This window comes from Carboxylicivirga caseinilyticus, assembly GCF_050589785.1.
GTDB classification, from domain to species: domain Bacteria; phylum Bacteroidota; class Bacteroidia; order Bacteroidales; family Marinilabiliaceae; genus Carboxylicivirga; species Carboxylicivirga caseinilyticus.
In genome coordinates, this window is the sequence record NZ_JBNGOX010000019.1 from 1 (window position 1) to 57,671 (window position 57,671).

A 57,671-nucleotide genomic window follows, 5' to 3' on the forward strand; every position below is an offset into this window, starting at 1 on the left:
GTAAGAGAGGTGCTTACGAAATACGATTACAAAAATGTCAAAGAACTTAAAAATAAACAATTAATAATCAGTGGGTTTTAAGCGCCCACCAATGGTCGACAGATTTAACCAATATTCATCAGGAATTAAAACTTTGGGATGGTAGAATTGAAAGTCAGTTTAAACTGGAAGGAGAAGAGGTAAATGTAGTAACTGCCTCTCATCCAGCAAAAGATATGATAGAAGCACAAATCTCATCTTCATTAATAATACAGCATCAATTAAAAATAAGCCTCCGTTTTCCATATGCAACCGGTAATCATGCCGATGATGCAACTGACTGGGATCATCCGGAGAAACATACAACCACTATTTATGATTCAGACAGTCATTTTTGTATTCTAAAAAGAGTACTTGATGGTGATACTTATTTTGTTAATATTCAGTGGAAAGGAGATGCAGAGGTTAAGGAAAAAGAGGCGCATTATTTTATATTAGAACCTCAGGGTGATCAGTTTAAATTTACTTGTTCTTTTTCTAAAGAGGCTCCTAAAAAAGAAAATGCAATAATGGATGATGTCATCACTCTGGCATCAGACTATTGGCAAAATTTTTGGAAAAATGGTGGAGCCATTGATTTTTCGCAATGTACAGATTCAAGAGCATCAGAATTGGAAAGAAGGATTATTCTATCACAGTATTTAATGGCAATTCAATGTGCGGGTGATCTGCCACCACAGGAAACCGGATTAACCTACAACAGTTGGTATGGTAAGTTTCATTTGGAAATGCATTGGTGGCATGCCGTTCATTTTGCCCTTTGGAATCGAACAGAATTGCTTGAAAGAAGCCTGGATTGGTACAATAAGGCTTATGACAATGCAAAATCGATAGCTAAACGACAAGGTTTTGATGGTGTGAGATGGATGAAAATGACAGATCCATCTTCAATAGAGGCTCCTTCTGGTGTTGGATCGTTTCTAATATGGCAGCAACCACACTTTATTTATTTTGCCGAGTTGGTATATCGAAGTAATCCATCTGATGAAGTGCTCAATAAATATAAGGATCTTGTGCAGGCAACAGCTGAGTTTATGTATTCATTTGCTGATTACGATAGTATCAATAACCGATATATTTTGCAGGGAATAATTCCGGCTCAGGAAACATTGCGAGCCAATGAAACGGTTAATCCACCTTTTGAACTGGCTTATTGGCACTGGGGATTAGAAGTGGCTCAAAAATGGCTGGAAAGGTCGGGAAAGGAAAGAAATAAAGAGTGGGATGAATTAATCAATAAACTCTCACCCTTAAAAGAATTGGATGGATTGTATCTTGCTTCCGAAGATGCTGTTGATACCTATAAAGACGTTCGTTTTACTTCAGATCATCCGGCAGTGCTTGGAGCTTTGGGTATTCTTCCCAAAAGCAATCTGGTTGATGATGAATTAATGAAGAATACATTAGACTGGATCTTGAAAAACTGGAACTGGGATCATACCTGGGGATGGGATTATCCGATGACAGCCATGTGTGCTGCACGTTTGGGTCAACCTGAAAAAGCCGTAGATGCTTTACTGATGAATAAACGAACCAATACTTACTTGGTTAATGGTCATAATTATCAGGATGATCGTTTACGTGTTTATTTACCAGGAAACGGTGGTTTATTAATAGCAGTTGCAATGATGTGTGCAGGCTGGGATGGAAATAAAGTTGAAATACCTGGTTTCCCAAAAGACAGCACCTGGAATGTAGTTTGGGAAGATTTAGCAGTATTGCCTTAATCGGCCTCTTTCATTGATTTAGTTTAATAAGGTAGGAATCTCATGAAGAAAAGCAATCAGTATAAAAGCCATCATTTGGGGATGGCTTTAGTCGTTTATCTTATTCTTTCAATTTAAATTCCATTACAGTAATATCATTCTTTGAAAAGGTTAACTTTTTGTCTTTCAGCTGATAATTAACCTCGCCGGTTAGTATGTTGAAAAACTCAACTTCAGGAACTCCATCACAATACATTTTGGTTGCCATTAACGGCCCGAACTCTATTGAATTATCCTTAATGCTTATACTTCCTCCAAATGAATTACAACCACTGTTTCCGCCAATTTTGTTTTCTGCTTTATTAATTGTTATTACCGGAGTCTTCATCGTGAAGCCAGCCTCATTAATGGATTGCCCTTTAAAAGAGATCATTTCCCATTTATTTCCTTCTAAAAACAGTTTCGAAGCGTTACCTGTATTCTTTTGCATTGTTTTACAACTGGTAATTATTAACAAAGATAAGGTGGCAAAAAATAAATACTTCATAATCGTTTCAATTTAGATTGTTTGGCTAAATTAGACATAAAAATCGTGCCAAAATGATGGTAAGTTAAATAAATCAAAATATGGATTCAATCGATATCAAAGTAGGAACAAGAGTAGAACATCCACGTTACGGTGAAGGTATTATTGCAAGGATAACCTTAGGTGCTTATGAGGTTTATTTTGAGCAAGGTGGTAAAATGGAAATACCTAAAACAAGCACAAATATTACGGTAATAGAAAGTCCGGAAGAGGGTAAGGGAGAAACGGTTACGGCACGTGATCTACGTAAGGCTATTGCATCAGTTTTGGATGAATATGGAACTCTTCCGGCAGAAGTAGAACTTGGAAATAAATGGATTGGAGGTAAAATTGTTATGTATCCATCAAATGAATCTCTTCAGCCAAAAGAAATTCCCATGGAGACTTTCTTTAAAAAGATTGTAATGGTGCGTGATCGTTTACGAGTATTGGAACAGAATATCAATTCTTCAGAAACACTCAATGATGAAGAAAAAGTTCATATTCAGCAGTATATAACACGAGCTTATGGTAGTTTAACCACGTTTAATGTATTGTTTGCAGATAAGGATGATTACTTTATTGGAAGTGGTAAAAAATAATAGATCAAATTTTATAATATTTTTTTAATTCAGAATCTGAGTTTAAAAGTGTAATTAACATCATTTAATACAAGTTGGATGACAACGAGAGCAATTTAGCTCTACTTTTGTAATCTAACTTAAACAAAATGAACAAATTTTTTAAACCCAAATTCTTCTCGCTATTGCAGTCGGGTTTGGTCAAACAGAATTTCTCCAAAGATGTTCTGTCTGGTATTGTTGTAGGTATTGTTGCCCTACCACTAGCCATTGCTTTTGCTGTTGCATCTGGAGTATCACCCGAAAAAGGATTAATTACGGCTGTAGTGGCTGGATTTATTATTTCACTGCTGGGAGGGAGTCGTGTTCAGATAGGAGGTCCAACAGGAGCGTTTATTGTTATTGTATATGGTATTTTAGAGCAATATGGTATTGATGGTTTGATTATTTCAACCATATTGGCAGGTGTCATTCTGGTTGCTTTTGGATTACTTAAATTAGGTTCGCTGCTTAAGTTTTTTCCACATCCTCTTATTGTTGGTTTTACCAGTGGAATAGCACTGGTTATTTTTTCAACGCAAATAAAAGATGCACTGGGATTGCCTATTGAAAAAGTTCCTTCTGTATTTCACGAAAAATGGTTAGTTTATTTTTCCGAGCTCTCAAATATTAATTGGATTGCACTTTTAATAACCATCATTACTATATTAATTACCGTATACTCCAGAAAAATTACCAATCGAATTCCAGGGTCTTTTTTGGCAATAATCATTATTACACCTCTTGTTTATTTTTTTGATTTAGAGGTTTCAACTATCGAATCATTCTTTGGTGATATACCCAACCGGATAAGTTTTAGTTTACCATCGGTGCAATTATCCGAAATTCATAATTATCTGGCTCCGGCTTTAACTATTGCATTGTTGGGAGGCATAGAGTCTCTTTTATCAGCAGTAGTCTCGGATGGTATGATCGGTGGGAAACATCGGTCAAACACCGAATTAATTGCTCAGGGGATTGCTAACATAGTAACTCCCTTTTTCGGGGGGATTCCTGCTACAGGTGCTATAGCACGTACAGCAACGAATGTAAAAAACGGTGGAAGAACGCCATTGGCCGGTATTATACATGCTGTTACCTTGCTATTGATAATGCTTTTTCTGGGACCGATGGCAAAACTGATTCCTATGTCATGTCTGGCAGGTATTCTTATTGTTGTTTCGTATAATATGAGTGAATGGAGATCATTTGTTGCTATTTTAAAAGGTAGTTATTTTGATATACTGATTTTACTTTCCACCTTTCTTATCACGGTCTTTTATGATTTAACACTGGCTATTGAAGTTGGAGTTGTACTTTCTGCTATCCTTTTTATGAAACGTATGTCGGATATCAGCGAGAAACGAATTGAAAATGTGGTTGATAATGATATTATTGATGATTATTCAACTTTGCCTGAGCAGTTAAATGTTTATGAAATTAGCGGGCCTTTGTTTTTTGCATCAGCCCGAAGATATTCTGAATTAATAGAGTCAATAGGAATGAAAGGAAAAGTGTTGATTATACGTATGCGGCATGTTTCCTTTATTGATGATACCGGATTGCATAACCTTAAAGACACTATACAAATATTAAAGAAAGAAGGAGTGAAGGTGATTCTTTCGGGTATCAATGCTGAAGTTAAAGAAGATCTGAAAAAAATGAATTTAGTTGATCTGATATCAGAAGAATATATACTTGATAATTTTAATGAGGCATTGAATACAGCCTGCACATTAATTCCTTGTAAGCATTAACCTATTTAGCAGATTTGATTTGCTTAAATAGGTGTGTTATCAAGAATTTTCCTTCTATTGTTAATAACTTCCGTCGGGCCGAATTGGCTGGGCTGTTTGTAAATTATATATTTGTTGGCGTAGAATTAAAGCAGAATGGAATATATTGTTTCAGCAAGAAAATACAGACCTGCGACTTTTAAGTCGGTTGTTGGACAGGTTAATATAACTACTACGCTAAAAAATGCTATTAAAAGCAATCATTTGGCACATGCTTACCTTTTTTGTGGTTCGCGTGGAGTAGGTAAAACAACCTGTGCCCGTATTTTTGCAAAAACAATTAACTGTTCAAATGTTAGCGAAGATTTTGAGGCATGCAACGTTTGTGAGTCTTGTAAGTCGTTTAACGAAAACCGCTCGTATAATATCCATGAGCTTGATGCTGCCAGTAACAACTCGGTTGATGATATTCGTAGCCTTATTGATAAGGTTCGTGTTCCTCCTCAGTTAGGATCTTATTCGGTTTATATCATCGACGAGGTTCATATGTTATCTCAGGCAGCTTTTAATGCATTTCTAAAAACACTGGAAGAGCCTCCTCGTCATGCAATTTTTGTGTTGGCCACAACTGAAAAACACAAAATTCTTCCTACCATTCTTTCACGATGCCAGATATTTGATTTTAACCGTATCACAATTGCTGATGCTGTGGGGCATTTAAAATATGTGGCTGATAGTGAAGGCGTGAAAGTAGAAGAAGAAGGTTTGGCTGTTATTGCACAAAAGGCAGATGGAGCCATGCGTGATGCACTTTCAATCTTCGATCAGATCGTTGCTTTTTCAGGTAAGGAGATCACATACCAACAAGTAATTGAGAATCTTAATGTTCTTGATTATGACTATTACTTTAAGTTGATTGATGCCTTTTTGGCTGAAGATTACAAGCAGGCTTTATTAATTTTCAACGATATTCTGCTCAAAGGTTTCGATGCTCAACATTTTATGTCAGGATTGAATAGTCATGTTCGTGATTTACTGATGTGTAAGGATCAATCCACTGCTACTTTGATGGAAATAGGTGAGTCGGCCAAAGAGAAGTATGTGAAGCAAGCTGCATCATGTGATGTCGATTTTCTTTATTATGCTTTAAAAGTAATTAACGAAAGTGAGCAACAATATAAGGTTGCTAAAAACAAACGACTTCATTTGGAGTTTGCTCTGATACGTCTTTCTCGTATCGAAACCGAAAAAAAAAAGAGGAATTCGTAGATGAAATTCCAATTATAACAGTAGGTAAATCAAAACCTCAGCCTCAAACGCAACAGAAATCAGTTGCAAAAGAAACACCTGGTAATATTAAAATACCTGCATCTCCCTCTACAGGTAAGCAAAGTTCAGGATTAAAATCTGTTTCGTTAAAAAATCTGGCTAAGAAGGTACAGCAGGCTCCTGCCTCAAGTTCTACTTTAAAGGTAGAAGAAGCTCAGGAAGAACCCATTGACATGACGTGGAATGAATTAATTTCGCAAGAAAGTGTTGATGAAATGTGGCGTAAATACTGTATGGCTGTTAAGGATCGAAACCCCCGTTTATACAGTATTGTTGATAACCATAAGCCCAACATGGTAGGTGAGCGTAAGTTACTTGTTAAGCTTAAAAACAAGCTTCAGGAAACAGAATTACAAAAGGAAAAGAGTGCGATGCTCAGTTTCTTAAAGCGTTCACTTAAAAATGCACGATTGGAACTAGATTTCGAAATATCATTTGATGAAAGTGAAGGTCCTAAAAGAGCTTATACAGTTGCCGATAAGTTTAAACTAATGCTGGAGAAAAATCCTGATTTAATGAAGTTTAAACAGGAATTTGGTCTGGATCTGGAGTAACCCAACTTCAAAAAGAAAATTAAAAGATCTTAAAGTCGATTCTTTTAATAATATTGAGTTAAATCACCATTACTATTGAATAGATAATGTAGATTTGGTTGAATTTTTATCAAAGAATATTGATTTATATAAATACTCTAAAACAGTAGGTGTGCTTTAAGTGTTTAACTTATCGTGCATCAAAAAAGATTAAATCGAAATGGGAACACAGAAATCAAAAATTATCTACACAAAAACTGATGAAGCACCTGCTTTGGCAACATATTCGTTGCTGCCAATAATAGAGGCATTTACAAAGTCATCAGGTGTAGAGGTAGAAACAAGGGATATTTCATTATCAGGTAGGATTATTGCTCACTTTCCTGAGTACTTGAATGAAGATCAGCGAATTGGTGATGCTTTGGCTGAGTTGGGAGAATTAGCAAAAACACCTAAAGCTAATATTATCAAGTTGCCCAATATTAGTGCATCCATCCCTCAATTGCAGGCAGCAATAAAAGAACTTCAGGCAAAAGGATATCAATTGCCAGATTATCCTGAGGAACCCAAAACAGAAGAAGAGAAAGCGGTTAGAGCGCAATATGATAAAGTAAAAGGAAGCGCAGTAAATCCAGTCTTGCGTGAAGGTAATTCAGATCGAAGGGCTCCAAAGGCTGTGAAGAATTATGCAAAAAAGCATCCGCACTCAATGGGTGCTTGGTCGGCCGATTCGAAATCTAAGGTAATGAGTATGTCTACTGGTGATTTTTACGGTAGCGAAAAATCACTGACGGTTGATCAGCCATGTGATATAAAAGTAGAACTGCATTCAGGTAATGGTACTGTTTCTGTATTAAAAGACAAAGTTTCTTTATTAGCTGGAGAGATTATTGATTCAGCTGTAATGAGTAAGAAGGCTTTACGTTCATTTTTGGTTGATGCCATTGCAGAGGCCGAAAAACTGGATGTTTTGTTCTCGGTGCACTTGAAGGCTACCATGATGAAGGTTTCAGATCCGATTATTTTTGGACAGGTAGTGGAAGTATTCTTCGAAGATGTTTTTGCAAAATACGGAGAGCAGTTTGAAAAATTAGGCATTACAGCCAATAATGGATTAGGTGATGTGTTTACAAAAATTCAGAATCTGCCTGAAGAAAAGCGAAATGAAATTGAAGCTGCAATAAAGGAAACATATGCTAAACGTCCTGATTTAGCAATGGTTAATTCAGATAAAGGAATTACAAATCTTCACGTACCAAGTGATGTGATTATTGATGCCTCCATGCCGGCAGCCATTCGTACATCAGGTAAAATGTGGGGACCGGATGGAAATCCGAAAGATACCCTTTACGTAATTCCTGATAGGTCATACGCTTCAGTATATGAGGAAGTAATTGATTTCTGTAAGGAAAATGGTGCATTTGATCCTTCAACAATGGGAAGTGTTTCCAATGTTGGTTTAATGGCTCAAAAAGCTGAAGAATATGGATCACATGATAAAACATTCCAGATTGCAGAAAATGGAGTTGTTAAAGTACTGGATGATAAAGGTGCTGTATTGATGGAACAGGTTGTGGAAGAGGGAGATATTTTCCGCATGTGTCAGGTAAAAGATTTGCCAATTCAGGACTGGGTTAAACTAGCTGTAAACAGAGCCGGGGCAACAGGAGTTCCTGCTGTTTTCTGGTTGGATGAAAATAGGGCTCATGATGTTGAATTAATTAAAAAAGTTAAGACTTATCTGGCTGATCATGATACTGCCGGATTGGAAATATTAATTAAATCACCTTTTGAGGCAACTAAATATTCTTTGATAAGAATCAAACAAGGATTGGATACGATTTCTGTTACAGGTAACGTGTTGCGAGATTACTTAACCGATTTATTTCCGATTCTTGAAGTAGGTACAAGTGCAAAGATGCTTTCTATCGTTCCGTTGATGAATGGTGGTGGTTTATTTGAAACAGGTGCAGGTGGATCTGCTCCAAAGCATGTTCAGCAGTTTGAACAGGAGAATCATTTGCGCTGGGATTCATTGGGTGAATTTCTTGCTTTAGCTGTTTCATTAGAACATTTAAGTAAGGTTAATGATAATTCTAAAGCACAGATACTTGCTGAGACTCTGGATGAAGCAACAGGGCAAGTGTTGGATAATCAAAAATCGCCATCCCGCAAAGTAAATGAGTTGGATAACCGTGGAAGTCATTTTTACCTTGCAATGTATTGGGCAGAAGCTTTGGCAAACCAAAATAAAGATGCTGAATTGAAATCTGCTTTTGCAGGTATTGCAAAAGAATTGTCGGCGAATGAAAAGACAATTGTGGATGAGTTGAATTCTGTTCAGGGAAAAACTATGGATATTGGAGGCTATTATATGCCTGTATTTGATCTGGCTTCAAAAGCAATGCGTCCGAGTGAAACGTTTAATACAATTTTAGCCAAGTTGAATTAAGAATTTAGAAATAATAAAAAAAGGCGGCTTAATTAAGTTTAAGTCGCCTTTTTTAATTGTCCTATTATTTCTGTTAAGCTAATGAGAAATCATTTAATAATGCTTAATTCATTTAAAAAGAAAAGGTGACACATGGCCACCTTTTTATTTTTCTTTTAATGATTCGGATAATAACCGATCAAAGCATTTTCTGCATATAATTCAATCTTATTCGAAGCTTCCTGCACCTGAAAATCAAATCCTGGTTGGTGCTTCGCTATGAACTGATGTAATCTTTTTACCAAAAGCGTCGTTTTATTCTTACGTTTTGAAAGATAATCATCAAGTGCAAGTAAAAAGGAAATCTGACTCTTCTTAGCAACGGGTGTAATGTACAAATTCATACGCTTCCCTTTTTTAGTTTTTAAATGTTATTTAACCTGTTATACTAACTAATTATAAATAGGTTACATATGTGCAAACAAAATTCGTTCCATTTTTTGTGTTTTTTATCATTGTTAGTGATTTATTCATTCCAATGACTCACTGTTAAATATTATATATCAAACATTTGAATAACTAATTTTTAATTTTTAATATTGATAAAGATTATTCCCAATAATTACCTGAAAGTATGAAAGTCAGTCATCTAAATTTCATTTTTGTTGTTTTTCTCTGTTTATCACTACAGTTAAAAGCTCAACCCAAAGACATTGAAATTGCCAAGCTTTTTAAAGGAACTAAAGGTTGTTTTGTGATCTCAAAATTTGATAATTCAGAGCATTACTATTTTAATAAAGATCAGGCTCAAGAAAGATTTTCACCTTGTTCTACGTTTAAAATACCCAATTCACTTATTGCTCTTCAAACGGGAGTGGCAAGCGGAATTGATTATGTGATTGAATGGGATAGCATTCGTAATCCGCATGAAGCTTGGATGAATGAAAAAGAACCATTTAAATATTGGTGTCAGAACCATACCATGAAGAGTGCATTCAAATATTCTGTTGTTTGGTATTATCAGGAGATAGCGCGAAAAATTGGAGAAATAAGAATGCAGCAGGCAATCATATCGTTGGATTATGGTAATAAGGATATATCCAGTGCTTTAGATCGTTTTTGGTTGTGTGGTTCTCTCGAAATTAGTGCAATTGAGCAGACTCAATTTCTGAGAAAACTATACAATGAGAAATTAGTTGATTTTTCTAAAGAAAATATTCAGAAGGTAAAAGCTATCATGTTATATGAAGAAGGTGATGATTATAAATTGTTCGGAAAAACCGGTGGAGGCAATTGTTCAGCAGATAAGGTAATTGGCTGGTATGTTGGATTTGTAGAAACACAAAAAGGACCCTATGTGTTTGCTATGAATATGTTAGCTGATGATTTTAAACAGTTTGATAATAACAGGAGAATTGAGACGGTAAAAGAAATACTTAAAATATTAGGCTATATATAATTGATAAGAAACTATTTGATGATAAGATTGTTTGAATCTAAAATTGGTTGTTATGAGTAAATTTAGAATTGAAATTAAGTGGGCAATAACATTTTTTGCAGTAATTATACTTTGGACTGTTTTCGAGAAGATGATAGGTTTACACGATGAGCATATTGACATCCATGCTAAAATTACAAACCTGTTTGCAATACCTGCCATATTGATTTATATTTTGGCATTACTCGAGAAAAGAAGAAAGGATTTTAATGATAAGATGACATGGCTGCAAGGTTTTGTAAGTGGTTTAATTATCACTTTTATTGTGGCATTGCTGAGCCCTTTAAGCCAGGTTCTTACACATGAATATTTGTCGCCTCAGTATTTTGATAATATCATTGCTTATTCTGTAAAAAATAACCTGTCCACTCAGGTTGAGGCGGAAGGCTATTTTAATCTTACCAGTTATATTTATATGAGTGTAGTTGGAGCGTTAATGATGGGTTTTATTACTTCAGCTGTAGTAGCATTTTTTGTAAAAAAGAAATAATCAGCTATTTACTTTGACTTTATCAACAAACACAAAACGATTCTTGTCCATTATTTTTTCACCACTGTATCTGTAAGCGGCTAGTCGTCCGCCATTGGCTACACATGCATCTACACAACAAATATTTTTTTGAGGTATCATAACTCCGCGACCAACACAATAATGTCCTACAAAAACCATTGGAGCGTCTTCAGGATAGATGTCGTATGATGATATCAACTCATTGGGTATTGTGTATTTAGGTAATGAGAATCGGTTACCGTAACTCAAGCTGTCAAAAGTATGACCGTGAGGCTCTATCCACCATTTAACTCTGAAATTAGTGCGTGTAATATTATTGGAGTCCTTAATAATTAAGTCTTTTGGTAGGTTAATTTCAATCCCTTTAATTGTTTCAAGAAAAGGAGTATATAATGTACTTTCTTTTTTAACAGCATCCTTCAGGTGTTTCTTTCTGATTCGGCCATTTTCGTACATTTTACTTACTTTTTCGATGTGCTTATCATTCCAGTATGCATGAACAATTCTTATTTCTCCTAAATCAAGAAATAGAGGAAGTGTTCTCAGCCATTTTATGTCTTTCTGAAGATCATCGTAATTATTCTTGTATTCGATAAAGAAGTTGTCTAATAACTTACGATTACTGTTACCAGGTGTTCTAATCGGGCGTCCATCACTTCGTTTTGTAAAATAAGTGATGGCATTTATTTCATGGTTACCCAAAATAGCATAACCAGAGCCGTTGTTGATCATTGAACGAATGGTTTGAATAACCTTTCGGCTATCAGAACCCCGGTTAATAAAATCGCCTACAAAAACAGCTTTTCGTTCAGGATGTTGCCAATAACCATTCTCTTTCGAGTAGCCCATCCTCTTAAAAAGCATTTGCAACTCAGAGTAATGCCCATGTACATCACCGATGATATCGTAACCATTTCGATTTGAATGATTACTTCCCGTCTGTAATTTAACTTCTATGTTTTGTCTGAAATTCACAATTCAAAAATAAATAATCTGAATAATGCACAAAATAATTATTGATCAACATTGAAAAATGATTTGTAATTTAATAATCATTTGATTTTATTTTTACTTTTTTAAAACATAATTGGCACTTTAATCATTGATAAAGTAAAATTCAGTCATGAGAAATATACGTTGGGGAATTATAGGTTGTGGAGATGTAACAGAGTTGAAAAGCGGACCAGCATTCAATAAAGTAGAAGGTAGTAAATTACAGATGGTAATGCGACGTGATTTACAGCTGGTTCAGGATTATGCACAAAGACATAATGTTCCTGAATGGACAGGCAATGCTGAGGCTTTAATTAATAATGATAAGGTTGATGCGGTTTATGTTGCCACTCCTCCGGGAAATCATGCCGAATTCGCGATTAAGGCTATGAAGGCAGGTAAGCCGGTTTATGTTGAAAAACCAATGGCTGCTACCTATGAACAGTGTCTGGATATGATAAAGGTCTCTGAAGAAACAGGTGTGCCTTTATTTGTGGCATATTACAGAAGAACCTTACCGGGTTTCTTAAAAGTAAAAGAGTTAATTGATGGTGGCGAAATTGGTAAGCCATTGTATGTTAATATCCGATTGACAAGACCTGCTTTGGATAGTGAAGTCAAAGGAGGTGATTCGTTATGGCGATTGGATAAAGAGAAAGCCGGAGGTGGTATTTTCTTTGACCTGGCATCTCATCAGCTTGATTTTTTGGATTATTTATTTGGTCCTGTTGTTGAAGCAACTGGGTTAACTGCAAACAGAGGTGGTTATTATGCTGTGGAAGATACTGTGAGTGCTTCTTTTCGTTTTGAAAACGGTGTATTGGGTAATGGTTTATGGTCGTTTGTAACAAATAATCATGTAGATGAAGACAGGATGGAAATAGTTGGTTCTGAGGGTAAGATTGTATTCTCGGGTTTTAATCATCAACCTATTATGATGTATAAAAATGGTGAGGAATTTGAATTTCCTTATCTGAATCCTGAAAATATACAGTACAATCTTATAAAACAGGTTGTTGAGCAGTTACAAGGCATGGGAGAGTGTGTAAGTACAGGAATATCAGCAGCCCGAACGAATAAAATAATGGAAATGATTACGGGGAAGTAAATCCCCGTTCAATCTTATAATACTTTATTCAGAAAATCAACCATGTATAAAACTGTTTCATCTACCCATGGATGAAACAACCAGAATGGATGTACCTTGATGTTGAATTTATGTACTTCTTGATAAACTCCCCATTCATTAAGCATACCTATTAGTTCATCCTGGCCGGCATGGAATCTTGAGTAACCGCTGTTCAGAAACAAAATGGGAACTGAGTTTTCGTTGGCCCAGTATATGGATGATGCTTCTTTCCAGATTCCAGGTTTTTCTTCAAAAGATCCACCAAACCAGGAAATGTCAGCTGAATTTGGTTTTCGCTTCAAGTTGAGGGAAGAAGGAGCAAGAAAATTTAGTACTCCATCAATATCCATAATAGCTTGTACTTCACTTGAATAATCTAATAATCCCATCTTTCCTTCGAAATGCTCAAGGCCATTAGTCATGCCAATTAAAGCAGCAAGATGTCCTCCGGCGGAACAACCCGATATAGCTATTTTATCAGGATTTATATCGTATTTTTCTGCATTGGCTCGAACCCATCTTATGGCTGCTTTAATGTTATGAACAGCTGCAGGATATTTGGCTTCTAATGATAATTGATACTCAACGGGTATGGTCACAAATCCTTCTTTGGCTATCATTTGTGCCATAGGAACCTGCATGTCTTTTGTGCCTGATCGCCAACCTCCACCATGAACCATGATTACGGCAGGATACTTTCCTTCTTTCTCAGGTTTAAAAATATCAAGATGTAAATCGCGTTTGCCAAAAGGTGTGTTTTCCAGACTAAGATAAACCTGATTTCTGTATTCAATAACACCCTTAGGTAGACTATCTTTTGCAGGAAAAGCATAAGGATATCTTTTTGCAAACTTTCGTTGTTCGCGGGGTATATTATAGCTTGAATCAACAGGAAAAGAGTTTTGTGCACTTAATGATAATCCTATTGAAAATAAGATGATTGTATTAATGTATCTGAACTTTTTCATTAAGCTTCTTTTTTAAAGATTGTTTCCTTCAAGATTAAGCTCCTTGGCTATAGTTTTCATTCCATCGATGGTGTCCTGGATAAGCTCATCTAATTCTATGCTTATGCGTTGTGCGCCATCAATGATAATATTGCGATCAACTTTTGCAGCAAAACGTTTGTCCTTCCATCGTTTTTTTACCGATTTAAGCGTAAGAGAGTATATACTTTTGTCGGGACGAACCAAAGCAGCGGTAGTAACTAAGCCAGTTAGTTCATCGGTTGCATACAAAACTTTTTCCATAATATGTATGGGTTCAACGTCAGTACAGATGCCATAAGCATGGGAGAGGACGGCTCTGATGTAATCTTCCGGCCAGCCTTCACTTTCCATTATTTCTTTGGTTTTTGAGCAGTGTTCTTCAGGGTATTTTTCGTAATCCAGATCGTGTATTAAACCAATGATACCCCATTTTTCTTCGTCTTCATCATATTTATGGGCGAAGTGTCGCATAACTGCTTCAACAGAAAGAGCATGTTTGTATAAGCTATCCGTTTCGTTGTATTTTTTAAACAGGTTTAATGCATCTCTTCTGGTTGGATTCATAATTGCATTTATTTAAGTAAACTCTTAATTAATAATCCTAAAACAATTGTAATAGTGAAGCTTAAAAGCGTGCCAACTAATATATATTCTGAAAATTGTCTTGATTTGGTTTCTTCTTTCGGGTTGAGTCTTAAAATAGATTTTGCCGCAATTAAAAATCCAATGGCCGAATACATTTCAGTAAGTATAAAAGTCAGAACTAAAATGCGTTCAAGGTATCCTATCCATTTGCCGGCGTTTGATAAACCCGATTCGTTAATGTTTTCTTTTTTAAGTTGTTTACGCCATTTGGCTGTAAATTCCCTGATGAAGATGCCACATGGCCAAATGATAATAACATAACCTAGCATGTATATCCAGAATTCAGTTCCATTTTCCCAAATAATGAGCAGGTTAGTAAATGTCCATTGGGTGAAGAAAAGCATCCAGATAATTAGTAATGATACAATATGAAAAGTCTGATCAAGAATAAAGCTTTTCACTGTTTTTTTCTGGTAGTTTTTCCAAATATCAATAATTAAATGAATAAAAAATACCAATGGAATTAACCACCATAATAGCCATTTAGCGACAAACAGATAGGATAAAACTGCAGTTAAAAATATATGAAGATAAAAATAGATGGATTTCAATCCTATGTCTTTCCTGTTCTTTACCCAGGAATCTCTTTGGATTAAGAAATCTCCTATAAAATGAGCAAGTAGTAGTTTAAGTAATACAATTATATGCATTTGGTCGGGTTTGTTATTTCAATAAATGTGTTTGAGCAAGATACTCAAAATGTTTTAATAACAGACTGATGGCATCCCAGTTTGCGGTTTGTTTACGTTGATTTACCGCCGATTGGGAGATGGAAAGGATAGGTGCAATTTCGGTTTCTTTCTTCTGTTGAAGAAGGTAAAATACAACTTCAGCTGACATGGGAGTCCATTTGTCTGTAATGGCATCCAGAAGTTTCAACTCTACTTCCAATTCTCTATTTAAAGCTTCATCGCCGGTTGTAATGATGGTTTTCTGTGATTTTTGTTTCATTTTATCCAGATTTCTGCCTGATCGATGGAGAGCCGTTCCATCGGAAAGCGAAATACTGTCTTTTAAATACTCAATGTCGCCTATACCAGCGGAAAGACGGATATCCAGATTTTTGTAGGAACGCCAGTTTTTTCTTGGCTTTGAATCTTTTACTAAACTGTTATTTTTTAAATCTGATGCCTGCATCTTAAAAATACTTTTAAACAAAAGAGTCATTTGCAGAGTTTTCCCAATTTCTTTAAAAACACATTGAAAACTATCTCCACGAAGAAATTCTGGTGGAAAAACAAATTCAGCTTCCTGACTAATTGTTGAGAAACCCTTTCTTATCTCAGAAAACACAAAATCTCTTTGATTTTTATCAAGGTCCTTTGAATTGACAATATCTCCAGTAATTGCAACGTACATAATGAGTTGAATTTTTTCAAATATAATAAAATTAAAATAAGCGCCAAAGCTTATAAAGTTAAAATATAAGTCTATGATCTTATAAAATGTAATTATTAGCTTATGCACTAATGTTATGGTGAGAAAAGGGCATAATATTGAACATCATCCAAATTCCAAATATCCTTAATTTTCCATCTTAAAATGTCTATTTTCGTGTTTTAAAAGAGAAAAATTTAGTTATGCAAGTGGATACATTAAATAAAGAGTTTGGTATTGAAGGAGTTCTTACTTTTAAGAATGAGCAGCACACCATAATGGCAGAGGTAGTGACACCTCACTCAACTGCTAAAATTTCATTGTATGGCGCACAAGTATTAAGCTTTGTTCCTAATGGACAGGATGATCTTCTTTTTGTGAGCAGTGAGACTTTATTTAAAGAAGGAAAAGCCATCAGGGGTGGAATACCTGTTTGCTGGCCCTGGTTTAATGCTCACCCAACTGATAATACCAAGCCTTCTCATGGGTTTGCCCGTATCTCAACCTGGGAGGTACTATCGACATCAAAAAATACAGATGAAGTCTACATTAATTTGGGATTGAGATCAAATGAACATACAAAGCAGTATTTTCCATTTGATTTTGAAGCAATTATTGAAGTTAGTATTGGTAAAAGATTAAATGTAGAACTGACTACAAAGAATATTGGATCGGAACCTTTTGAAGTAAGCGCTGCTTTGCACACATATTTTAATATTTCTGATATTAAAACCGTTAAATTGCAAGGTTTGCATAAAGTTCTTTACAAGGATGATGTATTAGGGCTGGAAGCAATACAGGAAGATGAAATGGTTACTTTTAATGGTCGCACCGACAGGCGTTACAGAGATACTATGGAAGATGTTGCTATTATTGATACAAACAGAACCATTACTGTTGGTAAAAAAGGTAGTAAGACTACTGTAGTATGGAATCCAGGAGATGAATTAGCTGCTCAAATGGCTGATTTAGGCGATGATGATTACATAAAAATGGTTTGTGTGGAATCAGCAAATAGTCTGGACGATACCATTACAATAATGCCCGGAGCATTGCATTGTTTGGGAACAACCATTTATTAGTTTCGATTTGTAAATCATTTTAATCATTTGTTTGTTGCTAAATAGACATAAAATTTTGAACGGGAATTAAGTTGAATATTCCTTTTTGCCAGGTGGGTTTGATTTTAGAGTGTTGGGGTAATGGTAAAGAAAATTCTACTAATGCCTTAATATTAACATACTAATGAACCAATGAGCAAAACCTGTTATCATTGCGGAAGTCCGTCCCAATCATGGGTGCAACACGATGGAAAAGATTTCTGTTGCGAAGGATGTGTAATGGTTTATGATATACTGAAAGAGAAAGAGATGGGAGCTTATTATGATATTAATAAGGCTCCTGGAATTCGTAAAAAAGCAGTTAGTGCTGAATATTACGATTATCTCGATCAGGAAGATATTAAAAAGTCTGTTCTGGACTTTTATGACGGCTCTGTTGCCCGGGTAAAACTGTATATTCCATCTATTCATTGTAGTTCGTGTATCTGGCTCATCGAAAATCTGCATCAGCTTCATAAAGGAGTTATTAACTCATCGGTTAATTTTAACAGAAGGGAAGCCAGTGTTACATTTAATGAAGAAGAACTTAAATTAAGTGAGTTGATGGTTCTTTTATCATCTATCAACTATAAACCTCATATTAAAACAGAAGAACAGAAAAAAGCTGTTAAAAAGAGCCGGAAATTAATTGTAAAGTTAGGAGTAGCCGGTTTTGTGTTCGGTAATGTAATGTTATTAAGCTTTCCTGAGTATTTATCGGCAGATGTATCACTTCACCCTGAATTAAATACATTATTTAAATGGCTAAGCTGGTTTTTGACAATACCTGTTATGGTTTATTCAGGTAATGAGTATTTTATTACAGCCTGGAAGAATCTGAGAAAAAAGCTGATATCGATTGATTTACCTATCGCCATAGGTATTTTAGCCATATTTCTCCGCAGTACATATGAAATAATTAGTTCTACCGGGCCCGGATATCTGGATTCGCTTACCGGTTTGGTGTTTTTTCTTTTAATAGGTAAGTGGTATCAGGCCCGTACCTATGAAGCACTAAGTTTTGATAATGATTATTCATCTTATTTTCCATTGGGAATTACCCGGATAAAGGATAATGTGGAAGAAATTGTACCGATCAATCAATTGGAATCAGGTGATAAAATATCAGTTCGTAACGGTGAAATAATTCCGGCTGATGCAAGTTTAATATCATTGGGAGCATCTATAGATTACAGTTTTATAACTGGCGAATCGGTTCCGGTTCGTAAACAAAAGGGCGATTTGATTTATGCCGGAGGCCGGGTAATTGGTAGTGCCCTGTTCTTAAAGGTGGAAAAGAAGGTTGAAACCGGATACCTTGCTGAGTTGTGGAAAGAAAAAGCAGATAAAGACGGTAAGGAATCGATGCTTTCTGTTACTCTAGATGCTGTTAGCAAATATTTTACCATTGCCATTTTGTTAATTGCCACCTTAACGGGTTTATTCTGGTTATGGACAGATCCTAATAAGGCACTTCTGGCATTTACTTCGGTTTTAATTATCGCATGTCCTTGTGCATTGGCCTTATCAGTTCCTTTTGCCTTTGGTCATGCCAGTAGAATAATGGGTAAGAATAATTTCTATTTAAAGTTAACTGCAGTTATCGAAGGGTTAACCAAAACAGATACCATCGTTTTTGATAAAACAGGCACTTTAACTGATCCTGATGTTTTTGAAGTGCATTTTAAAGGTGATGAACCAGGGCATTTCAATTCCTCATTAATAAAATCATTGGCTCATCAATCAAGGCATCCACTAAGTAAGGCATTGTATCAGTATCTGGAGAAAGCCAATGAATTTGAGGTAAATGAATTCAATGAAAAAGAAGGGGCCGGTGTTGAAGGCCTTATTATGGGCCATAAAGTAAAATTAGGTTCTGCTGGCTACATTGGAATCAGCAGTGATAATAAAGAAGAAGCAGCCAACGTATATGTTTCTGTAGATGGTCAGCAGTTAGGATATTTTGTGGTTCATAACTTTTATCGAACCGATTGGAAGGAAATGTTGGCAAATGTTCAACAAACTGTAGAAGTGCATGTCCTTTCAGGAGATAATGATGCCGAACGGCCTGTTTTGGAAAAAGAACTAAAAAATAAAAACAATCTGCATTTTTTTCAGACACCAAAAGATAAACAACAATACGTCGCCGAATTAAAGCAAAAAGGCAAATATGTTATGATGTTGGGGGATGGAATGAATGATGTGGCTGCTCTAAAAGAAGCTCAGGTGGGAATTGCTGTTGCAGATGATGTTTATCAATTTTCACCTTCGAGCGATGCGATAATTAATGCATCAGAGTTAGTTCATTTGCCTTTGTTTATAAAGTTTTCAAAATCAGCTAAGAAAATTGTTTATTTGGCCATTTTAATCTCTTTTTTATACAATGTTGTAGGAATGTATTTTGCCGTATCTGGGCAGTTAAGTCCTTTGTTTGCAGCTATTTTGATGCCTTTGAGTAGTGCGTCGGTTGTTGTTTTTACAAGTTTAAGTGTAATGTTTATAGCTAAAAAAAGACATTTAATCTGATATTATATAGAACAATTCCCTTTATCAGTTTGTATTTAAAGGCGAAAAACCAATGTGTAAATAAAGAAATTAAGACAATAAATTCTGAAATATTTCTATATTTACCTCAGTTTTTTAATTATCATACTAAATGATAACTGATTAGCGAATGGAAATAATTATTGTTTTAGTTATTATAAGTTTATTGGTTGCACTTTTTTTTCTGTCACTTTTTATATGGGCAGTAAAAACAGGGCAATACGAAGATGATTATTCTCCTTCAGTTCGAATTTTATTTGATCAGCAAGAAAGAAAAGAAAAAAAGTCTAACAACAAATCCAAAATCTCAAATGAAGCAAGAGACGTTTTATTACGACAATAAAATTGTCAAGTATTTTCTTTTTGCCACAGTAACCTGGGGGCTCGTTGGAATGCTCGCAGGAGTTTTAGCTGCACTTCAGCTGGCAATGCCTTTTTTCAATTTTGAATTGGAGTTTACAACATTTGGTAGGGTACGTCCAATACATACCAATGCTGCAATTTTTGCTTTTGTGGGTAATGGTATTTTTACCGGAGCCTATTATTCTTTACAACGATTACTTAAAACCCGAATGTTTAGTGATGCATTAAGTTGGTTTCACTTTTGGGGATGGCAGGCAATCATTGTATCTGCAGCCTTAACCTTAGCATTGGGTTTTACAACCGGTAAGGAATATGCTGAGCTTGAATGGCCCATAGATATAATGATTGCGGTTGTATGGCTGGCCTTTGGCTGGAATATGTTTGGTACCATTGTAAAGCGAAGAGTAAAGCACTTATATGTAGCAATCTGGTTTTATATTGCAACTTTTGTAACAGTTACGTTGCTTCATGTTGTTAACTCAGTTGAATTACCTGTTTCATTCCTGAAAAGTTATTCATGGTATGCAGGAGTTCAGGACGCATTGGTTCAATGGTGGTATGGACATAATGCAGTTGCATTTTTCCTTACAACACCTTATTTGGGGCTGATGTACTATTTTGTGCCAAAGGCATCTAATCGTCCTGTTTATTCATACAGATTATCTATTGTGCATTTCTGGTCGTTCTTGTTTGTATACATTTGGGCCGGACCGCATCATTTATTATATACCGCTTTGCCAGACTGGGCTCAGTCGTTGGGAACTGTTTTCTCAATTATGCTGATTGCTCCATCCTGGGGTGGTATGCTAAATGGATTACTTACTCTTAGGGGAGCATGGGATAAGGTGCGCGAAAGTGCTACCTTAAAGTTTTTAGTTGTTGCCGTAACGGCGTATGGAATGGCAACTTTCGAAGGTCCGATGTTATCCTTGAAGAATGTTAATGCCATCAGTCACTATACTGACTGGACACCGGCACACGTGCATGTAGGAACACTCGGTTGGAACGGGTTTTTGACATTTGGTATTTTATATTGGTTGGTTCCTCAGATATTCCGAACAAAACTATATTCACAAAAGCTTGCCAATGCTCACTTCTGGATTGGTACTTTAGGAATACTATTCTGGGTAATTCCAATGTATTGGGCCGGATTAACCCAAAGTTTGATGTGGAAAGAGTTTACAGCAGATGGATTATTGGCATATCCAAATTTCCTTGAAACAGTAACACAAATTCGTCCAATGTACTACATGAGAGCATTTGGTGGATTTATTTACCTGATGGGAGCTGTGTTGATGACCTATAATTTAATTAAAACAGCACGTTTGGGTAAATCAGTTGCCAACGAAGAAGCCACGGCCATTGATGAAACTTATACCCCTAAAAAGCCGGGTGAGAAATTCCATGGATGGCTGGAGCGTAAACCGGTTCAGTTTATGGTGCTTTCCCTGGTAGTTGTTTTGATAGGTACATTCGTTGAGTTAATACCAACATTCCTGATAAAATCAAATGTTCCGACTATCTCGAGTGTTAAACCATATACACCTTTGGAATTGCAGGGACGGGATATATACGTACGTGAAGGTTGTTATAATTGTCATTCGCAAATGGTAAGACCTTTCCGTTCAGAAACAGAACGTTACGGCGAATATTCAAAAGCTGGAGAATTTGTTTATGATCATCCATTCCAGTGGGGATCGAAACGTACAGGTCCTGATTTGGCCAGGGAAGGTGTTATGACAGGTAAAATATACAAACCAGATGCATGGCACTTTAATCACATGTTGGATCCTCAGGTGCTGAACGAAAATTCTATCATGCCAAAATATCCATGGTTAATCGAAGATGATGCCGACATTGCAAGTATCCCTGCAAAGATCAGAGCAATGCAAACATTGGGAGTACCATATGAAGAAGGATATGATGAAAAGGCTGTTGATGACTATATGGCACAGGCTGATAAGATTACAGAAGGTTTAAAAGCTGCAGGAATTGAAACTAGCAGTGAGAAAGAGATAATTGCACTTATCGCTTATTTGCAAAGACTTGGTACAGATATTTATAAAGTAGTACCAGAAGATGAAACAGCAGATTAATTGGTAGGATTATGAAATTAGTAAGACATTATCTGGAAAATATTGCTGGTATTGAGATATACCCTATTATATCGTTTATTCTTTTTTTTACCCTGTTTTTATTTATCACATGGTATGTAATAAAAATGGATAAAGGTATGATTGAGGAGGTTTCAAACTATGCCACAGATAAAGCTGACGAATTACCGGAAGAGAATCAGAATTAACTAAATCTATAAAAGACAACTTTAAAGAGTAATGTCTTTAAATATTTTCGTCTATGGAAGAGAATTTGAAAGACCAAAAAATGCCCGAGGTTGATCCGTTAACCAATGATAAATTCGTACCTGAACACGAGTTTGATGGTATTAGAGAATTGGCTAACAATCCTCCGTGGTGGCTGACATTTATATTTATTTTCAGCATTTTGTTCGCCTATGTTTATTTGGCTAAATACCATTTTTTTAGTGATGGTAAAGTGGGTCTGAATGAATACGAGGCTGAATTGTATGCTGTTCAAATGCAGGAAGAAGCCGCTGCAGGTGTTGAAGCCGTTGCGGCAGAAGGAGGCGGTGGAATTTCCATTGAAACAGTTAAGGTTGACTATAGTGTTCCTTTGACTGCCCAAACAGACATTGATAAAGGCGCTAAAGTTTTTGCCACTAATTGTGCTGTTTGTCATTTAGCAGAAGGACAAGGATTGGTTGGACCGAATTTAACGGATGAATACTGGATTCATGGAGGTAGTTTTGAAAATATAATGACAGTGATTAATAATGGTGTAATTGAAAAAGGAATGATTGCCTGGAAAGGACAAATTTCAGATGCTCAAATACATCAGGTTGCCAGTTTTATTACAACTCTGCAAGGAACCAATCCTCCAAATCCTAAAGCACCTCAAGGTGAAAAGTATGTACCGGCAGCAGAATAGTTGAAAATACATTTCTCAAATAGTAACGGGTAATGTATTTGCATTGCCCGTTTTTGTTTCCAAACAGAATTACTATTTTTAAAGATGCTCAAACTGAACTAAATCCATATTCATGACAAATGATAATAACCCGACATTTCGTGATCGAATTGTCACAATGAATGAGGAAGGCAAACGTAACTGGATATTCGCTAACCAACCCAAAGGTAAGTATTATAATGCCCGAACGATTGTTGGAATCATATTACTGACCTTTTTATTTGCAGCTCCATATATTAAAATAGATGGTGAGCCATTACTGTTGTTTGATATTATACATCGGAAGTTTGTTTTATTTGGAGTTGTTTTCTGGCCTCAGGATTTTCATTTATTTGTTATTGGCTTAATTTCTATAATCATTTCAATAGTAACATTTACTGTTGTTTATGGTAGAGTTTGGTGTGGTTGGGCTTGTCCTCAAACAATATTTATGGAACTTATTTTCCGTAGAATTGAATATTGGATTGAGGGGAGTGGAGATCAGCAACGGATTAGAAACAACGGAGAAGATACCTTTGATAAGTTCTGGCGTAATAGTCTGAAACATGCCATATTTATATTGATTTCTCTGGTTATAACACACACCATGTTATCATATTTTGTGGGTGTTGAAACGGTTCAGAAATACATAGAAGGTTCTCCTACAGAAAATTTTAGTGTGTTTGTTGCACTTATGATTTTTACTGCGGCATTTTATTTTGTTTTTGCATTTTTTCGTGAACAGGTTTGTTCTTTGGTTTGTCCGTATGGGCGATTACAAGGTGCTTTGGTGGATAATAACACATTGACTGTAATTTACGACTACAAAAGAGGTGAGAACAGAGGCCCGATGCGTAAAGATGAGGATCGTAAAGCTGTTGGTAAAGGAGATTGTGTTAATTGTCATAAATGTACAACTGTTTGTCCGACCGGAATTGACATTAGAGATGGTATTCAACTTGAATGCATCAATTGTACAGCATGTATTGATGCTTGTGATAGTGTGATGGAACGTTATAAATTACCAAAGGGATTGATCCGGATCACTTCAAAAAACAATATAGAAAATGGACAAAAGTTTCGTTGGACTCCAAGGGTTATTGCATATACCACCTTGTTGGTTGCATTAATCGGAGTTTTAGTTGTACTGTTTAATCTACGATCAGATTTTGAAACAACCATTTTGAGGGTGCAAGGATCATTATATCAAACCCTGGATGATGGACGTATTAGCAACATTTATAATTATAAGATTGTTAATAAAACCACTAAAGAAGCTGACCTGTCAATCAAATTACTTTCTCCTGAAGGAGAAGTGCAATTGGCGGGACATATGATGAAAATAAAAGAACAGGAAAAGCTTCAGGGGGCCTTTTTACTGAAATTATCAAGAGAACAATTGAACGGTGCCAGTACGAAAATTATGATTGGGATATATGATGGTGATGAATTGATTGATACAATTGAATCAACTTTTGTAGGGCCTAACTAATCATTAATAATAATATTAATATGAAATTTAATTGGGGACACGGTTTAGTGGTTGTTATTCTGTTAGGTATTACCGGATTTTTATCCTTGGTTTATATCACAACCAGAGAACGCATTGATATGGTAACCGATGAGTACTATCCAAAGGAATTGAAATATCAGAACCAGATTGAAAAACTGAAAAATTACAATGCATTGTCTGATAAAGTCAATATTAAAGTAAATGGAAATTTAGCAGTAGTATTTCCTAAGATCACAGATAAACCTGATGAAATAACCGGTAGTATTCATATTTATCGTCCATCCGATAAACGATTAGACATAGAAAAGGAAATACAATTGGATACTGCTTTTATCGCTAGTTTTGATAAAGAGAATTTCAAATCCGGTAAATACGAGGTTATCATTGAATGGGGAGCCAATAATCAGGAATATCTTACAAAACTTCCGTTATTTATAGACTAAACTAACTATCATGGGTATTTTAGAAGGATTTGTAATTGGTTTTTTTGGCAGTCTGCATTGCGTTGGAATGTGTGGTCCATTGGCATTGGCACTTCCTTTGCCTGTCAAATCAGTATGGCAAAAAGTAATTGGAGCCCTTTTGTATAATATTGGCAGAGCTATAACCTACAGTATCTTGGGTTTGATCTTTGGTTTTGTGGGAGTTGGTCTCAAGCATTCGGGAATTCAAAATATAGTTTCTATTGTTTGTGGTGTAATAATGATATTATCAGTTGTTCTTCCCGGAATAATAAAATTGCCCAAGGGAAGTAATAAAATAACCAATTCGATTTATGGTACACTGAAGAAGAAAATAGGAGATTCCCTTAACCGCAGAAAAATAGGTAATTTGTTTATCATTGGTATTCTAAATGGGTTTCTTCCTTGCGGACTGGTTTATGTTGCAATATCCAAAGCTGTTTTGTCGTTAACTCTTGCTGAAAGTGTATTATCCATGTTTTTCTTTGGATTAGGAACGCTTCCCATGATGTTCGCGGTTGCTTTTTTCTCCGATATTATAAAAAGCAGATACCTCTATCATCTTAAAAAGTTTATTCCCGTGTTCATAATCATTTTAGGTATCATCTTTATTCTTAGGGGAATGAATCTGGGTATCCCTTTTATCAGTCCGGATATGAGTAAGCCAACTTGTTGTCATTAATGATTGTTGCTATTTTTTGAGCATCACAAGAAGAAATATATTTATATGAACGGTAAGGATATAAAATCTAACTGGTTAGAAAATAATTTAGTTTCAGATACTTTAGCATAAAAAAAACCATTACTTTTGCGATCAGATTGGTTCAAAGGGTGTATATCTGCACTCTGAGATAATAGGGAATGCCGTGAAAATCGGCAACAGTACCCGCTGCTGTAAGTTCCGATCCTGAAATAATCAGGATAGTATGCTACAACCAACATAGCCACTGTTACCTTAAAAGGTTCCGAATGGGGATAAGTTTCTATCAGACAAGAAACAAAAACGGGAAGGCGGTTTGTAGTCGGAATAAGTCAGAAGACCTGCCAAATAACTTAATTTAAGCTTCGGGAGCTAGGCAATCACACAAGATAGGTTTACCTTTTCTTTTATGATACCGGCTTTTTGATAAAGTATTGGTGAATGTTTAAAACTATTGTAGTTGGTTTATTGGTGTTTTTGGCCATAATGGATACAAAAGCTGAAGGTGAGGTTAAAGATTCATTGCCAGGTTATTTACAACACTATGATATAGAGTCGGTAGATGTTGTTGTTACTAAACTTAAACAATATCAGGTTGGTTCGAAGAAGGAAACTTTTACTCCGCTACAAAAAAGCTCCGTAGAACAGGGAAGTCTTACTGAATTAATCTCAAGATATCAACCTATTTACATTAAAACTGACGCGGGAGGATTAGCCTCTTTTCGGTTCAGGGGCACATCAGACAATCATACATCAGTGCGTGTTCGCGGCATTGAATTGAATTCTCAGACTTTAGGTAGTTACAATGCAAATAATGCTCCTGTTTTTCTATTTGATCAGGTACAAATTAGTTTTGGTAGTTCTTCTGCAACCTTGGGTTCAGGCTCTATTGGGGGAAATGTAAGGCTTGAACTTCAGAATAAATTTAAAAACGGAGTGAATGGTGAAGGAAAAGTTTCACTGGGTTCTTTTGGTGAATATATGGCAGGAGCAAAAGTTTTTGCAAGTAATGGCCGGTTAGAATCAGTTACACGTCTTGTATACTACGAAAAGGAAAATGATTTCCCATTTGAAAATACAGCCTATTATAATTTTGAAACAAGATCTTATGATCGCGATAAGCAGAAAAATGCCCGAATAGAAAATGCTAATCTAATACAGCAGTTGAATTATAAATGGGACGATAACAGAATGTTATCATCTGTAATTTGGTTGACAAAAAACCGACATGAGGCACAGCCAAATATGGCTGAAAATACAAATCCTAATACCAGATATATTGAAGATCAGAATATAAGAACCTGGATTCAATATGATCAGAATTCTCATATTGGCAATTTTTATTTAGGAGGAGGTTATGTTTTTGATGATAATATTGACTACAGTAGTAAAGAACAAAAAATTACTACCCAACGATGGATAACTGAAGGAGGTTTAAAAAAGGAAAAAGACTGGTTAAGCATGCAACTGGGTTTACGATATCTATTCATAAAACCTGATGTGTATGCCTACGATGAAAGTATTTCAGAATACAGAACTTCTCTGTATGCATCTTTATTAGCAACTCCAATTGATTGGTTGAAATTGTCGTTGAACCTTAGACAGCAATTTGTAAGTCGATTTAATGCTCCTTTTACACCTGCCTTGGGGTTGGAGATGAGACTAATCAATAAAAATAATCAAACGCTTAATTTATTCGGTAATATACAAAGAGCATATCGTATACCAACGTTAAATGATCGATACTGGGGGCAGGATGGATATGAAGGAAACCGAAATATTAAACCTGAAGATGCCTTGAGTGCAGAGTTGGGGCTGGGCTACTTATTTTCAGATAATGAAACATGGACTTTTCGTTTAAATACCAATGTATTTTATATGAATGTTCATGATTGGTTATTATGGACACAAGGAAGCAGTGGTTGGTATGCCGACAATGTTATGCGTGTGATTAGTAAAGGATTGGAAACTACTATAAGAGCCTATTGTGATTTAGGTAGACAACAAATTGAAATAGGTGGAGGGTTTACTTTTAATCCTGCAGTAAGAAAGGAATCTGATCTTATTACCGACATCATTGATCAACAGCTGGAATATGTACCTAAATATATTGCAACAGGATATATTCAATATACTTTTTCAAGAGCAGGGATAATACTGGATGGTAATTATACAGGAAGAAGATATTACAATCAGGCAGGTAAATATTTATCAGCTTATCAGCTAATAAATTGCTCTGCTTTCTATCAATTTAACCTTGGAAATAACTTGTTAAGATTTGATGCTCAGGTGAATAATCTATTGAGTGAGCAATATCAGAATCAATATCAATATGCCATGCCTGAGATCAATTATAGAGTAGCAATTAATTATAAATTTTAAATAATTCATTAATCATGAAGATGAAGAAGTACTTAGTTTTGTTTCTAGCATTGCCTTTTTTATTGGCATCTTGCGAGAAAGAAGAGAATGAAACACCAGAAGCAAAAATTACCGGACATTATGTTTTAAATTATGGTAGCTATTCAAGTTCGGTTGGCTCTCTTTCATACATTGACCTTGAGAATTCAACAGTTCAAAATGAGATTTATAAAGCAGTAAATGGCGTTGATATGTCGGGTAAACCGCAATATGCATATGAGTACCAAGGTGATATTTACTTTATGGGAAATGCTGTTGATGAAATATATTTTGTTGAGGCATCTTCGTTGGAACAAACCAGTAATGGGGTGTCAACCGATATAATAAAACCACGCTTTTGTGTTGGAGAAGGCAACTATCTGTATATCTCATGCTGGGGTGGTGATGTTTGGGGCGATACTTCATTGGGATATATTGCAAAGTATAATGTTACAACCAATGAAGTTGAGAAAACAATTGATATGCCAGGTGGTCCTGAAGGATTAGTGATTGCAAATGGAACTTTGTTCTGTGCCTTAAACTATGATACTAAAATTGGTATGATTGATTTAGAAACAGAAGAAGTGAGCTTTATTGAAGGAGTTCCAGGTGTTTCTTCTTATTTCTTAAAAGATGACGAAGGTAATCTTTTTGTTAGCATACCTGATACTTATAGTATAAGTGCGACAACAGCTGGTTTAGGATACATTAATACAACAACCAAAACTTTGGAAGCAACTTATGAATTATCTAGTATTACTTCTAATTATTCTTCTATAATGTCATTTAATAAGGACAAAAGCAAAATTTATGTTGTTGGAGGTAGTTATGATTCTTTCTATAATTATAGTGGTGGAATTTATGTTTTTGATACTGAATTAAAATCTTTTGAATCAGAACCTTTGTTGACTGGAGTTAGTGGTATTAATGGTGTGTACTTTAATAAACAAACAGAGTTGGTCTATGTGATGGTTTCTCAAAGTACAACAGCAAATGGACTACTATCATTTTACAATACTAATGGCGAATTACAGGAAGAATTTAGCACAGGAATTGCACCATCATGGATTCTTGATGTTGAATAATATATGATTACTACTTGTATAGTAGTTGATAAATCTTATATAAAGGCTTGCGTTTGCAGGCCTTTGTTATTTTATATTGTTTAGCAGATTCAGAAATTCAATGGATACACCAGATAATTTAAAAAGGAAGATTATATTTGAGGTCGTTTGGCAAATAGTATGCATAAGAAAAATATAATTGATGAATAAAATGAATAAAATATTTCTGACCTTAACCCTGGGTGCTTTAGTAATCTCATCGTGTACCGAAATAGATACCTCTACAATTGAAGATTATCAAGGTGCTTTTATTTTAAATAAAGGAAACAGCGAAACAAGTACAATTAGCCGTTTCAACTTTGAAAATATGGAGGTTACCAATAACTTGTTTCAGGAAAAAAACAATGGACAGACACTTGGAGCAGGAGCAACCGCTTTTACTGTTAAAAGAAGCAGTGAATATATAAATGGACGGGGATACATCTCATTCGCTCAATCAGGAACCGTTGACATGATTAATATGGAGACTTTTCAGGTTGAAGCTAGCATCGATGGTTTATCAAATCCAAATGATATAATACTTGCAAATGAAACAACAGCATATGTAAGCTGTGGAAATGGTGTTGCAGATTCAGACAAAGATAATATTATAGCTAAGATTGATCTAGATACACATGAAGTAATTGCAACTTTACCAGTTGGCGAAGGTCCGGGTAAATTAATCAGTTCAGGTAAATTCTTATATATAGCCAACAGTGGTGGTGAAAATAAGGATGGCAATACTGTTACGGTTTATGATATGAGCAAAGATTCATTAATTGATGTGATTGATGTAGGAGTTCAGCCAGTTGATATGGTGGTTGATATTGATCGTAATATTTGGGTGTATTGTGATGGTGATGCCTCGGGTAATAACCAGAGTCTGTATAAAATCGAAAGAAAGTTTGTTACTGATGAAATAGTAACTGATAGTTTGGTGCACGAACCAAAATTAATGGTTGATTTAGGTTACAGTGAAGGAAATGGAACAAATGCTTTAGCAATATCGAAGGATAAACGTTTTATCTATTATGTACATGGAAGAACATATTACAGAAGTGTTTACAAGGATGATAATACGGAAGATCAGTTAGCAATTACTGGCACTTATAGCGATGTTGCATTAAACAGAATCGACTTTGATCATACAAAAAGTTATTTGTATGGATTACTGGAGAATGGAACAGGCAACGGAAAGTTATTGGTGTTTACACTTGATGATGATAAATATGTATTAGATTCGGAATATGAAGTAGGTATTAATCCTATTTTTACTACTTATATTTACTAAAGAAATTTTTTGTAATTTATTAAAACCCGCATATTGCGGGTTTTTTTATACCCTATGATGAAATGAATTTGCATATATTGTTTTTAGCTTTTGAGATTAAAATTTTATTAATTATACTTGTTTCACCTAAGATGAAAATATGAATAATTTAATCCATGATACTTTTTGGCGTCGTTTAATAATACATTAGGCGGACCAACTTACAATATGATTATAAAGCCGTAGGTTACCGCCTGCGGTTTTTTTATTTTAAACAAATAAGAATATGAACGATTTAAACAAAGCTCAGTTAAGCGAATCAGTGATGCCTGATAAGGATGGCTTTTTCGGTGAGTATGGAGGGCGTTTTGTACCACCAATGCTGGAGCCAATTATGCAGGAAATTGCTGATGCGTATGAAAAAATTAAGGATGATCCGGTTTTTAAAGAAGAGTTATACTACCTTCAAAAACATTACACCGGACGACCATCCCCAGTGTTCCATGCACAAAATCTTTCCAAAAAAATGGGTGGCGCCCAAATTTACCTCAAGCGCGAAGACCTTAACCATACCGGAGCTCATAAAATTAATCACTGTCTGGGTGAAGCCCTTCTGGCTAAAAGAATGGGCAAAAAGAAAATTATTGCCGAAACAGGTGCCGGACAGCATGGTGTTGCTTTAGCTACCGCTGCTGCATTGGTTGGATTAGAATGCGATATTCATATGGGAGAGGTGGATATCTATAAAGAACATCCTAATGTAGTTCGCATGAAAATATTGGGAGCCAAGGTAATTCCGGCTACTCATGGATTAAAGACATTAAAAGAGGCGGTAGATTCTGCTTTTGATGCGTATGTTCAGGACCCTGTAAATCAATTGTATGCAATCGGATCAGTGGTAGGTCCTCATCCTTTCCCGATGATGGTCCGTGATTTTCAGTCTATCATAGGTCGTGAAGCAAAAGAGCAGTTTCAGGAATTAACAGGTAAACTGCCTGATAACCTGGTAGCCTGTGTAGGCGGTGGTTCCAATGCAATGGGTTTATTCACAGCCTTTTTACAGGACGATATAAGTATTTACGGAGTAGAACCTGCAGGTACCAGCTTTAAAACCGGAGATCATGCTGCTACTCTTTCATTGGGTAAACCTGGAATGATACATGGTTTTAAATGTTATCTGTTACAGGATGAGAAAGGAGAACCAGCAGCAGTTAACACCGTTGCAAGTGGTCTGGATTATCCAGGTGTTGGACCTCAGCATTCCTATTTAAAGGATATTGAAAGGGTTAAATACGAAACTATTACAGATAAAGAAGCGATTGATGCTTTTATTGATTTAGCCAGAGAAGAAGGTATTATCCCTGCTTTGGAAAGTTCTCACGCTGTTGCTTATGCTATGAAGCTGGCTAAAACATTACCAGCTGATCAAACCATTTTAGTTAACTTATCTGGTAGAGGAGATAAGGATATTGATTATGTGGTTGAGAAATATGGCAAGGATTACGGATTGTAGACTTGAATATTAGATATTTAAAGCACCGGGTATACTATTCAATTGTGCCCGGTGTTTTGTTATTTGTGAATTATAAATCAGAATCTTCAATATCCACATCCAGAGAAACAGCAACAGCTGCCAAACCAACTAATGCAACTACACCAATGGCAGTACCGGCACCGGTAGATTTGGATAAATAAAACTTATTGCTCTCTTTAGGAAGTGAACAGTCTAGGCATTTATAAAAGCTTTGAATCCAGAACTGATGATCCACAAATTTCCATGTATCTGCCGTCTGATCCTTGTATGATAAATAACATCGCAGTTCTAAAGGGCTTGATTCTTTATCGAATTTGTATTCAGTAATTTTTTCTCCACTTGCAGAAATATATGTGTTTTGACCAATTGAATGTTCAGAAGATATAAATTGATTCCATGTATTCATACTTTGGATAGTGATGTTTGATTGAGGGGGTATAAATCCTGATCTGTCGCTGTGCCAGATTGTTCCATCGCCGGAGCCTTGTGTGTATGTATTGTATAAATACTCGCTGCTGACCTCTGAATAATCAATACTCACTTTTGACTGAGACGGATTTAATGGATATGATTGTCCGTTAATTATTACAGAAGACTCATTCCAGTTAATGTATAAAGGCGCATTTAATTTATTAAAGATATCGACATCTAATGGTGCATTAGCACCATTAAAAGTGTATTGTAGCAATATGGTGTCATTTTCATATACAAAACCATTGTTCGAAGGCTTATTTAACGAACTGTCTAATGTAATAATCTGGTAACTTGTACATGATGATAATATGGTTATAAGGAAGCACACGATAAGGCAAACGGTCAGGTTTTTCATCACAATAATTTGATTTGTTTATAATTATCGTGAATGAACATAACAAACTCTATACCAAAATATCTTTTACATGTACATTTTAGTACCGAAATGTTTCGGATGAAAAATAAAAACCCAGATTAGATTAACACCAATCCGGGTTATATAATTAAGAATACTTAGTTTGTTTGGATAGCTTACTTTATTTCTCAAACAAAGTTGGTTTAAAAGTCAACATTACCCAGGCCCAGTTATTGGATTCATTGTTCTCTGGGATGCCCTTTATAGCATATAAAGCATCAGAGGCAAATAGATGCGAATAACCAAAATCAAGCTGCACCTGACCTTTATGAGTGTATCCAAACCATAAATCCAATTCAGTACCTAATCCTTTGTTTTGATCAACAATTATACCATCGGCGCCAAAGAAATGCATAGCCCCGTTAAACTTTACCTTACCGGGTTTTACATTTCCTTTTATGTAAAGATCATTCAAACCAACATTGTTAATATGATTACCTACATAAAAATAGTCCATAAATCCGTTGAATTTATGATTGGTTCCATATAAAGGATTGAACGAGTAATTGTATTCTGTTTCAGTTTGATCAGTACCTGATAAATGTTCATATCCTCCACCAATATTTGCTTTATCACTTAAGGCAACAATACCGTCGATTGATACATTCAAAGCCGAAATACTTCTGTTTGTAACATCTTTTCCTAACTGGTAATATAGGTTACCATTTAAATCTATCCCGGCTAATTTGGTTTGTATGTGTGTACCCAATGTTTGGCTGTATCTTATTCCTTGCTCTGTTTGAATATCATTTTTCCAGTATGGAACGCCATTATTTAACAATAATATGCTTGCAGTGTAAGATTCTCCTTTACGATTCAACCATAGGAATTGCATAGCTTTATATGCATCGGGACCATTATAGATATTGTTATTTAGGCTTGAATTGTTGTATGCCAAACCGAGGTGCAGATTAAAATCCCCCGTATATTTAAACAATACAATATCATGAGAACGAGCTTGCTGAGCCCAGCCCACACTTCCTAAAATTCGTTGATCATCATATGCTAATTCCTGACGACCGGCTTTGATTGAGAAAGATTGATCAATAAACCATTCGGCCCAGGCTTGATGAAGGTAGGTAACATTATTACCATTGGTTGTTAATTGAGGTTCGCTACCCCAAAGGCGCACATCCTGCAAAACCATTCCAATCGCAAAATTTTCATTTTGAAAGGATAGATTAAGTCTGCTTCTTTGCGACGTAAGTAATGATGCCTTCTGATCTTCATAGGCAGGTGTTTTTACACCATGATTAAATTCGGTACGTGGGCGTATTTCTGCTGATATTTTACCCTGGGCATAGCTTCCAATGCTAAAAAAAGTGATGCAGATTATCGATATAATATATTTAGTATTCATAGTATATTGGTTCAGTTAACGCCGGAGAGTAGAGAATGCTCTCCGGCATAAAATATTACTGTATTGATGTTGTATAAGTAGCTTCTCGTTTAGCACCTTCTTCTTTCCATTTTGGAACTACTGTCTTAAGGAACTCGTTCTTTTCTTGCTGAAGTAAATCAACTGGTAAACCGATGTATTCCTGTGCTTTTGATTTTGTTGTGATGTCAGGATAAGGAACCTCTTCGTTGTGTCCCAAAGAGGCAAGTAAACGGCTAAGTTTTAAACGACCTTCCTGAGCAATGGCAATGCCTGTAGAAATCACTCTACCAATTTCAACTGGTGAATGGAATGATCCTCCGTGACTGGCAGCAGCATAATCCCAACGCCATTGCGAATGACGAATATCCATTAATATATCTTTCATTTGCTCTTCGGTGGCACCTAATTCCCAGGCTAATTTGGCTTCAACATGTGCCCGAACGACTAATTCTTCCAGTTTGTCACGATTTTCGATAATACGATCCTGACGTTCGTAAACATCGGCAACCAGACTGGCTGTTTCTTCACGGTGACAAACCTGGCAAGAGTTAGCAACATTATTTAATGGACTCTGAATATGGTGATCAGTAAACTTTTGGCCACCTTCGCTTTTATAAGGCATATGACAATCGGCACATGAGACACCGCGTTTGGCATGCACACCTGTAAGATATACTTCATATCCGGGATGCTGTGCTTTAAGCATAGGTGCCTTACTTAATTTATGTGTCCAGTCAGAAAACTCAATAGCATCGTAATATTCTTCCATCGCTTCAACCGACATACCATTATCCCAAGGAAATGTCAGGTATGGAGATCCTGGATGGGATTTTTTATTAAAATAATATTCTACATGGCACTGTGCACACACAAGCGAACGCATCTCCTGATGAGTGGCGGTATTAATGTCTTTACCCATTCGTTCGAAGGCCTCAACCAATGCAGGACGTGTGATTTTAAGATTCATGGTTTTTGAATCATGGCAATCGGCACAACCAATCGCATTCATTACTTCTGAGCCTTTTTCTTCCCAGGTGCCTTTATAAAAATCTGCAGGACCCATTTCTTTCATCAGGCGAGGCACATCCGGGCTTTTGCATGTCCAGCATGTATTAGGCATCGGACTTTTTTCTTCACCCATCGGAGCTCCGGTTCGTAAAGTATTATGAATATCTTCAACGGCATATAAGTGGCCACGTCCCTGATTATAATCTTTTGAAAATCCATAGCCAGCCCAAAGAACAACTAAACGAGGATCAACTTCCAGCATATCAATCATGGCTCCACCATTGTATTTGCTGGCGAAAAGAGTGTCTTTTGTTTGAAGGTAGGATTGATATTCTTTAGGGAAATTTTGTCCCCAAACGTCGTTTCGGGGTTCTGTTTGTGAATAGGTAACCTGAGGTGTATATGCAAAAACAGCCTCTGCGCGTCGTTCAATAACAGAAGAAGCCAGAAGTCCTAGGAGAAATACAACAATTATAGTGATGAAAAACAAAGCCCAACCCAGCCATGGTTTTTCTTTTATTTGATCTCGTATTGGTTTCATAATTTAAGATTTAAGTTAATTTTTACTGTTAAGGTTTTGGATCCATTCAGGTAGAGGACTTTCTGGAACGGGAACACGTGCATTGGGTACACTTGAGAGACTGTTAACTCTACCATGTGGAGTTTCTCTATGACATTCCCAGCATTTTCGATCATCAATGTTGAAGTGTACATCCGGTGCTTTGGCAAGTACTTTCTCATTGCTGATCAGGTGTTGATGGCATCTGATACAATTCTCCTGTACCACTTCTTTGCCTTCATCCTTAATAAAAATAACCTGGGGTTCGGCACGCATGGTGAATATGGATGCATGTCTCATTCCGTCTTTTGCCTTGAAATAGTATGTGTTAACTATATTGTCATGAGGAACATGACAATCGTTGCAACTGGCAACTTCACGATGAGCGCTATGATTCCAGGTTGCATACTGTGGTGCCATAATATGGCAGTTTACACATGTTTTTGGATCATCCGACAGATAGGAGTGAGCTCTGGCCACATAAAACAAGTAAAAGCCCATGCCAAAAAATATGCCTAATGCAAGTATGACAGGAACTTTCCATTGTTCTGGTGGTTTTAGAAAATCAAAAAACTTTTTTTTCATAAACCGTTGTTTTAGTAAATTTGGATTTAAAGGATTTATATAAAAATAAAAAACACTATCTGCATTTTCCATTGGAAAGTACAGATAGTGTGTAATTTATATTAAGTATGTATAACTCATATTTTTTCTAGGCAATCCAGTTTTTAATGTCATCCTCTACAGTAGAAATAGATCCGATACCAAAGGTTTCAACCAGGATTTTAGCAACATTAGGTGATAAAAAGGCTGGTAAGGTTGGACCGAGGTTGATATTTTTAACCCCAAGGTGCAATAGAGCCAGTAATACAATCACAGCTTTTTGTTCGTACCAGGCAATGTTATACACAATTGGCAGGTCGTTGATGTCTTCAAGTTCAAATACTTCTTTAAGTTTTAAAGCGGTAACAGCAAGGCTATAAGAGTCGTTACACTGTCCGGCATCCAAAACGCGTGGTATTCCACCAATATCACCCAAAGGTAACTTGTTGTATCTGTACTTCGCACAGCCAGCTGTTAGAATTATTGTATCCTTAGGCAATTCATTCGCAAAATCAGTATAGTATTGTCTGTCTTTCATTCTTCCATCACACCCTGCCATAACCACGAATTTCTTTACAGCACCTGTTTTTACGGCATCAACTACTTTATCTGCCAGTTGCAAAACCTGATTGTGAGCAAAACCACCAACAATGGTACCTGTTTCAATTTCAGTTGGGGCAGCACATTTTTTTGCATGTTCAATAATGATTGAAAAATCCTTTGGCTGTCCGTTTTGGCGATCGGCAATGTGTGTACATCCATCAAAACCTGAAGCTCCTGTTGTATAAACTCTTTCTTTGTATGAAGCTTTTGGAGGAACAATGCAGTTGGTAGTGAATAGGATTGGACCGTTAAATGTTTCAAACTCTTCCGTTTGTTTCCACCATGCACTACCGTAATTGCCAACAAAGTTTTCGTATTTCTTGAATTTAGGATAATAGTGAGCAGGTAACATCTCACTGTGGGTATAAACATCAACACCTGTTCCCTGAGTCTGTTCAAGAAGTTCTTGCAAGTCTTTTAAATCATGACCACTGATAAGAATGGCAGGATTTTTCGAAACACCAATGTTCACTGAGGTTACTTCAGGATGACCAAACGATTCAGTATTAGCTTTATCTAATAGGGCCATTACATCCACGCCATATTTTCCGCATTCCAACACTAAAGGCAATAATTCATCGGCTGCAATATTGGCTTTAGTTGTTGCAATCAGAGCTTTGCGGATGAAAGCATAAATCTCTGGATTTTCAAATCCAAGGTTCCAGGCATGCTCACCATAGGCCGCCATACCTTTCAAACCATATGTTAATAATTCTTTTAATGAACGAATGTCTTCATTTTCAATGGAAAGAATGCCGATCAGTAAACTTTTTGATTCCATTTCATTCTGATCTCTAGCACGAAAAACGGCTGAATCATGTAATTCAACAGGTGCATTGGCTTGTGCTCTTAGATCATCCTGAATTGTATAACCTTCTTTAATTTTTTCAATAATCTTATTGCTATCAAAATTAGCATTGGTGATAGTAATAAATAAGGCATCAATAATGTATTTATCCGCCTTGGCTGTATCAAGTTTACTATCAGCGCCAAGTTGACTCCAAATGGCAACCCCCTTTGTAGTATACAATAATAAATCCTGCAAATTGGCTACTTCCGGTGTTTTCCCACAAACCCCTTTTATTGAACAACCTACGCCTTTTGAAGCCTCCTGGCACTGATAACAAAACATACTCATGATTTTTTCTTTTACTTGATTATTATTTATTTAGCTTATTAGTTTCCCCGATGGCTATCGGGGGCAGAAGGCAGTTGATAAAATGCTTCAGAAAAGAGCATAGGAATCCCATTAAAGTACTTTTGCCTTTTGCCTGTTTAACTTTTAACTTGATTATTTTTCTATACCCATTCTTCAGAAAGGATTTCTCCTTCGATGGATACTACGACCTTTTTTAGAGGAATTTTGCGTGAAGCCAGATCAACAGCCTGTTTTGCCATCTGAAGTAATCCTCCACAGCATGGAACCTGCATAATGGTAACTGTCAGTGTGTTGATTTTTGCATCATCAATCAGTTTTACTAATTTATCGATGTAAACACTGTGACCATCATCCAGCTTTGGACAGGCAATACCAACACTACGGCCTTTCAGATATTTACTGTGAAAATTTCCCATGGCAAAAGCCACACAATCAGCAGCTAAAACCATATCTGATTCGATAAAGTAATTTGCCATCGGATTGATCAGATGCATTTGCACCGGCCATTGACGAAGCTCCGAAGGAGCGTCTGTATTGGTTGGCTGACTTGTAATAGCACTTGGTCTTTCAATGCTTCTGGCCTGAGATCCCGGACAACCACCACCAACATGACCTGTATGCATCACTGATATTTTTGGTTTATGTACCTGACGTGTCACATCTTCTACCTTGAAATCAAGTTTGTCTTCATTTTCTCTCAACCAACCAACAGCTTGTTTAAGAAATACGGTTTCGTTATGATCTTTTAAATGCTTCAGGTGTGCTACAACAGTGTTGATCCCTTTCTCGACCATAATCTCAATCACCTTAATTTCATCATATGGTTCAGCTTCACGCTTTTCAATAGTCATGGCGTCCTGTGGGCAATGGTTCAGGCAGGCACCTAATCCATCGCACATCAAGTCGCTTACTAATCGAGCTTTACCATCGATTATCTGAAGAGCCCCCTCGTGACATTCAGGAATGCAAACCCCACAACCATTGCATTTTTCCTCGTCGATTTTTACTACTTCCCGTATCATTGAATATATTTTTTAGTTTTTTTCTGTTATTGTATTAGCAAATGTAAGATGAGATGCATTCCAATGCTGTAACAAATGTTACAAAATCGAAATTAATTCATAATTTGGCACTTTATTACTTAAATCTATGGATCTATTATATAAATGTCCACTATTTAAAGGAGTTAATCCGGATGATTTGGATAAATATCTGGAAAGTATTCACTATCAAATTAAGAAGTATAATAAGGATCAGATAATAGCGCAGGCAGGAGAGGAATGTAATGCATTATTAATCATGTTGAAAGGTAGCGTAAAAGGAGAGATGATTGATCCTTCGGGTAAGGCAATAAAGATTGAAGACATTGAACCACCCAAACCCTTAGCGATTGCGTTTATTTTCGGTCAGAATAATTATTTTCCGGTAAATATTGTTGCTACCACAGATGTTGAGATATTTAAGCTTCCCAAAGAATCAATCATAAGGTTGATGCAGGTGAGTGCACCATTTCTTCAAAATTTTATGAATAACATTTCCAATCGCGCTCAATTCTTATCTAATAAAATTCGTTTTCTTACATTTCAGACTATCAGGGGTAAACTGGCTCATTATTTATTACAATTGGCTGGTTCTATAAACGGAGAAATCATTCTTCCTAAAAGTCAGGAAGAATTAGCTTCATTATTCGGTGTTACACGTCCTTCATTAGGCAGAGCAATTCGTGAGCTGCATAATGAGGGTATTATTTTTGCTCAGGGGAAAAGTATTAAAATACTGGATCGAAAACTGTTGTTGCAACAATTAAAAAAGGGTTAGACCTGAATGCGATAACTTTAAATGATTATTGTAAGACTATTTTATTGATGGTTTTTAAATCTTCTGTTTCAATTACTATTAGATATATACCTTTTGCAAATGATGATATATCAAGATCGACAGAATTATTAAAATCAAAGTTTCTGAAGTATAATTTTGTACCCGCCAGGTTAAACAATGATATTTCGGTCGGTATTGAAGACTGATTTACACTTGTTATTCTGATATTTCCTTTTGTAGGATTGGGAGTTATAGTAAAAGCTGTAGTTAAGTTTGTTTCTATATAAGTATTTGGGTTTTCTTCAATAAAAAGTTCATAAACTTCAGATTCATTTAAGGCCCGGTTATATATTCTGATATCATCAATCACACCTTTAAATGTTGGTGTGGAATTGTATTGTTCGCTACCTGCAATACATAGATTTTGAAGTGGATTATCCAATTCTACCAGATCCCATTCATATTCCTGATAGTTTTCTTTAGTGCCATCAATCCATATTTCAAGTTTAGCAGGTGAAGCGTGGGTAATTCCAACAATATGGTGCCATAGTCCATCATTTACTACTCTTTTAGAGTAATTAGAAAACATGTAATCGTTATGTCTCCAGTTTTCATCTCTACTGTCAAACCTCACTGTGTCGTTAAAATATAGAGTATAGCCGCAGATTGGAACATCAGTAAAATTATAGCCATACTTGGTAACCACAAATCTGTTTGCTTCAGGTTTATCTGTGGTTTTGATCCAAACGCTAATACTAACTTCGCTGGTAATGTTTCTAAACGAACTACCTGCAGCAAATATGGCTCCTTGAAAATCAATGGCACAGTCACTATTACCAAAACGGTCTTCAACAAGAAAATAGGAATCGGTCCCATGTGAACTGAGACTGCAATCTCTAATCCCCATTAAATCAGTAAAACTCCCATTGGTAAAAGGGAAATGTCCTACCAAACCTTCAGTTGTTTGTCCATTGATAGATGAGCATAATACCCATAAGCTAAAAAGTAAGTAGAAAGCCTTCATAACGTAATTATTTAAATTAATAATTAAGACGAAAGGTTTTCACATAGTAAACAGGATTTAAATCTGGGGTTAATCGCAGAATAAGGCAATATTAAAGTTAATAAAAAGGGAGTGTGAAAACAATGCTTTTAACAAAGTTTTGAATCTTCTTATGAATTCATTTTACTTGAATAAATATCATTTTATATTTGAATTCAATAGTTCATATTACTCCTGACATTTTAAAGAATATAGAGGTGGAAGTTAAACTGGTTTTAAGTTGCGAACATGCTGTAAATACTATACCGGAAAAGTTTAAAAACATGTTTCATCAAGTGGAAAATTTGCTTGAAACACATCGCGGGTATGATAGTGGAGCACTTGATTTGATGAATTGCATGAAAAACACTAAAGTGTCATATATTCAAGTTGCTACGGCTTCACGTATGGTTGTTGATGTTAACCGTTCGCTATATAGAAGAACTCTTTTTTCAGAATTTACCAAGCCTTTGGATAAGGCTGTAAAAGATGAAATATTGGAAGAGTATTATTATGGTTTTCGTCGTCCGTTTGAAGACAAAATCTATCAATATTGGCAACAAAATTGTATTGTCTTGCATCTGTCGGTTCACTCATTTACACCTGTATTAAATGGTGAAATCCGTCAAACTGATTTTGGAATTTTATATCATCCCGGTCGTAAACAGGAGAAACAATTTGCTAAAATCTGGAAGAAAGAATTACTGAAACTAATGCCTGAATTTAGGGTTAGATTTAATTATCCATACAGAGGTAAACCAGATGGTCATGTTCGTTATTTCAGAGACAGAGAGAACGAAAAATATATTGGTCTGGAGTTTGAAATGAATCAGAAGTTTGCAAAGAATAAAATTGTGCATAAGAATATTTCTTCAGCTTTTTATTCTGCCTTAGGCAACCTTTACAAATAATATTTAGGAAATTAATTAAAATTGGTTTGATAGTCAGATTAGAAATTAAAGCTTTACGTTATTTAGTGTTTAATATTTCAACAGTGTTTAATTTTTAAACAGCCATTCTAATTGCCTTAAATACAATTTGTTATCTATAGTTAGATCTGTTTTTGTATAAATTTTCAACATCCGAAGATAAATTTAGTCTATCTATAATTTTGTAAATTCCTTTTAGTCAGTGGAATGTATTGGTGTGGCATTGATCTTGATTCTGTGATTGCAGTTCACTTAATATATACCAAAACATAAAACCAGCTATCATGAAATACAAGATGTATATTGTAGGTTTAATGTTGTATTTCTTATGTAATGCAACCATAATTGCCAACATGTCCAATGATGATATTGAGCAAGAGAATCAGCCCCTGAATATTCAATATTCACCTGATTTACAGAATTTAATGCTTAATTGGATAAATGAATATCAGAAATTTAATCCGGATTTAAGTCTGAATGTTAGACAAGTATCAGAAACTCATTTTGCAAACAATACTTATCTTAGTTTTCTTTCTGGTAGATCTGAGCTAGCTAACATATCAGATCATCAATGGAAAATAGTTGTAGGCCATGACGCTGTAGTGCCAATCGTTAATTTAAATAATCCATTTTTAAAAGAAATCAAAGATCAAGGAATTACCTCTTCAAATTTAGCAGTACTTCTTTCAGGTGCAGCTAAGCCGGATTGGATCGTTTTATTAGATGGAATTCAAAGTAGCTTATTAAAATTATATGTATTAGAGGATGAATTTGTTAATAAAAGCCTTGCAGAATTTACAGGACTAGACCCAGAACTAATTATGGGTTTGAAAGCTTCCAATTTAGATCAACTGCTGCTAGCTATAGAAAAAAATCCATATGCAATTGGATTTTGCAGATTAAAAGACATCATAAAGGATAATGTAAACGAATGGGCTGACAATATTATGATCCTACCAATTGATAAGAACGCTAATAGACGAATTGATAATTTCGAGAATATATATGAAAGCCCCAATACGTTTCTAAGAGGCGTTTGGATTGGTAAGTATCCAACAAAATTAAGTGGCAATATTTATGCAATATCAACTATGCAACCAACAAATGAGGCTACAATTAAATTTTTGAATTGGATACTTTCTGATGGAAGTAAATATTTGAATAACTATGGATATAGTCAATTGGCCTCAGCTGAAAAGCAGGAATATATGGATATGATAAATCCTAATGAGCTTGCTGTGTCGCAAACTGAGTTTGTTAAGTCTACTTATAATTGGGTTTTCATCTTAATTGGCTTAACTGCCTTTTTTATTGCAGTAGTTTATCTATGGATTAAACTAAATTTGGGACGTTCAGCTTCTCCTGTCAATAAAATTCATATGGCTCCAGGTTTGAATGAAAACACAATTATGGCACCCAAGGGCTTATATTTTGATAAAACACATACCTGGACATATATGGAGAAGGAAGGTCTAGTCAAAATAGGTGTTGATGATTTTATTCAGCATGTAACAGGTAATATCACTAGGGTGATGATGAAAGAACCTGGAGAAATTGTGCAAAAAGGAGAAAAAATTCTCACTATAAGTCATTTAGGTAAGCAGATAACATTGTATTCACCAATTACGGGAATTATTAAAAAACAAAATAAGCATCTTTTAACTTCTGCAACCCTGGTAAATACTTTGCCATACACCGAAGGCTGGATTTATTTGATAGAGCCTTTAAACTGGCTACGAGAGATACATTTTATGTTTATGGCGGATACCTATAAAGATTGGTTGAAATCTGAATTGGTAAGACTAAAGCATTTTTTAGTCTATGCAGTCAAATCAAATACATCTGCTTATCAACATATTATTTTACAAGATGGGGGTGAGTTACATGATAATGTGCTGGCTGATTTGGAACCTGAGGTATGGGAAGAATTTCAGACCAAATTTATTGACACGAGTAAATAAATATAAAAGAACCTAAAAGTTCGATGGGACTGATTTAAGTATCTGTTTAATAACATATAACTGGTTTATGTAATTCTGTTTTTTATCAGTAATTTACAATAACTGAACTAAAATACTTGGATCAACCATTTATTTGAGGGCATGAAATGGCTCACTAATATAATATTTAAGAAAAGCTTGAATCATCGGCTGTTAAAAAGGCATATCAAATTCCATTCTTCCATTTATGGGAGAGTGGTTTTTGTGATTTTTATTTCAGTTGTATTTCTTTTTGTTTCTTTTAGTTTGATATTCAGGTCGTTAAATGAAGAGTATTTTAAATCCGTTCTTCATGACAAAGGTATGAATATTGGTTCCTTAGTAGAAGGTGCTTTATATCGTTCAATGCTCGAAAATGACAGAACATCACTCCAGAATACACTGGATGAAATTAACACAATGTCGGGGATTGATGATGTAAATATGTATGACAGTTTTTATAACCTTGTATATACTTCAATTTCAAATGATTCGTTGAAACATAGTGATCCTGATTGTATTAGTTGCCATGATGATTTTGCATCCATGTTTAAGGAGAAAGAAAAATCGTACAGAATAATTGATGTTGAAACAGCATGCAGTATGAATCATAACTCGGATGAAAGCAGGCATCTGATCATTAATTCTCCCATATTAAATTCTCCAACCTGCTCAACTAGTTCATGTCATGCTCATCCAGAAGAGCAGGAAGTGCTTGGTACTTTATTAATTAAATTACCAATGAAAGAATTGGATACGGCACTATCAACATCTACAACAGATTATATCATTTTGGCTTCTGCCATGTCAACTTTGCTATTTATTTTTCTAATAGTATTTACCTACAAAAAAATAGAAAATCCATTAAATGCAATTATAAAGGCCAGTGAAGCAGTTACTAAAGGAGATAAAAGTACTAGGTTAGAAATCAAAACAAATCAATTATCAGATATACGAACTGTATCAATAGCTTTCAATAACATGCTGGATAACCTTCAGGATGCTAATAATGAGTTACAGAATTGGTCGAAGCAATTGGAGTATAAAGTTCAGAAAAAAACGGAAGAATTAGGTCAGGTGCAAAATGAACTGATCAATGTGGAACGAATTGCATCATTGGGTAAGTTATCACTTTCTGTTGCTCATGAAATTAATAATCCTTTGTCTGGTATTCTTGTCTATTCCAAGTTGATTCAGAAACAAATGTTGAATAGTGTGATGGATAAGGAATATAAAGATAAAATATTGAAAAATCTTAAGTTAATTGAAAATGAAACCAAGCGCTGCGGAGAGATCGTGAAGGGATTGTTGGATTTTTCAAGAAAGGATCAGAATAATTTTGAGGACAAGCATCTTCATGAGGTTTTGCATGAAACTTATGAATTAATGGCTCATTCAATGAAAGTGGCCGGAATTAGTTTTATCTCCGATTTTGGAGCAAAAACAGATTTAATAAGATGCAGCCCGAATCAAATTAAACAAGCTTGTATTGCTATTCTGGTAAATGCTTCAGAAGCAATTACTGATAATGGAGAAATTATTCTCAGAACGAATAATCCAGATAGTGAAACCATTCGGATTGAAGTAATTGATAATGGAATTGGTATACCCGCAAGTGTTATCCATCATGTTTTTGAGCCTTTTTTCTCAACAAAAGATAAGACAAGTGGTATTGGATTAGGGTTAGCTATTGTACATGGTATTGTTCAGAATCATAATGGAAAAACAGATATAGTTTCAGAAACGGGTAAAGGCACATCAATGATGATTACTTTACCTTTAGTAAACAATTAACGACAATGTATTATGGATACTAAAATCACAATACTAATCGTTGACGATGAGGCATCGGTAAGAGATTCTTTATATCAGTGGTTTGTTGAGGACGGTTATCAGGTTGATTCAGCAGAAAGCGCAAAAGAGGCTCTTGTCAGGCTTGAGTCAAAAGATTTCGATATAGTGCTTGCTGATATAAAGATGCCGGGAATGGATGGGTTGGAAATGCTCCGACGAATTAAATCTTTGGAAAAAAATCCCATTGTAATAATAATGACTGCTTTTGCTACAGTTGATACTGCAGTTCAGGCCTTAAAGGATGGTGCTTACGATTATATAACCAAACCGTTTGATCCGGATGAGTTATCTCATTTAATACGTAATGCCAGTAAACAAATAACATTGGCAGCCGAAAATGATCTACTAAAAGAGAAGATAGTTTCTTTGGAAAACGTGGAGGATCTGATTGGAAACAGTGAAGCTATGCGTCATTTGATGCAGGAGATAAGCAGCATAGCCCAGTCAAATTCTTCTGTCATAATAACGGGAGAGAGCGGAACTGGAAAAGAATTGATTGCCAGAGCTATTCATGCTAATTCATCTCGTAAGTTTTTTCCACTGATTATTGTGCATTGTGGTGCATTAACCGAAAGTTTACTGGAAAGTGAATTGTTTGGACATGAAAAAGGTGCTTTTACGGGCGCAGTTTATAATCGAAAGGGACGATTTGAAATGGCTGACTGTGGTACTATTTTTCTGGATGAGATAGCTACAATTCCTCCAAAGATGCAGATTGAACTGTTACGGGTATTGGAAACAAAGACCTTTATGAGAGTTGGAGGAAACAAGGAAATTAGTTCAGATTTCAGAGTGATATGTGCAACCAACAGAGATTTAAAAAGCATGGTTGATAAAGGTCTTTTCCGCGAAGATCTTTATTATCGGTTGAATGTGATTACTATTAATGTGCCACCATTGCGCGAGAGAACTGAAGATATTCCTTTGTTGGTTGAATATTTTATTAAGAAATATTGTCATTCGATGAACAAACCAACTATTACTATTGACGCAAAGGCTTTAAAACGACTGGAGGAGTTTTCATTTCCGGGAAATATCAGAGAGTTGGAAAATATGATTGAAAGAGCAATTGTTGTAGGTGATGGAAAAAAAATACGGCTTAATGATCTACCTATAGGTAAAGAATCGGAAAATAGTCCATTTGAGAGTCTCAATGATGTTGAGAAAAAGCATATTCAATTTATTCTGAATAAATACAATTGGAACATTTCAACTTCAGCCAAAGTGTTGAAAGTAGACCGGGTGACACTTTATAATAAAATTAAGAAATATCATTTAAGTCCGAATAAAAACCAGTAGCCTGTTGCATTTTGAAAAAAGCGACAAAAATGATCTGCTGATTATTAAGATGTTGAGAAATGAATCCTTGTAAAATCACTTTAATATCTTTTGGGCAAATAGAGAAACCAAATCTTGAAATAATTGCCAGGGATGTTAAAAGAGAACTGCAGGTGCAAGTGGAATATAAGGAAGGGTTTATCGACATGAGTCAGTTTTTTGATCCATCGCGCAGCCAATATGATGCCGATCAGCTTATTCATTTAATCGATACTGAATATGCATCAGATACCACCAAAACTATTGGATTATTTACAGTTGACTTATTTATCGAAATCTTAACTTTCATTTATGGACAGGCATTTTTAAATGGCCGTTCAGGAATTGCTTCTTCATTTCGGTTAAATAATGAGCGTTATGGAATGAATAGAAATGATAGATTAACGTTAAAGAGATTCAGTAAGGAAATAATTCATGAGTTGGGGCATACCTTCGGTTTAATTCATTGCCATACGCCCGGATGTGTAATGATGTCGAGTACTTATGTAGAGGATATAGATTTAAAAAGTCATCAGTTTTGTTCTAATTGCAAAAATGAGTTAGAAATGATCTTCATTAACAATGTTAAATTCTAAACAGGAAAAAGATATTTTATGGGTCTTTTAATGTCCCATTTCTTATTAAAAGTTCTTATGTATTAAAAAAGTTTTTAGGATTGCTTTCTGCAATTAACTTATAGTTATTTTCACCCAAATAGCCTCTCAAATCAATGCTAAAATTCTTTTCAGTAGTTTCGGTTTGTACCATGTAGTAATCCGAACCAAATAAAATCTTATCATTAATATTCTCATCACCCAATAATATCTTTAAAACAGGAAAGAACCTTTTGTCATTCAGTGTAAATGAAATGTCGGAATACAGGTTTTTATACTTAGGTAACATATCCTTAATAATTGTGAACCAGTTATCAGGATTACCTGGTTTGTCAAGAAATTCTTCCCAATAATATGCAGAACCAAAATGCCCCAGACTTATTTTTAAATCAGGAAAATCATTCATAACCTGTTCCCAGTTTTTTGGATGAGTAAACATTGCACAAAGTTCTTTACGCTTTTTCCCTTTGGTCTCAATAGGGGTTTGTGATTTTGATAAAAGTTTTATTAAATTCTTTTTCGTCCCTTTAAAATGCACCGGATTAAATGGACTACAGTGAGTGATGACAGGTAAGTTATTGTTTTGACAATATTCATAAACAGGATACATTCTTTCATCATATGGAAAATAACCCAGAGGTGGATAAATTTTAACTCCTGTAAAGTTCCACTCTTCAATACTTTGTTTTAGCAAATCCATAATGTATGGTCTGCGTGGATCAACATGAATAAAGGGTAAGACTTGTGGGTGAGTTATTTTTAATTCTGCTAACTCTTTTAACTGATTTTTATAATCTCGTGGCACCTTACCGGCGCCCATATAAGCCATGTCCATCGCAAGTATTGCAAACTTGGTATCTTCAGGATAAAACTTTGAACAGCGCTCAAAAATGTCTTTTTGAGATGACATGCGACCAATTTCAACAAAACGAATATATCGATCGAAGGTATCCTGATCTGAAAATGGATTAATATTGTTTAAAAGCTTTGAAACAACTCTGAAACCAGCTTTGGTAGCAAGAATACGGACTAAACCAATGGGTAAAAAGGCACGTGGAATATCGCTTTCTTTAAAAGTATGAATGTGTGAGTTGTAAATCATTACGAACTTATAAGGTTAAATTAAAAATATAAAGAGTTTTTGTAAATAATTTTAATGAAGATATAAAGTTAAACTTTTAGCTAAAAGTTTAAACAATATATATTATTACTATAATAATTGATTGTAAATTCTTAGTGATATTTGTATTTGAGCCAAATAAATTAACTGTTACATATATGTAATAGAATCTTTTTATTTCTTACTATTTGGTTGGTGCTATTTTTTTAAGAGTTTGAAATTCAGAGGTGTTTTTTAGTTTGCATCATAATTGTAATCTTTTAATTTTTATTAATTAAAACTGATTGTTATGAGTACTGAAGAAATTAAAGATTTAGAGAAAGAAGTAAATAAACTAAAATTTAAGGCCGGGTTAAAAGCAAGTGAGTTACACGATTTAGTTGAGGATCGTTTATATGCCGATTTTGAGGACTTGATTCCTTTTGCTGAAGCAACTTATGCTGCTTGTAAAGCATGGAATGATAAAATGAAAGAATTACAGAAAATAAAAGGTATGTAATTGTAATTTAATATTGAGGATTGAATGATCATTTATGATGTTGATTTATTGGTTCTTCATTAAATTCTTATAATAGAATTTTAGACTCAATTATTCTAAATTTCTTTAAATGTTGTAAATCAGACTAGTAGAGGTTGGATGGTGTGAAACTTTTAAATAAATACGTAGTATAAAGAGATTATACAGTTTAATTAAAAGGGGTAATTAATCTTTTTACAATTTTAAAATGGGGAAATTAAAATTGAATTGGGGGTACAGTGCTAAAACTGCATTGTTATTAGGTATTTGTATGGTTTTTACTAGTGCTCATGCACAGGATATAAAGCCACAGGAAGCTTTAACGCAATTAAAGCAAGGTAATGAAAGGTATGTGAATGGAGTGAGTTCACATCCGCATTTAAATCAGCATCAAAGAAATCTAACCTGGGAGAATGGACAGCATCCGTTTGCAACAATTATTGCATGTTCTGATTCACGTGTACCAGTAGAATTAGTTTTTGATGTTGGTATTGGAGATATATTTTCAATCAGGGTTGCCGGAAATGTTTGTGACGTTGATGAAGTAGGTTCAATTGAGTATGGAGTAGCACATTTACATACACCGGTTTTGGTTATTTTGGGACACTCAAGTTGTGGAGCTGTTACAGCAGTTACAAGAGGTGATAAAGTACATGGAAGCATACCTGCATTGGTTGATAATATTGCTCCGGCAGTAAAACATGCAAAACACAAGCATGGATCTGAATTTTCAGAGGAATTGCTAAATGCTGCCATTGAAAATAATGTATGGCAATCCATTGAGGATCTATTAACTCATAGTCCCGATGCCCGTGAATTAGTTGAAAAGGGAGAACTAATTGTTGAAGGAGCCATATATGATTTACATACTGGTGAAGTGATATGGCTTGGACATCACCCACAGCAAGCTTCTCTGTTGAAATCACATGGAACCTATGCTTCAAAGCATTAGAAATAAAATATAAAAGTAATTTTGGAGGAAGTATGTTGAATAAGCATGCTTCCTTTTTTTATTAATCAATTGTAGTCAGTAGTTCTTGTCATTAAATCAGATACCCTTCTTAAGTTATTAACATTTTCATTTGTTTGGCTACCTTTGCCGCTTCAAGAAATAATGCATGAATTATAGTTGGGGAAATAATAAACGATACAACGATTATAGCTCTTATATAAAGAAAACCTTTGGTGAGCGAGTTCAAAAGCTTTCTGTTAATGCCGGATTTACCTGTCCGAATAGAGATGGAACAAAAGGAGTTGGGGGCTGTGCATTTTGTAACAACAGCACTTTTAATCCGTCATATTGTGGTCCTGAAAAAACTATATCACAACAGCTTGAGCAGGGTATTTCATTTTTTCAACCCAAATATAAAACAATGCAGTATCTTGCTTATTTTCAAGCATACAGTAATACCTATGGAGATACGCAAGAGTTACTGAAATTGTATAAAGAAGCATTGGATCATCCATTGGTAAAGGGGTTGGTACTTGGTACCCGACCAGATTGTATTTCCGATGATTTATTGGAACATCTGGCAACGTGGCAAAAAGACTATTATATTGCTATTGAATTAGGAGCTGAGTCAACCCTTGAAAAGACTCTTATTGATATCAACAGGGGACATACATATGATGAAACAGTTCAAACTACTCAGCGGATTGTATCATATGATATTCCGGTTGGTTTGCACTTAATAATGGGACTTCCCGGAGAAACAAGAGATGACATATTGCTTCATGCTTCTGAAGTATCAAAATTGCCAGTTAATTTTCTAAAGTTACATCAATTACAGATTGTTAAAGGAAGTTTGTTTGCTAAAAAATTCAGGAATAATCCAGAAAGTTTTCAATTATTTTCTGCTGAAGAATACATTGAAATAGTAGTTGATTTTATTGAGCGATTGAATCCGAATGTTATTTTGGAGCGTTTTATCAGTCAGGCGCCTCATGATTTATTAATAGCTCCCAGATGGGGATTGAAGAATTTTGAGTTTGTATCTAAAGTAGAGAAGCGCCTTAAAGAACGAGATACCTGGCAGGGAAAGCTATTTGAATTTGGAAATTAGTTCTTAAAAACATTATAGCGGTATTGCATATCCTGAAGTTTAATGCAATTAACCGCTATATGATATTTTTTAAGATTCTCAATTAATAGTTGAAAACTTTGCTTTTGCCCTTTTAGAAGCTTTATGTTTTTGCCACCAAATATAAAATCCTGTTAAGGGCATAAGACTAATGACTAATCCACCTATAAATGTTATTATCTTACCCAGCAATCCCCATGATCCCATATGTAAAGTCCAAAACAGATTTTTAATTTGCTCAGTTAAAACAGCTTCATCTCCAATATCTAATTTTTCTCCGGTATATCGGTTAAATACAATAAAATCAAGCTCTGTTGTTGATTTTAAATTTACATTTTTTGTTGCTTTTACCGGGATAATACCTGATTCTCTGCTTAAAAAATAGGTGAATATTTGAAGCTGGTCTTTATCTGTAAATTGATTTAGTGTTTTTTCTATAATTTTATTAATAGGGTAGTTATCTTTTATTTCAGGTTGAAAAGAAGGATAAGTTGCTTCCCATGGTGTTTTGGAGTTACCTCCCAATAAGTCAGTAGTTGTTGCTGCTAATGGTTTGAATGCTATAATTAATCCTGTTAATCCTAATATTAAAGCCAAAGCAAGAGTGTAAAAACCAAACACACTGTGAAAATTATGGTTCAAACGTTTAAATGAAACATTCCATTTTATTGTAAACGCTCCTTTTAAATGTTTTTTTGACCATGTCTTTGGCCACCATAAAATGAGACCTGTAATAAGTAGAATGATGAAAACAATTATTGAGATATCTACAATGTATTCTCCTGGCCCGTGCCACATAAACGAACTATGAAGATGTGCTGTAACATAAAAAAAATTGATGGTTCCGTCGTCTTTTAAAATTTTACCGCTATATGGATCCACATATATCATTCGAAGTCCTTTTTGAGGATCATAACTGTTAAATCTAATGCTTCGTTCTGGTGCCCTGTAGGCAACCATATAACTTGGGATTCTTCTGTTGGGATATTCTCTTTTTAGGTTATCCAGAATTGTTTCTATTGCCACTTTTTCATCACGTACTTCTTTAACATATCGATGCTTGCCAGCTGATAATTCAATAATTTCGTCTGCAAATACAATAATTGTTCCTGTAATACAGACAAAAAACACAATTGGGAATGTGATCAATCCCATCCACAAATGAATTTTAGCAAATAAATGTTTTACTTTCATATGTATATTTTATGGTTGTTTTTGTAAGGTTGATATCTCTTTGTGTTTATCTCCTAAATCCTTCATATTATGGCGATAATAATATTCAGCAAGGGCAGAATGAGCATATGAACTGTTGGGATAATATCGCACATGCATTTTTCTGATTTCTAATTCTGCCTGGTATTGTTTCACCTTTTTACAATATTTTGCTAAATCATCCAGGAGATTTGATTCTGGTAAGAAATTGTTTCCTAATCTATTAGATAATTGCACATACGTCTCTTCAATTAAACTTGTATCGAATGGAATCTTTTTAACAGGCAAGGTAATGCCGCTAAATATGGCTCTTAATCCATTAAAAGTGGCAGGAATAGTAATTGTCCCATGATCTTCATTTCCGAAATATTCACTTTTGAAATACAATGAATTTTTTGGATGTTCATCAATGAATTGTTGAAATTTTAAAATTGATTCAGTATGGTTAAACCTATCTTTTTCTATTGTATCCTTTGCAGCAACAGAAAGGTATAGACTTGTTGTATCAAATGAAATTTTACTCCATGAATCTTCCATATTTTCAATCAGGCTTTGATTATCCCACCAAAGACTGGGATCATGAGCTAAATAAGTGCTGAAGAAGTTCGATTGATTTAGGAACGAATAAATCGTAAAAAGTCCACCGAAAGAATGACCGGAGAGTATATTAAATCCATTGGTTCGATAGTGTAGATTGATGTAATTACCCAATTCTGATTCTAAGAAATATCTGAAAGATTCAGCACCTCCACTGTTACTATGAATAGGTATATTATTGTGTAATATAGTATCGTTGGAAGGGGTTAAATCTCGAGAACGATCGGTATTTATAATACCCACAACTATCATTTCAGGTAGGTAACGATACAGTCCTTTAGACAATGCATCAACGATTGTAACTGTTTGATTAAATAACCTTTCTCCATCTAATACATATAAAACCGGGTATTGGTTGTCCTTAAAATCAATTGATAAATAACTATCTGGTAAGTGGATCAATATCTCCCTTTCTTCATTAAGATGTGTTGAATAAATCTGTATTTTTTCACCTATAGAAATAGATTGTGAATTAACATTGCTAATATATATGATTATTAAAATGATTAAGGTATAGTATTTCATTCTTCTTTAGTTTTTATATTCTCTGCCTTACAGATTTTTATTTTTCAAATGTAGACAGCAGATAAAGTCTGCACAATCGCTTAATGTTGGGATTTAAAATCAAGGAGTAGTTTTTAATGATAATGTTTTTAATTTACAGATTGTTAGATTGTTGAGTCTATTTTTAGAGCAATTCAAAGATGAAGAGTTTAGATAATTAGCAAATAATTGAAAACTAAAATTCGCTAATAGTGGGGATTGTTAAGGCTTACAAGCAAACCTAATTTTGCATCATGTTTAATAATTAGCCTTTATCTCAATGAGGAAAGCAATCCTTTGTACACTGATTTTATGTTATTCAATTATTTCTTATTGTCAAGTAGCAAGCTTGTCAGGTACAGTAATAGATAATTACGGAAAGGCGGTTGCTTTTGCCATTATTCATGAAAAGAATACAAATAATGCAACTACTACTGACGAAAATGGAAATTACCTACTAAATATTGAATTTGGACAAAAGACAATTGTATTTTCTAATGTAGGTTTTGTAAAACATGAACTTAAAGTAAATATAGACCGCAATATTGTTAATCTACCGAATGTAATATTGGAGCCCAATCCGGAGACTTCATTAACGGAAGCAACCATAATAGCAAAATCAAATGTTCGTATGGTTGAAGAGACTGGATTTAATGTGGTTGCCATTGATGCTAAACCTTTTCATAATGCAGCTATTAACCTGACCGAAGTTTTGGATCAGACACCTGGTGTGAAAATAAACCAGGAAGGTGGATTAGGATCAAAAAGCAATGTTACTATTAATGGCCTAAGTGGTCGTCATGTTCGTTTCTTTATTGATGGAATGCCTATGGATGCTATGAGTTCTGCTTTTCAACTTAATAATTTGCCGGTAAATATGTCAGAACGAATTGAGGTATACAAAGGTGTTGTACCTATTAATTTCGGTTCCGATGCTTTAGGTGGTGCTGTTAATATTGTAACTAAGAAAAATCCTGGTACTTATCTTGATGCGTCCTACTCATATGGTTCTTTTAATACCCATATGACTTTCGTAAATGCCGGACATACCTCTGATAAAGGTTTTACCATACAATTAAGTGCTTACCAGAACTATTCAGATAATAATTATTTCGTGGATGGTGTTAAAGTGCTTGATTTTGAAACTAATTTATATACAAATCCCCAACGAGTTCAGCGTTTTCATGATACATACCATAACGAAACTGCCATTCTTAAATTAGGATTAGTAAACAAACGATTTGCTGATCAGTTTTTGTTTGGTTTTACTTATGGTCAGGAATATCAGGAAGTTCAGCATCCTGCCTACATCAATATTGTATATGGCGATAAACACTATACTTCAAGTACCATAATGCCATCTATATTGTATTCAAAGGATGATATTTTTATAGAAAATTTGAATATAAATCTTGCAGCCAATTATAATTTTGGAGAAGGACATAATGTAGATACAACTTATTGGCAATACAACTGGTTGGGAGAGCGAAGACTATCTAATTCAAAAGGAGAGGTGACACCGGCTTCTGATTACCGATATAATGATAATAACGGAACTATTAATGCCAATATTGATTATGAATTCCTTCAAGGACATCGTTTTACAATAAACAATGTTAGTAACTTCTTTTCGCGAGAAGGATACAATATTTTGGATATTGACGATAAAATGAATCAGTATCCGCGTGTAAATAACAGGAATATTTTAGGTATTGGTTTAAATAATGATTTTAGCGAGAAACTAAAGACATCAATTTTTACAAAACGATATTCATATTATTCATCGGCATATATTAATCAGGTTGTAGGGGGCGTTGAAGATTATATGATGGTTTCAAAGGATGATTCAAGATGGGGCTTTGGTTTTACAACAACTTACTTCATAGCTGATATACTTCAACTAAAAGCGAATTTTGAGAATACATTTCGAATGCCAACAAGTCAGGAGCTATTCGGACAGGTTTTTCTTGAGCCCCAACAAAATCTGTCGCTCTTACCTGAAACAAGTAATAATTTCAATTTTGGTATCCATTTTAATAAACAGATAAAGCAAAAAAATTTCATAAGCACAGATTTAAATTTCTTTTATCGACACACGGAGGATTTTATAAAACGTACAGTTGATATGAAAAAAGGAGGTGAGTCGTATGAAAATATTTCCTTGGTTAAAACTCCTGGTGTTGATGCTGAAATAAGGTGTTCTAATGGGGATCGGTTTACGTGTGGAGCAAATCTGTCGTACCAAAAACCAATGAATTATGATACGGAAAACTTCAATACTTATTACAAGGCTGTCGTTCCCAATCAACCAAATTTCTTTGGTAATGCTGATGCAGGATATTTCTTTAATGATTTATGGATGATGGATAGTCGGTTAAGTATTAGATACACTTTGCAATTTATCCATGAATTTGCAAATGATTGGGGTACATATGCTTCAGCAGAAAAAATACCTACCCAATGGAGTCATAATGTAGGCGTGGTTTATTCATGGAAACAAGGTAGATATAATTTATCCATCGATTGTAAAAACCTAACTGATGCTAAGCTATACGACAATTTCAGTTTACAGAAGCCGGGACGAAGTTTCTCGGCTAAATTCAGATACTACATCAATAGTAAGAGTTAAAGTAGTTTAATATTTAAATAATTATAAAAAGTAATCTTATGAAAGTAAAAAATCAACTTTTAGGTTTGATACTATTTGCTGTTTTAGGCATGATATCATTTACCTCATGTGAAAAAGAAGATGGTGATGGTCAAGGGGAAGATAATTCAACCTCTAAATATTTGGTAATCGCTTCTTCTGGTGAAAATGATTATCTGGTAACAGGAGATGCTATTGGTACTGACTATATCTTTGATGCCACTTCAGCGAGTGCCCTTCAATCTGTTGGAAATAGTTTTTGGACATTTATTGATGATAAAGTTGCCTATGGATTTTTATACAATCAAACCGCTGCCGGGACAACAGGTTCCTATGTATTGAATGAAAATGGTGAAGTAGAGCAACGTAACGAGATTGGTCTTGAAGTTTCAATTCATACCAAAGGTGTGGTTAATGGTAAACTAGTTGTTGCCTATTCCGACAGATTAAGAGATGTAACAGTTGCAAATAAGGCTTATTTTTATGAAATCGATCCAGAAACAGATATATCTGAAGCATATACTGTTGTGACCAACGATCTACTTGAAGTGGGTGAAGCTGGATATTTAACAGATATTGCAGAATATGAGGGATATATGATTGCTGGAGCTCGTAGTATAAGTTCTTCAAATTTCTCCTCAGATTATTTTAACATCACATATGTAGTAGTTTTTAATTCTGATTACACTGTTAAACAAGTAATAAAAGATGAGGGTAGAACGGGTTTTGTGGCAGGTCAAAAATATTCGCAAGGTCTAACAGGGTTAGAAGTTGTGGAAAGTGGTGATTTATATGTGTTTTCATCCGGACAGACAAATTATGTTGTGGCTGATGAAACAATTATTCCATCGGGAATACTAAAAATTAATGCTGGTGAATTTGAATTTGATAAGGATTACTTTTTCAATATAACAGAAGCATCCGGAGGCTATAATCTCTTCAGAAGTTATTACATGGGAGGTTCAACTTTTATTTTATCTATGTATCCTGGCATTGGGAGCAATGCAACATTTGGTGTAAATGCTGATCGTTTTGCAGTAGTCGATGTTGCTGCAAAAACATTTAATTGGGTGAGTGGATTTGCAG

General features: G+C 35.1%; 50 protein-coding genes and 1 riboswitch (1 of these 51 running past the window's edge). Of the genes, 33 read left to right on the forward strand and 17 right to left on the reverse strand.

The window, feature by feature from the left end; genetic code table 11:
- Positions 1–215 precede the first annotated feature (215 nt).
- Positions 216–1,766, forward strand: coding sequence for a hypothetical protein (locus ACRD62_RS11115; protein WP_430820183.1), 1,551 nt, complete (start codon positions 216–218; stop codon positions 1,764–1,766).
- 100 nt (positions 1,767–1,866) lie between these two features.
- On the opposite strand, the gene ACRD62_RS11120 is transcribed toward ACRD62_RS11115, so the two are convergent.
- Positions 1,867–2,292 carry an META domain-containing protein gene (locus tag ACRD62_RS11120; protein WP_430820184.1) on the reverse strand — a complete coding sequence of 142 codons (426 nt, stop codon included), beginning with the start codon at positions 2,290–2,292 and terminating at the stop codon, positions 1,867–1,869.
- An 80-nt stretch (positions 2,293–2,372) separates the two neighbouring features.
- On the opposite strand from ACRD62_RS11120, the gene ACRD62_RS11125 reads away from it, so the two are divergent.
- From ACRD62_RS11125 to ACRD62_RS11145, 5 genes are all read left to right on the forward strand, one after another.
- A complete protein-coding gene (locus ACRD62_RS11125; protein WP_430820185.1) occupies positions 2,373–2,912 on the forward strand; it encodes a DUF8685 domain-containing protein in 540 nt (179 codons plus the stop codon).
- A gap of 128 nt (positions 2,913–3,040) precedes the next feature.
- A complete protein-coding gene (locus ACRD62_RS11130; protein WP_430820186.1) occupies positions 3,041–4,687 on the forward strand; it encodes a SulP family inorganic anion transporter in 1,647 nt (548 codons plus the stop codon).
- Positions 4,688–4,822: 135 nt separating this feature from the next.
- On the forward strand, positions 4,823–5,935 hold the full coding sequence (locus tag ACRD62_RS11135) for a DNA polymerase III subunit gamma/tau (RefSeq protein WP_430820187.1): 1,113 nt from the start codon (positions 4,823–4,825) through the stop codon (positions 5,933–5,935).
- A 233-nt stretch (positions 5,936–6,168) separates the two neighbouring features.
- Positions 6,169–6,549: a DUF8493 domain-containing protein gene (locus ACRD62_RS11140; RefSeq protein ID WP_430820188.1), complete on the forward strand. Its 381-nt coding sequence runs from the start codon at positions 6,169–6,171 to the stop codon at positions 6,547–6,549.
- Positions 6,550–6,748: 199 nt separating this feature from the next.
- On the forward strand, positions 6,749–8,980 hold the full coding sequence (locus tag ACRD62_RS11145; RefSeq protein WP_430820189.1) for an NADP-dependent isocitrate dehydrogenase: 2,232 nt from the start codon (positions 6,749–6,751) through the stop codon (positions 8,978–8,980).
- A 155-nt stretch (positions 8,981–9,135) separates the two neighbouring features.
- Here the strand turns inward: ACRD62_RS11145 and ACRD62_RS11150 are convergent, their stop codons facing one another.
- The gene (locus tag ACRD62_RS11150; protein WP_430820190.1) at positions 9,136–9,363 is read right to left on the reverse strand and encodes a hypothetical protein; all 228 of its coding nucleotides are present in this window, start codon (positions 9,361–9,363) and stop codon (positions 9,136–9,138) included.
- A gap of 230 nt (positions 9,364–9,593) precedes the next feature.
- Here ACRD62_RS11150 and ACRD62_RS11155 point away from each other — a divergent pair, with 230 nt between their 5' ends.
- Complete coding sequence (locus ACRD62_RS11155; RefSeq protein WP_430820191.1) at positions 9,594–10,418, forward strand: penicillin-binding transpeptidase domain-containing protein; 825 nt, start codon at positions 9,594–9,596, stop codon at positions 10,416–10,418.
- 52 nt (positions 10,419–10,470) lie between these two features.
- On the forward strand, positions 10,471–10,947 hold the full coding sequence (locus tag ACRD62_RS11160) for a DUF4199 domain-containing protein (RefSeq protein WP_430820192.1): 477 nt from the start codon (positions 10,471–10,473) through the stop codon (positions 10,945–10,947).
- Here the strand turns inward: ACRD62_RS11160 and ACRD62_RS11165 are convergent, their stop codons facing one another.
- Positions 10,948–11,943: a metallophosphoesterase gene (locus ACRD62_RS11165; protein ID WP_430820193.1), complete on the reverse strand. Its 996-nt coding sequence runs from the start codon at positions 11,941–11,943 to the stop codon at positions 10,948–10,950.
- Between the two features lie 148 nt (positions 11,944–12,091).
- On the opposite strand from ACRD62_RS11165, the gene ACRD62_RS11170 reads away from it, so the two are divergent.
- Positions 12,092–13,069 (forward strand): Gfo/Idh/MocA family protein, encoded by a 978-nt coding sequence (locus ACRD62_RS11170; protein ID WP_430820194.1) that lies wholly within the window; start codon positions 12,092–12,094, stop codon positions 13,067–13,069.
- Positions 13,070–13,083: 14 nt separating this feature from the next.
- Here ACRD62_RS11170 and ACRD62_RS11175 read toward each other — a convergent pair whose 3' ends face one another.
- The 4 genes from ACRD62_RS11175 to ACRD62_RS11190 are packed head-to-tail and all read right to left on the reverse strand — an operon-like array spanning position 13,084 to position 16,083.
- Positions 13,084–14,058: an alpha/beta hydrolase fold domain-containing protein gene (locus tag ACRD62_RS11175; RefSeq protein ID WP_430820195.1), complete on the reverse strand. Its 975-nt coding sequence runs from the start codon at positions 14,056–14,058 to the stop codon at positions 13,084–13,086.
- Between the two features lie 12 nt (positions 14,059–14,070).
- Positions 14,071–14,643: an HDIG domain-containing metalloprotein gene (locus ACRD62_RS11180; protein WP_430820196.1), complete on the reverse strand. Its 573-nt coding sequence runs from the start codon at positions 14,641–14,643 to the stop codon at positions 14,071–14,073.
- 8 nt (positions 14,644–14,651) lie between these two features.
- Positions 14,652–15,374 (reverse strand): DUF3307 domain-containing protein, encoded by a 723-nt coding sequence (locus tag ACRD62_RS11185; protein WP_430820197.1) that lies wholly within the window; start codon positions 15,372–15,374, stop codon positions 14,652–14,654.
- 13 nt (positions 15,375–15,387) lie between these two features.
- A complete protein-coding gene (locus tag ACRD62_RS11190) occupies positions 15,388–16,083 on the reverse strand; it encodes a hypothetical protein (protein ID WP_430820198.1) in 696 nt (231 codons plus the stop codon).
- 221 nt (positions 16,084–16,304) lie between these two features.
- Here ACRD62_RS11190 and ACRD62_RS11195 point away from each other — a divergent pair, with 221 nt between their 5' ends.
- From ACRD62_RS11195 to trpB, 13 genes are all read left to right on the forward strand, one after another.
- A complete protein-coding gene (locus tag ACRD62_RS11195; protein WP_430820199.1) occupies positions 16,305–17,183 on the forward strand; it encodes a D-hexose-6-phosphate mutarotase in 879 nt (292 codons plus the stop codon).
- Positions 17,184–17,354: 171 nt separating this feature from the next.
- Positions 17,355–19,727 (forward strand): heavy metal translocating P-type ATPase, encoded by a 2,373-nt coding sequence (locus tag ACRD62_RS11200; protein WP_430820200.1) that lies wholly within the window; start codon positions 17,355–17,357, stop codon positions 19,725–19,727.
- A 148-nt stretch (positions 19,728–19,875) separates the two neighbouring features.
- Positions 19,876–20,088, forward strand: coding sequence for a cbb3-type cytochrome oxidase assembly protein CcoS (ccoS, locus tag ACRD62_RS11205; protein WP_321410331.1), 213 nt, complete (start codon positions 19,876–19,878; stop codon positions 20,086–20,088).
- Complete coding sequence (ccoN, locus tag ACRD62_RS11210) at positions 20,057–22,204, forward strand: cytochrome-c oxidase, cbb3-type subunit I (RefSeq protein WP_430820201.1); 2,148 nt, start codon at positions 20,057–20,059, stop codon at positions 22,202–22,204. Before ccoS ends, ccoN begins: the two co-directional genes overlap by 32 nt.
- An 11-nt stretch (positions 22,205–22,215) precedes the next feature.
- Positions 22,216–22,410, forward strand: coding sequence for a hypothetical protein (locus ACRD62_RS11215; RefSeq protein ID WP_430820202.1), 195 nt, complete (start codon positions 22,216–22,218; stop codon positions 22,408–22,410).
- A gap of 53 nt (positions 22,411–22,463) precedes the next feature.
- Positions 22,464–23,114 (forward strand): c-type cytochrome, encoded by a 651-nt coding sequence (locus ACRD62_RS11220; RefSeq protein WP_430820203.1) that lies wholly within the window; start codon positions 22,464–22,466, stop codon positions 23,112–23,114.
- A 112-nt stretch (positions 23,115–23,226) separates the two neighbouring features.
- Entirely contained in the window at positions 23,227–24,624 is a 1,398-nt protein-coding gene (gene ccoG, locus ACRD62_RS11225) for a cytochrome c oxidase accessory protein CcoG (RefSeq protein ID WP_430820204.1), read from the forward strand.
- Positions 24,625–24,644: 20 nt separating this feature from the next.
- The gene (locus ACRD62_RS11230) at positions 24,645–25,088 is read left to right on the forward strand and encodes a FixH family protein (RefSeq protein ID WP_430820205.1); all 444 of its coding nucleotides are present in this window, start codon (positions 24,645–24,647) and stop codon (positions 25,086–25,088) included.
- 10 nt (positions 25,089–25,098) lie between these two features.
- Positions 25,099–25,788, forward strand: coding sequence for a sulfite exporter TauE/SafE family protein (locus tag ACRD62_RS11235; protein ID WP_430820206.1), 690 nt, complete (start codon positions 25,099–25,101; stop codon positions 25,786–25,788).
- A 121-nt stretch (positions 25,789–25,909) separates the two neighbouring features.
- Positions 25,910–26,169: riboswitch (cobalamin riboswitch) on the forward strand.
- A gap of 78 nt (positions 26,170–26,247) precedes the next feature.
- Positions 26,248–28,188 carry a TonB-dependent receptor gene (locus tag ACRD62_RS11240; protein ID WP_430820207.1) on the forward strand — a complete coding sequence of 647 codons (1,941 nt, stop codon included), beginning with the start codon at positions 26,248–26,250 and terminating at the stop codon, positions 28,186–28,188.
- 20 nt (positions 28,189–28,208) lie between these two features.
- Positions 28,209–29,291 carry a DUF5074 domain-containing protein gene (locus ACRD62_RS11245; RefSeq protein ID WP_430820208.1) on the forward strand — a complete coding sequence of 361 codons (1,083 nt, stop codon included), beginning with the start codon at positions 28,209–28,211 and terminating at the stop codon, positions 29,289–29,291.
- A gap of 190 nt (positions 29,292–29,481) precedes the next feature.
- Complete coding sequence (locus ACRD62_RS11250; protein WP_430820209.1) at positions 29,482–30,600, forward strand: YncE family protein; 1,119 nt, start codon at positions 29,482–29,484, stop codon at positions 30,598–30,600.
- Between the two features lie 265 nt (positions 30,601–30,865).
- Positions 30,866–32,092 carry a tryptophan synthase subunit beta gene (gene trpB, locus ACRD62_RS11255; RefSeq protein WP_430820210.1) on the forward strand — a complete coding sequence of 409 codons (1,227 nt, stop codon included), beginning with the start codon at positions 30,866–30,868 and terminating at the stop codon, positions 32,090–32,092.
- A gap of 70 nt (positions 32,093–32,162) precedes the next feature.
- Here the strand turns inward: trpB and ACRD62_RS11260 are convergent, their stop codons facing one another.
- The 6 genes from ACRD62_RS11260 to ACRD62_RS11285 all read right to left on the reverse strand — a co-directional run bounded on the left by ACRD62_RS11260 (position 32,163) and on the right by ACRD62_RS11285 (position 39,337).
- Positions 32,163–32,942 carry a hypothetical protein gene (locus ACRD62_RS11260; RefSeq protein WP_430820211.1) on the reverse strand — a complete coding sequence of 260 codons (780 nt, stop codon included), beginning with the start codon at positions 32,940–32,942 and terminating at the stop codon, positions 32,163–32,165.
- Between the two features lie 181 nt (positions 32,943–33,123).
- Entirely contained in the window at positions 33,124–34,362 is a 1,239-nt protein-coding gene (locus tag ACRD62_RS11265) for an alginate export family protein (protein WP_430820212.1), read from the reverse strand.
- A 55-nt stretch (positions 34,363–34,417) separates the two neighbouring features.
- A complete protein-coding gene (nrfA, locus tag ACRD62_RS11270; RefSeq protein WP_430820213.1) occupies positions 34,418–35,932 on the reverse strand; it encodes an ammonia-forming cytochrome c nitrite reductase in 1,515 nt (504 codons plus the stop codon).
- 15 nt (positions 35,933–35,947) lie between these two features.
- Complete coding sequence (nrfH, locus tag ACRD62_RS11275; RefSeq protein ID WP_430820214.1) at positions 35,948–36,535, reverse strand: cytochrome c nitrite reductase small subunit; 588 nt, start codon at positions 36,533–36,535, stop codon at positions 35,948–35,950.
- Between the two features lie 127 nt (positions 36,536–36,662).
- Positions 36,663–38,294: a hydroxylamine reductase gene (hcp, locus tag ACRD62_RS11280; RefSeq protein ID WP_430820215.1), complete on the reverse strand. Its 1,632-nt coding sequence runs from the start codon at positions 38,292–38,294 to the stop codon at positions 36,663–36,665.
- 161 nt (positions 38,295–38,455) lie between these two features.
- Entirely contained in the window at positions 38,456–39,337 is an 882-nt protein-coding gene (locus tag ACRD62_RS11285) for an ATP-binding protein (protein WP_430820216.1), read from the reverse strand.
- A gap of 127 nt (positions 39,338–39,464) precedes the next feature.
- Here ACRD62_RS11285 and ACRD62_RS11290 point away from each other — a divergent pair, with 127 nt between their 5' ends.
- On the forward strand, positions 39,465–40,133 hold the full coding sequence (locus tag ACRD62_RS11290) for a Crp/Fnr family transcriptional regulator (protein ID WP_430820217.1): 669 nt from the start codon (positions 39,465–39,467) through the stop codon (positions 40,131–40,133).
- Positions 40,134–40,158: 25 nt separating this feature from the next.
- Here ACRD62_RS11290 and ACRD62_RS11295 read toward each other — a convergent pair whose 3' ends face one another.
- The gene (locus tag ACRD62_RS11295) at positions 40,159–41,157 is read right to left on the reverse strand and encodes a T9SS type A sorting domain-containing protein (RefSeq protein ID WP_430820218.1); all 999 of its coding nucleotides are present in this window, start codon (positions 41,155–41,157) and stop codon (positions 40,159–40,161) included.
- Positions 41,158–41,345: 188 nt separating this feature from the next.
- On the opposite strand from ACRD62_RS11295, the gene ACRD62_RS11300 reads away from it, so the two are divergent.
- The 5 genes from ACRD62_RS11300 (at position 41,346) to ACRD62_RS11320 (ending at position 47,850) form a co-directional block, all read left to right on the forward strand.
- Complete coding sequence (locus tag ACRD62_RS11300; protein WP_430820219.1) at positions 41,346–42,086, forward strand: N-formylglutamate amidohydrolase; 741 nt, start codon at positions 41,346–41,348, stop codon at positions 42,084–42,086.
- 302 nt (positions 42,087–42,388) lie between these two features.
- On the forward strand, positions 42,389–44,065 hold the full coding sequence (locus ACRD62_RS11305) for a hypothetical protein (RefSeq protein WP_430820220.1): 1,677 nt from the start codon (positions 42,389–42,391) through the stop codon (positions 44,063–44,065).
- A 342-nt stretch (positions 44,066–44,407) separates the two neighbouring features.
- The gene (locus ACRD62_RS11310) at positions 44,408–45,877 is read left to right on the forward strand and encodes an ATP-binding protein (protein WP_430820221.1); all 1,470 of its coding nucleotides are present in this window, start codon (positions 44,408–44,410) and stop codon (positions 45,875–45,877) included.
- Between the two features lie 12 nt (positions 45,878–45,889).
- A complete protein-coding gene (locus ACRD62_RS11315) occupies positions 45,890–47,236 on the forward strand; it encodes a sigma-54-dependent transcriptional regulator (protein ID WP_430820222.1) in 1,347 nt (448 codons plus the stop codon).
- 59 nt (positions 47,237–47,295) lie between these two features.
- Entirely contained in the window at positions 47,296–47,850 is a 555-nt protein-coding gene (locus ACRD62_RS11320) for an archaemetzincin family Zn-dependent metalloprotease (protein ID WP_430820223.1), read from the forward strand.
- A 55-nt stretch (positions 47,851–47,905) separates the two neighbouring features.
- Here ACRD62_RS11320 and ACRD62_RS11325 read toward each other — a convergent pair whose 3' ends face one another.
- Positions 47,906–48,970, reverse strand: coding sequence for an amidohydrolase family protein (locus ACRD62_RS11325; protein ID WP_430820224.1), 1,065 nt, complete (start codon positions 48,968–48,970; stop codon positions 47,906–47,908).
- A 307-nt stretch (positions 48,971–49,277) separates the two neighbouring features.
- Between ACRD62_RS11325 and ACRD62_RS11330 the strand changes: the two genes are divergently transcribed.
- The 3 genes from ACRD62_RS11330 (at position 49,278) to mnmL (ending at position 51,568) form a co-directional block, all read left to right on the forward strand.
- Positions 49,278–49,487 carry a CCE_0567 family metalloprotein gene (locus ACRD62_RS11330; RefSeq protein WP_430820225.1) on the forward strand — a complete coding sequence of 70 codons (210 nt, stop codon included), beginning with the start codon at positions 49,278–49,280 and terminating at the stop codon, positions 49,485–49,487.
- A 226-nt stretch (positions 49,488–49,713) separates the two neighbouring features.
- Positions 49,714–50,457: a carbonic anhydrase gene (locus ACRD62_RS11335; RefSeq protein ID WP_430820226.1), complete on the forward strand. Its 744-nt coding sequence runs from the start codon at positions 49,714–49,716 to the stop codon at positions 50,455–50,457.
- A gap of 166 nt (positions 50,458–50,623) precedes the next feature.
- Positions 50,624–51,568, forward strand: coding sequence for a tRNA modification radical SAM protein MnmL/YtqA (mnmL, locus tag ACRD62_RS11340; protein WP_430820227.1), 945 nt, complete (start codon positions 50,624–50,626; stop codon positions 51,566–51,568).
- A gap of 78 nt (positions 51,569–51,646) precedes the next feature.
- On the opposite strand, the gene ACRD62_RS11345 is transcribed toward mnmL, so the two are convergent.
- Both ACRD62_RS11345 and ACRD62_RS11350 read right to left on the reverse strand, forming a co-directional pair.
- Positions 51,647–52,780, reverse strand: coding sequence for a PepSY-associated TM helix domain-containing protein (locus ACRD62_RS11345; protein WP_430820228.1), 1,134 nt, complete (start codon positions 52,778–52,780; stop codon positions 51,647–51,649).
- 9 nt (positions 52,781–52,789) lie between these two features.
- A complete protein-coding gene (locus ACRD62_RS11350) occupies positions 52,790–53,920 on the reverse strand; it encodes an alpha/beta hydrolase (protein ID WP_430820229.1) in 1,131 nt (376 codons plus the stop codon).
- Between the two features lie 298 nt (positions 53,921–54,218).
- Here ACRD62_RS11350 and ACRD62_RS11355 point away from each other — a divergent pair, with 298 nt between their 5' ends.
- Positions 54,219–56,567 carry a TonB-dependent receptor gene (locus tag ACRD62_RS11355; protein WP_430820230.1) on the forward strand — a complete coding sequence of 783 codons (2,349 nt, stop codon included), beginning with the start codon at positions 54,219–54,221 and terminating at the stop codon, positions 56,565–56,567.
- Positions 56,568–56,605: 38 nt separating this feature from the next.
- Positions 56,606–57,671, forward strand: the 5' portion of a protein-coding gene (locus ACRD62_RS11360; protein ID WP_430820231.1) for a DUF4374 domain-containing protein. 206 nt of this gene lie beyond the right edge of the window; 1,066 of the gene's 1,272 nt are visible here — the first part of the coding sequence; it begins with the start codon at positions 56,606–56,608; its stop codon lies off the right edge, out of view.

Bases quoted from the DNA above. Each gene is read 5' to 3' on its own strand.
- mnmL (WP_430820227.1), top strand. From the start codon at position 50,624: ATGAATTATAGTTGGGGAAATAATAAACGATACAACGATTATAGCTCT.
- ACRD62_RS11155 (WP_430820191.1), top strand. From the start codon at position 9,594: ATGAAAGTCAGTCATCTAAATTTCATTTTTGTTGTTTTTCTCTGTTTA.
- ACRD62_RS11125 (WP_430820185.1), top strand. From the start codon at position 2,373: ATGGATTCAATCGATATCAAAGTAGGAACAAGAGTAGAACATCCACGT.
- ACRD62_RS11220 (WP_430820203.1), top strand. From the start codon at position 22,464: ATGGAAGAGAATTTGAAAGACCAAAAAATGCCCGAGGTTGATCCGTTA.
- ACRD62_RS11310 (WP_430820221.1), top strand. From the start codon at position 44,408: ATGAATATTGGTTCCTTAGTAGAAGGTGCTTTATATCGTTCAATGCTC.
- ACRD62_RS11250 (WP_430820209.1), top strand. From the start codon at position 29,482: ATGAATAAAATATTTCTGACCTTAACCCTGGGTGCTTTAGTAATCTCA.
- nrfA (WP_430820213.1), bottom strand. From the start codon at position 35,932: ATGAAACCAATACGAGATCAAATAAAAGAAAAACCATGGCTGGGTTGG.
- ACRD62_RS11120 (WP_430820184.1), bottom strand. From the start codon at position 2,292: ATGAAGTATTTATTTTTTGCCACCTTATCTTTGTTAATAATTACCAGT.
- ACRD62_RS11200 (WP_430820200.1), top strand. From the start codon at position 17,355: ATGAGCAAAACCTGTTATCATTGCGGAAGTCCGTCCCAATCATGGGTG.
- ACRD62_RS11355 (WP_430820230.1), top strand. From the start codon at position 54,219: ATGAGGAAAGCAATCCTTTGTACACTGATTTTATGTTATTCAATTATT.
- ACRD62_RS11350 (WP_430820229.1), bottom strand. From the start codon at position 53,920: ATGAAATACTATACCTTAATCATTTTAATAATCATATATATTAGCAAT.
- ACRD62_RS11145 (WP_430820189.1), top strand. From the start codon at position 6,749: ATGGGAACACAGAAATCAAAAATTATCTACACAAAAACTGATGAAGCA.
- ACRD62_RS11115 (WP_430820183.1), top strand. From the start codon at position 216: ATGATAGAAGCACAAATCTCATCTTCATTAATAATACAGCATCAATTA.
- ACRD62_RS11150 (WP_430820190.1), bottom strand. From the start codon at position 9,363: ATGAATTTGTACATTACACCCGTTGCTAAGAAGAGTCAGATTTCCTTT.
- trpB (WP_430820210.1), top strand. From the start codon at position 30,866: ATGAACGATTTAAACAAAGCTCAGTTAAGCGAATCAGTGATGCCTGAT.
- ACRD62_RS11315 (WP_430820222.1), top strand. From the start codon at position 45,890: ATGGATACTAAAATCACAATACTAATCGTTGACGATGAGGCATCGGTA.
- ACRD62_RS11260 (WP_430820211.1), bottom strand. From the start codon at position 32,942: ATGAAAAACCTGACCGTTTGCCTTATCGTGTGCTTCCTTATAACCATA.
- ACRD62_RS11305 (WP_430820220.1), top strand. From the start codon at position 42,389: ATGAAATACAAGATGTATATTGTAGGTTTAATGTTGTATTTCTTATGT.
- ACRD62_RS11235 (WP_430820206.1), top strand. From the start codon at position 25,099: ATGGGTATTTTAGAAGGATTTGTAATTGGTTTTTTTGGCAGTCTGCAT.
- ACRD62_RS11135 (WP_430820187.1), top strand. From the start codon at position 4,823: ATGGAATATATTGTTTCAGCAAGAAAATACAGACCTGCGACTTTTAAG.
- nrfH (WP_430820214.1), bottom strand. From the start codon at position 36,535: ATGAAAAAAAAGTTTTTTGATTTTCTAAAACCACCAGAACAATGGAAA.
- ACRD62_RS11230 (WP_430820205.1), top strand. From the start codon at position 24,645: ATGAAATTTAATTGGGGACACGGTTTAGTGGTTGTTATTCTGTTAGGT.
- ACRD62_RS11180 (WP_430820196.1), bottom strand. From the start codon at position 14,643: ATGAATCCAACCAGAAGAGATGCATTAAACCTGTTTAAAAAATACAAC.
- ACRD62_RS11195 (WP_430820199.1), top strand. From the start codon at position 16,305: ATGCAAGTGGATACATTAAATAAAGAGTTTGGTATTGAAGGAGTTCTT.
- ACRD62_RS11295 (WP_430820218.1), bottom strand. From the start codon at position 41,157: ATGAAGGCTTTCTACTTACTTTTTAGCTTATGGGTATTATGCTCATCT.
- ACRD62_RS11335 (WP_430820226.1), top strand. From the start codon at position 49,714: ATGGGGAAATTAAAATTGAATTGGGGGTACAGTGCTAAAACTGCATTG.
- ACRD62_RS11345 (WP_430820228.1), bottom strand. From the start codon at position 52,780: ATGAAAGTAAAACATTTATTTGCTAAAATTCATTTGTGGATGGGATTG.
- ccoG (WP_430820204.1), top strand. From the start codon at position 23,227: ATGACAAATGATAATAACCCGACATTTCGTGATCGAATTGTCACAATG.
- ccoN (WP_430820201.1), top strand. From the start codon at position 20,057: ATGAAGCAAGAGACGTTTTATTACGACAATAAAATTGTCAAGTATTTT.
- ACRD62_RS11185 (WP_430820197.1), bottom strand. From the start codon at position 15,374: ATGCATATAATTGTATTACTTAAACTACTACTTGCTCATTTTATAGGA.
- ACRD62_RS11285 (WP_430820216.1), bottom strand. From the start codon at position 39,337: ATGATACGGGAAGTAGTAAAAATCGACGAGGAAAAATGCAATGGTTGT.
- ACRD62_RS11175 (WP_430820195.1), bottom strand. From the start codon at position 14,058: ATGAAAAAGTTCAGATACATTAATACAATCATCTTATTTTCAATAGGA.
- ACRD62_RS11290 (WP_430820217.1), top strand. From the start codon at position 39,465: ATGGATCTATTATATAAATGTCCACTATTTAAAGGAGTTAATCCGGAT.
- ACRD62_RS11140 (WP_430820188.1), top strand. From the start codon at position 6,169: ATGACGTGGAATGAATTAATTTCGCAAGAAAGTGTTGATGAAATGTGG.
- ACRD62_RS11160 (WP_430820192.1), top strand. From the start codon at position 10,471: ATGAGTAAATTTAGAATTGAAATTAAGTGGGCAATAACATTTTTTGCA.
- ACRD62_RS11190 (WP_430820198.1), bottom strand. From the start codon at position 16,083: ATGTACGTTGCAATTACTGGAGATATTGTCAATTCAAAGGACCTTGAT.
- ACRD62_RS11325 (WP_430820224.1), bottom strand. From the start codon at position 48,970: ATGATTTACAACTCACACATTCATACTTTTAAAGAAAGCGATATTCCA.
- ACRD62_RS11320 (WP_430820223.1), top strand. From the start codon at position 47,296: ATGAATCCTTGTAAAATCACTTTAATATCTTTTGGGCAAATAGAGAAA.
- ACRD62_RS11245 (WP_430820208.1), top strand. From the start codon at position 28,209: ATGAAGAAGTACTTAGTTTTGTTTCTAGCATTGCCTTTTTTATTGGCA.
- hcp (WP_430820215.1), bottom strand. From the start codon at position 38,294: ATGAGTATGTTTTGTTATCAGTGCCAGGAGGCTTCAAAAGGCGTAGGT.
- ACRD62_RS11130 (WP_430820186.1), top strand. From the start codon at position 3,041: ATGAACAAATTTTTTAAACCCAAATTCTTCTCGCTATTGCAGTCGGGT.
- ACRD62_RS11265 (WP_430820212.1), bottom strand. From the start codon at position 34,362: ATGAATACTAAATATATTATATCGATAATCTGCATCACTTTTTTTAGC.
- ACRD62_RS11330 (WP_430820225.1), top strand. From the start codon at position 49,278: ATGAGTACTGAAGAAATTAAAGATTTAGAGAAAGAAGTAAATAAACTA.
- ACRD62_RS11240 (WP_430820207.1), top strand. From the start codon at position 26,248: ATGTTTAAAACTATTGTAGTTGGTTTATTGGTGTTTTTGGCCATAATG.
- ACRD62_RS11215 (WP_430820202.1), top strand. From the start codon at position 22,216: ATGAAATTAGTAAGACATTATCTGGAAAATATTGCTGGTATTGAGATA.
- ccoS (WP_321410331.1), top strand. From the start codon at position 19,876: ATGGAAATAATTATTGTTTTAGTTATTATAAGTTTATTGGTTGCACTT.
- ACRD62_RS11170 (WP_430820194.1), top strand. From the start codon at position 12,092: ATGAGAAATATACGTTGGGGAATTATAGGTTGTGGAGATGTAACAGAG.